The organism is Pseudomonas sp. NFACC16-2 (assembly GCF_900119205.1).
GTDB classification, from domain to species: domain Bacteria; phylum Pseudomonadota; class Gammaproteobacteria; order Pseudomonadales; family Pseudomonadaceae; genus Aquipseudomonas; species Aquipseudomonas fluorescens_Q.
In genome coordinates this window covers 1-57,671 of sequence record NZ_FPIX01000007.1, presented here as the reverse complement: position 1 = coordinate 57,671, position 57,671 = coordinate 1, and the positions used below count along the sequence as shown (strand labels likewise).

The 57,671-nt window shown below is 61.5% G+C and carries 46 protein-coding genes (1 of these 46 running past the window's edge); 27 read left to right on the top strand and 19 right to left on the bottom strand.

The window, feature by feature from the left end; all coding sequences use genetic code 11:
- Positions 1-91, bottom strand: the 5' portion of a protein-coding gene (gbcB, locus tag BT116_RS08535) for a glycine-betaine demethylase subunit GbcB (protein WP_060743118.1). It extends 1,010 nt beyond the left edge of the window; 91 of the gene's 1,101 nt are visible here — the first part of the coding sequence; its start codon is at positions 89-91; its stop codon lies beyond the left edge, outside the window.
- Between the two features lie 283 nt (positions 92-374).
- On the opposite strand from gbcB, the gene gbcA reads away from it, so the two are divergent.
- Positions 375-1,670, top strand: a complete 1,296-nt coding sequence (gene gbcA / locus BT116_RS08525; RefSeq protein WP_063324047.1) for a glycine-betaine demethylase subunit GbcA — start codon at positions 375-377, stop codon at positions 1,668-1,670.
- A gap of 129 nt (positions 1,671-1,799) precedes the next feature.
- Here the strand turns inward: gbcA and BT116_RS08520 are convergent, their stop codons facing one another.
- The 10 genes from BT116_RS08520 to BT116_RS08475 all read right to left on the bottom strand — a co-directional run bounded on the left by BT116_RS08520 (position 1,800) and on the right by BT116_RS08475 (position 18,225).
- Complete coding sequence (locus BT116_RS08520) at positions 1,800-3,044, bottom strand: metallophosphoesterase (protein ID WP_072342273.1); 1,245 nt, start codon at positions 3,042-3,044, stop codon at positions 1,800-1,802.
- 27 nt (positions 3,045-3,071) lie between these two features.
- Positions 3,072-4,940, bottom strand: a complete 1,869-nt coding sequence (locus BT116_RS08515) for a c-type cytochrome (RefSeq protein ID WP_072342269.1) — start codon at positions 4,938-4,940, stop codon at positions 3,072-3,074.
- Positions 4,941-5,061: 121 nt separating this feature from the next.
- Complete coding sequence (locus BT116_RS08510) at positions 5,062-8,514, bottom strand: GMC oxidoreductase (RefSeq protein ID WP_072342266.1); 3,453 nt, start codon at positions 8,512-8,514, stop codon at positions 5,062-5,064.
- 1,113 nt (positions 8,515-9,627) lie between these two features.
- A complete protein-coding gene (locus tag BT116_RS08505; protein ID WP_072342263.1) occupies positions 9,628-10,194 on the bottom strand; it encodes a GNAT family N-acetyltransferase in 567 nt (188 codons plus the stop codon).
- Positions 10,195-10,449: 255 nt separating this feature from the next.
- Entirely contained in the window at positions 10,450-11,220 is a 771-nt protein-coding gene (locus BT116_RS08500) for an electron transfer flavoprotein subunit beta (protein WP_063324042.1), read from the bottom strand.
- A 13-nt stretch (positions 11,221-11,233) separates the two neighbouring features.
- The gene (locus BT116_RS08495; RefSeq protein ID WP_072342256.1) at positions 11,234-12,454 is read right to left on the bottom strand and encodes an electron transfer flavoprotein subunit alpha; all 1,221 of its coding nucleotides are present in this window, start codon (positions 12,452-12,454) and stop codon (positions 11,234-11,236) included.
- On the bottom strand, positions 12,454-14,403 hold the full coding sequence (gene dgcB, locus BT116_RS08490) for a dimethylglycine demethylation protein DgcB (protein WP_072342254.1): 1,950 nt from the start codon (positions 14,401-14,403) through the stop codon (positions 12,454-12,456). Before dgcB ends, BT116_RS08495 begins: the two co-directional genes overlap by 1 nt.
- Positions 14,404-14,560: 157 nt before the next feature.
- A complete protein-coding gene (dgcA, locus tag BT116_RS08485) occupies positions 14,561-16,621 on the bottom strand; it encodes a dimethylglycine demethylation protein DgcA (protein WP_072342249.1) in 2,061 nt (686 codons plus the stop codon).
- 15 nt (positions 16,622-16,636) lie between these two features.
- Positions 16,637-17,167: a 4-vinyl reductase gene (locus tag BT116_RS08480; RefSeq protein WP_003177589.1), complete on the bottom strand. Its 531-nt coding sequence runs from the start codon at positions 17,165-17,167 to the stop codon at positions 16,637-16,639.
- Positions 17,168-17,247: 80 nt separating this feature from the next.
- On the bottom strand, positions 17,248-18,225 hold the full coding sequence (locus tag BT116_RS08475; RefSeq protein ID WP_072342246.1) for a dipeptidase: 978 nt from the start codon (positions 18,223-18,225) through the stop codon (positions 17,248-17,250).
- Between the two features lie 234 nt (positions 18,226-18,459).
- On the opposite strand from BT116_RS08475, the gene BT116_RS08465 reads away from it, so the two are divergent.
- The 4 genes from BT116_RS08465 (at position 18,460) to BT116_RS08450 (ending at position 20,793) form a co-directional block, all read left to right on the top strand.
- Entirely contained in the window at positions 18,460-18,861 is a 402-nt protein-coding gene (locus tag BT116_RS08465) for a lysozyme inhibitor LprI family protein (protein WP_072342239.1), read from the top strand.
- Between the two features lie 104 nt (positions 18,862-18,965).
- The gene (locus tag BT116_RS08460) at positions 18,966-19,289 is read left to right on the top strand and encodes a helix-turn-helix domain-containing protein (protein ID WP_025215880.1); all 324 of its coding nucleotides are present in this window, start codon (positions 18,966-18,968) and stop codon (positions 19,287-19,289) included.
- 223 nt (positions 19,290-19,512) lie between these two features.
- Positions 19,513-20,289: a bestrophin-like domain gene (locus BT116_RS08455; protein ID WP_072342236.1), complete on the top strand. Its 777-nt coding sequence runs from the start codon at positions 19,513-19,515 to the stop codon at positions 20,287-20,289.
- 87 nt (positions 20,290-20,376) lie between these two features.
- Positions 20,377-20,793 carry a DUF3010 family protein gene (locus tag BT116_RS08450; RefSeq protein WP_072342233.1) on the top strand — a complete coding sequence of 139 codons (417 nt, stop codon included), beginning with the start codon at positions 20,377-20,379 and terminating at the stop codon, positions 20,791-20,793.
- 196 nt (positions 20,794-20,989) lie between these two features.
- Here BT116_RS08450 and BT116_RS08445 read toward each other — a convergent pair whose 3' ends face one another.
- Both BT116_RS08445 and BT116_RS08440 read right to left on the bottom strand, forming a co-directional pair.
- A complete protein-coding gene (locus BT116_RS08445) occupies positions 20,990-22,168 on the bottom strand; it encodes an ATP-binding protein (RefSeq protein ID WP_072342230.1) in 1,179 nt (392 codons plus the stop codon).
- Positions 22,169-22,236: 68 nt separating this feature from the next.
- Positions 22,237-23,196, bottom strand: a complete 960-nt coding sequence (locus BT116_RS08440; RefSeq protein WP_072342227.1) for a GlxA family transcriptional regulator — start codon at positions 23,194-23,196, stop codon at positions 22,237-22,239.
- Between the two features lie 186 nt (positions 23,197-23,382).
- Here BT116_RS08440 and BT116_RS08435 point away from each other — a divergent pair, with 186 nt between their 5' ends.
- The 6 genes from BT116_RS08435 to BT116_RS08405 all read left to right on the top strand — a co-directional run bounded on the left by BT116_RS08435 (position 23,383) and on the right by BT116_RS08405 (position 28,684).
- Positions 23,383-24,327, top strand: a complete 945-nt coding sequence (locus tag BT116_RS08435) for a choline ABC transporter substrate-binding protein (RefSeq protein WP_072342223.1) — start codon at positions 23,383-23,385, stop codon at positions 24,325-24,327.
- 71 nt (positions 24,328-24,398) lie between these two features.
- Positions 24,399-25,286: a 3-dehydrocarnitine:acetyl-CoA trimethylamine transferase CdhC gene (locus BT116_RS08430; protein WP_072342220.1), complete on the top strand. Its 888-nt coding sequence runs from the start codon at positions 24,399-24,401 to the stop codon at positions 25,284-25,286.
- A 137-nt stretch (positions 25,287-25,423) separates the two neighbouring features.
- A complete protein-coding gene (locus BT116_RS08425; protein WP_072342215.1) occupies positions 25,424-26,389 on the top strand; it encodes an L-carnitine dehydrogenase in 966 nt (321 codons plus the stop codon).
- Between the two features lie 73 nt (positions 26,390-26,462).
- The gene (locus BT116_RS08420) at positions 26,463-26,939 is read left to right on the top strand and encodes a thioesterase family protein (protein ID WP_072342209.1); all 477 of its coding nucleotides are present in this window, start codon (positions 26,463-26,465) and stop codon (positions 26,937-26,939) included.
- Positions 26,940-26,959: 20 nt separating this feature from the next.
- Entirely contained in the window at positions 26,960-28,120 is a 1,161-nt protein-coding gene (locus BT116_RS08415; protein WP_072342206.1) for a gamma-butyrobetaine dioxygenase, read from the top strand.
- A 300-nt stretch (positions 28,121-28,420) separates the two neighbouring features.
- Complete coding sequence (locus tag BT116_RS08405; protein WP_018612353.1) at positions 28,421-28,684, top strand: hypothetical protein; 264 nt, start codon at positions 28,421-28,423, stop codon at positions 28,682-28,684.
- A gap of 144 nt (positions 28,685-28,828) precedes the next feature.
- Here BT116_RS08405 and BT116_RS08400 read toward each other — a convergent pair whose 3' ends face one another.
- Positions 28,829-29,932, bottom strand: coding sequence for a choline metabolism transcriptional regulator GbdR (locus BT116_RS08400; RefSeq protein WP_003177576.1), 1,104 nt, complete (start codon positions 29,930-29,932; stop codon positions 28,829-28,831).
- Positions 29,933-30,514: 582 nt separating this feature from the next.
- Positions 30,515-31,891, bottom strand: a complete 1,377-nt coding sequence (locus BT116_RS08395; RefSeq protein ID WP_072342203.1) for an L-serine ammonia-lyase — start codon at positions 31,889-31,891, stop codon at positions 30,515-30,517.
- A 424-nt stretch (positions 31,892-32,315) separates the two neighbouring features.
- Here BT116_RS08395 and BT116_RS08390 point away from each other — a divergent pair, with 424 nt between their 5' ends.
- The 12 genes from BT116_RS08390 to yccS all read left to right on the top strand — a co-directional run bounded on the left by BT116_RS08390 (position 32,316) and on the right by yccS (position 49,994).
- The gene (locus BT116_RS08390; protein WP_072342200.1) at positions 32,316-33,263 is read left to right on the top strand and encodes a choline ABC transporter substrate-binding protein; all 948 of its coding nucleotides are present in this window, start codon (positions 32,316-32,318) and stop codon (positions 33,261-33,263) included.
- A 71-nt stretch (positions 33,264-33,334) separates the two neighbouring features.
- On the top strand, positions 33,335-34,180 hold the full coding sequence (gene choW / locus BT116_RS08385) for a choline ABC transporter permease subunit (RefSeq protein WP_072342197.1): 846 nt from the start codon (positions 33,335-33,337) through the stop codon (positions 34,178-34,180).
- Complete coding sequence (gene choV, locus BT116_RS08380; protein WP_072342194.1) at positions 34,177-35,355, top strand: choline ABC transporter ATP-binding protein; 1,179 nt, start codon at positions 34,177-34,179, stop codon at positions 35,353-35,355. The genes choW and choV overlap by 4 nt, the downstream gene beginning before the upstream one ends.
- 491 nt (positions 35,356-35,846) lie before the next feature.
- Positions 35,847-36,467, top strand: coding sequence for a transcriptional regulator BetI (betI, locus tag BT116_RS08375; protein ID WP_072342191.1), 621 nt, complete (start codon positions 35,847-35,849; stop codon positions 36,465-36,467).
- A gap of 79 nt (positions 36,468-36,546) precedes the next feature.
- Positions 36,547-38,019, top strand: a complete 1,473-nt coding sequence (betB, locus tag BT116_RS08370) for a betaine-aldehyde dehydrogenase (protein ID WP_072342188.1) — start codon at positions 36,547-36,549, stop codon at positions 38,017-38,019.
- A gap of 231 nt (positions 38,020-38,250) precedes the next feature.
- Entirely contained in the window at positions 38,251-39,954 is a 1,704-nt protein-coding gene (gene betA / locus BT116_RS08365; protein ID WP_072342185.1) for a choline dehydrogenase, read from the top strand.
- A 284-nt stretch (positions 39,955-40,238) separates the two neighbouring features.
- Positions 40,239-41,681 carry a TldD/PmbA family protein gene (locus BT116_RS08355; RefSeq protein WP_072342179.1) on the top strand — a complete coding sequence of 481 codons (1,443 nt, stop codon included), beginning with the start codon at positions 40,239-40,241 and terminating at the stop codon, positions 41,679-41,681.
- On the top strand, positions 41,681-43,018 hold the full coding sequence (locus BT116_RS08350) for a TldD/PmbA family protein (RefSeq protein WP_072342176.1): 1,338 nt from the start codon (positions 41,681-41,683) through the stop codon (positions 43,016-43,018). The genes BT116_RS08355 and BT116_RS08350 overlap by 1 nt, the downstream gene beginning before the upstream one ends.
- A gap of 212 nt (positions 43,019-43,230) precedes the next feature.
- A complete protein-coding gene (mdtD, locus tag BT116_RS08345) occupies positions 43,231-44,658 on the top strand; it encodes a multidrug transporter subunit MdtD (protein WP_072342173.1) in 1,428 nt (475 codons plus the stop codon).
- A 221-nt stretch (positions 44,659-44,879) separates the two neighbouring features.
- Complete coding sequence (gene dbpA, locus BT116_RS08340) at positions 44,880-46,217, top strand: ATP-dependent RNA helicase DbpA (RefSeq protein WP_233459556.1); 1,338 nt, start codon at positions 44,880-44,882, stop codon at positions 46,215-46,217.
- Between the two features lie 149 nt (positions 46,218-46,366).
- Entirely contained in the window at positions 46,367-47,545 is a 1,179-nt protein-coding gene (locus BT116_RS08335) for a BaiN/RdsA family NAD(P)/FAD-dependent oxidoreductase (protein WP_063324017.1), read from the top strand.
- 277 nt (positions 47,546-47,822) lie between these two features.
- Entirely contained in the window at positions 47,823-49,994 is a 2,172-nt protein-coding gene (gene yccS, locus BT116_RS08330) for a YccS family putative transporter (protein WP_072342170.1), read from the top strand.
- Between the two features lie 93 nt (positions 49,995-50,087).
- Here yccS and BT116_RS08325 read toward each other — a convergent pair whose 3' ends face one another.
- Positions 50,088-50,825, bottom strand: coding sequence for a substrate-binding periplasmic protein (locus BT116_RS08325; RefSeq protein WP_072342167.1), 738 nt, complete (start codon positions 50,823-50,825; stop codon positions 50,088-50,090).
- 260 nt (positions 50,826-51,085) lie between these two features.
- Here BT116_RS08325 and BT116_RS08320 point away from each other — a divergent pair, with 260 nt between their 5' ends.
- Positions 51,086-51,538 (top strand): GNAT family N-acetyltransferase, encoded by a 453-nt coding sequence (locus BT116_RS08320; protein ID WP_072342154.1) that lies wholly within the window; start codon positions 51,086-51,088, stop codon positions 51,536-51,538.
- A 74-nt stretch (positions 51,539-51,612) separates the two neighbouring features.
- On the opposite strand, the gene BT116_RS08315 is transcribed toward BT116_RS08320, so the two are convergent.
- Genes BT116_RS08315 through BT116_RS08305 form a run of 3 tightly spaced genes read right to left on the bottom strand, consistent with a single transcriptional unit; the run spans position 51,613 to position 54,583 of the window.
- Positions 51,613-51,909 (bottom strand): winged helix-turn-helix domain-containing protein, encoded by a 297-nt coding sequence (locus BT116_RS08315; RefSeq protein ID WP_072342151.1) that lies wholly within the window; start codon positions 51,907-51,909, stop codon positions 51,613-51,615.
- A gap of 4 nt (positions 51,910-51,913) precedes the next feature.
- The gene (locus BT116_RS08310) at positions 51,914-52,417 is read right to left on the bottom strand and encodes a M48 metallopeptidase family protein (protein WP_024619094.1); all 504 of its coding nucleotides are present in this window, start codon (positions 52,415-52,417) and stop codon (positions 51,914-51,916) included.
- A 42-nt stretch (positions 52,418-52,459) separates the two neighbouring features.
- Positions 52,460-54,583, bottom strand: coding sequence for a putative bifunctional diguanylate cyclase/phosphodiesterase (locus tag BT116_RS08305; RefSeq protein WP_072342149.1), 2,124 nt, complete (start codon positions 54,581-54,583; stop codon positions 52,460-52,462).
- Between the two features lie 322 nt (positions 54,584-54,905).
- Between BT116_RS08305 and BT116_RS08300 the strand changes: the two genes are divergently transcribed.
- The 3 genes from BT116_RS08300 (at position 54,906) to BT116_RS08290 (ending at position 57,520) form a co-directional block, all read left to right on the top strand.
- Positions 54,906-55,571: a polysaccharide lyase family 7 protein gene (locus BT116_RS08300; RefSeq protein WP_072342145.1), complete on the top strand. Its 666-nt coding sequence runs from the start codon at positions 54,906-54,908 to the stop codon at positions 55,569-55,571.
- A gap of 280 nt (positions 55,572-55,851) precedes the next feature.
- Positions 55,852-56,523: a polysaccharide lyase family 7 protein gene (locus BT116_RS08295; protein WP_072342142.1), complete on the top strand. Its 672-nt coding sequence runs from the start codon at positions 55,852-55,854 to the stop codon at positions 56,521-56,523.
- A gap of 328 nt (positions 56,524-56,851) precedes the next feature.
- Positions 56,852-57,520 carry a polysaccharide lyase family 7 protein gene (locus tag BT116_RS08290; RefSeq protein WP_072342137.1) on the top strand — a complete coding sequence of 223 codons (669 nt, stop codon included), beginning with the start codon at positions 56,852-56,854 and terminating at the stop codon, positions 57,518-57,520.
- The last annotated feature ends 151 nt before the right edge of the window (positions 57,521-57,671 follow it).

The window sequence follows — 57,671 nt, the reverse complement described above, 5'->3', positions numbered from 1 at the left end:
AGGTTTCCTGGATGACTTTGACGCAACGTACGATATGTCGGCCATTGGCCCAGGTCTGGGTCGTGACCGGGTTCAGGAAGTTATTGGACATGCTGATCTCCACGGCCGACTGCCGGCCTTCATGTTGGCGATTGTGCGCAGGCGCCTGAACGGCCATTTACCTATCTGCGACATTCACATACTTATCGCGACCAGCCCTTAACTACCGGGGCTTGCGCGTCGGGAACAGATTGGGCCATGTCGCCCATGGATAAGGTTCGGCCCCTGCGCGGCCCCACACTCGCTCCAACAGACAAACACAATTTTCTGCCTTGCGTAGCACAACCGATCAGCCACTTTTTGATGGTCACGTAGAGGGCCATGAGGATAAAACGATGGACGTCACCACTACCCTGAGCCTGGGCGATCCGCTGGAACCCGCACGCAAGGCCACCGCACAGATGCTACAGGAACGCGAGCGCACGTTCTCGCTGCCTCAGCCGTTCTACAGCGATGAGCGCCTGTTCGATATCGACATGCAGGAAATCTTCCAGAAGGAATGGTTGATCGCCGGCATGACCTGCGAAATCCCGACCAAGGGTAACTACCTGACCCTGCAAGTCGGCAAGAACCCGATCATCGTGATCCGCGGCGCCGACGGTGTGGTGCACGCCTTCCATAACGTCTGCCGTCACCGTGGTTCGCGGTTGTGCACCAGTGACAAGGGCAAGGTCGCCAAACTGGTTTGCCATTACCACCAATGGACCTACGAGCTGGACGGTCGCCTGCTGTTCGCCGGCACCGAAATGGGCGCCGACTTCGACATGAAACAGTACGGCCTGAAACCCGTGAACGTGAAGACCGCCGGTGGCTACATCTTCATCAGCCTGGCGGAGAACCCGCCGGCTATCGATGACTTCCTGTCGACCCTGGCCCATTACATGGAACCCTACGACATGGAAAACACCAAGGTGGCGGTGCAAACCACCTTGATGGAAAAAGCCAACTGGAAGCTGGTACTGGAAAACAACCGCGAGTGCTACCACTGCGGCGGCGCGCACCCGGAACTGCTCAAGACCCTGCTGGAATGGGACGACGTCACCGACCCACGCGCCGACCAGGCGTTCAAGGACCACGTGGCCGCCTCCGCCGCCGCGTGGGAAGCCGAGAAGATCCCTTACGCCCACGCCAGTTTCGGCCTGCGCAATCGCATCGTGCGCATGCCGCTGCTCAAGGGCACCGTGTCGATGACCATGGACGGCAAGCAAGGCTGCGCCAAGCTGATGGGCCGCATCAAGAACCCGGACCTGGGCTCGATGCGCATCCTGCACCTGCCGCATTCGTGGAACCACTGCATGGGCGACCACATCATCGTGTTCACCGTGTGGCCGATCAGCGCCCAGGAAACCATGGTCACCACCAAGTGGCTGGTGCACAAGGACGCGGTCGAAGGCGTGGACTACGACGTGGCGCGCATGCGCCAGGTCTGGGACGCCACCAACGACCAGGACCGTCGCCTGGCCGAAGAAAACCAGCGCGGCATCAACTCCACCGCCTACCAGCCAGGCCCGTACTCCAAGACTTATGAGTTTGGCGTGGTGAACTTCGTGGACTGGTACAGCGAGCGCATGCTCAACAACCTCGGGGCCGAGCCAGCGCCATACCTCAAGGGCGTTCCGGTCCAGGGCTAAAACCAGGCGCTTCGGTTGGAGATCATTCCCACGCTCCGCGTGGGAATGCAGCCCGGGACGCTCTGCGTCCCGAAAGCCGAACGCGGAGCGTCCGTTGAGGCATTCCCACGCAGAGCGTGGGAACGATCGTCAGTGAGAAGACCACCGCACACTGCCATCCTCCCCATAAAACGTCTCGACAATCTCCTCCCCCTTCAGCCGCACCTTCACATACCCGTTCAACACCCGCTGCGGATACGCCTCGTCACCCGCCAATTGAGTCTCCGACCACAACACCCCGGCATGCCCGTTCAATTCGCTGGTGGTGCCATAGGGGATCGCTCCGTGCCCGACGCAGCGCGCATGCAATCCGCCTTGGGGCGCGTAGCAGATACCGTTGTGCAAATGCCCCCAATACCAATAATCCGGCTCGCGCCCCAAGGCATCGCATACCGGTTGGTAAAGCGCCGTCTTGTGGTGCCCGGAAATATCAAAACCCTGGTGATGACTGAGCACCATGAGTTTCTTGCGCTTGGGCAGGGTTTTCATCCATTCGATCTGCTGGGTGTTGAGGGTGCCGTCCATGTACAGGTTCATGGCGTCCGAGGCGTAGGCGCTGTCGAGGCCAACCACCAGCCAGTCATCGTTGTACAGGGCAAAGTAACTGGTGCCTTGCTGCACCGGGAAACGCTTGGACAATTCCTTGAAATAGCCGTGGGCACCGCTGTACATCTCATGGTTGGAATTGAGGGTGAACGCGCCATGCTTGCCCTGGGGCCAGCCGACCATGTCGACGTCTTCCTGGGAATGGGTGCCGGCGTAATACACGTCACCCAGGTGGATGGTGAAATCGGCCAGGGCCAGTTGCATCTGGTTAGCCACCGCCACCGCCGGGGCGTGACTGTCGAACGGCCCGGTGCCCCAGTCGCCGGCGATGGCCAGCACCACATCGCTGTCCATTTTCACCAGCGCCGGGTTGGTGGCGAACGGCGCGTGGTGGCGCAGGTTCTCGATCCACTTGAGCAGCGCCTCGCTCCACAACAGGTCCAGCAGTTCCCATTTGCGGCAGCCGAGCAAGGTGCCGTCCTTGAGTACCCGAGTCGGTAGCTCGTCCTCGCTTTGCGGCAACGGCGTGGGGTTGCCGATCTTGAGGATCGACAAGCCGTGGGACAACTCCCATGGCACGGCCGGTTCGTCGTCCGGCAGGTCGCCATGCTCGATGACATGCCGGGCCTGGTCGTGGCCTCGCTGCAGCAGCTTGACGATGGCCTGGAACTCCTCGGGTTCCAGGTCGTTGACGAGTTTTTTCCAAGACATTTCCAACCGCGTGACCAACCCGTGCAGGCGGACCTTGACCTTGTCGAACTCATGCTCCCAATGGTGCAGTAATGACATGTGAACGCTCCTTCGCAATGCCCTGGGCTACAGGGTCTTCATGAATTCGATCAGGGCCCGTTTATCGACATCCGACAGCTGCGTGCCATACAGATGGCCGCCGTTGTGGTTGCCTTCCAGACGGGTGTCGTATTTGAAATCCGCCGACGCCTTCATCTGCGCGCCGCTGGTGATGAAACCGACCTTCTCTTGGTCGTAGATGTCGGAGCCGGTGTAGAACACCTGCGGACGCTGCTGCGGCGGTTGCAGCAAATCCCACAGGGTCGGCACCGAACCGTTGTGCAGGTACGGCGCGCGCAGCCAGATGCCATCGGTGGGGGTGTTGCTGTAGCTCTGGGTCTTGCGGTAGGCGTTGAAGTCGAACGGCGGTTTCTTGAAGCCGTGGAACGCCGTCACCAACCCTTCGGTGAAAGAATTGAGTCGGTGGGGATCAGTGCCCAACTGGTCGATGTTGGTAGTAACCTGGCCCGTGTCGGTGCGGCCGAAGTCGTGGCAACCGGCGCAGTTTTTCTCCCAGATCGGTTTGCCCTGGGCGACTTTCGCCTGGTCCAGGGCGAACGGCCAGGCGGGCGCCTTGTGCCCCAACAGCCAATTGGTCACCCGGTTGAAACTCGGCGGCAATACCGATTCCGGTGTCGCGCCCACGGCCATGGCCGCGGCGTAATTGCGCTCATGGATGTTGTTGTTATTGCCATCCCAGTGCAGATACAGGGACTCGCGGGGTTTCTGGTTCCAGACCTGCGGCAGGTCCACGGTGCCGATGGTGGAGTCATCCGGGAAGCCGAACACCACCATTTTGGTCGGGTTGAAGGTGTCGGTCCGCCCTGGCCCCTGGGCCGGACGCAGCTTCTGCCAGGCGTAGGCCTGCTTCTGCTTGAGCAGCGCACTCTTGGCCATCGGGATGATCAGGTAACGGTTGTACAGCTTCTCGAAAAAGCCCAGTTGGAACTTGCCGTTGATCGCCGCCATGACCGCATCCGGGGTGAATTTCGGATCGCTGGCGCAATCGTAGGCAAACCACTGGAAGGCTTGCAGTTGCAGGGTGTTGGCCGGTGCGCTGGCGACCGGAACGGCGACGTCGCTGGCGTTGGCCCGGTAGGAACCGGTGTGACACAGGGCGCAGTTCGGTTCCACCGTGGGGTAGCCGAGCTGCCGCTTGGCCATGCCGATGGGCAGGTCATTGCCATTTTCGTAGAGGAAGCCGAACACCTCGTAACCGCCCGGCTTGGGCAGTTTCTCCGGGCACATCTGCGGCAGCACGGCGAACAGGTAGTAGGGAATCCGCGCCTCGATGCCCAGGCCGATGGCGGCGTATTTGTAATGGTCTTCATCGGAGGCGAAGTCTGGCTGCGGCACTTCGCGGATCATCTGGTACCAGGTCTGGTAGCCGATGAAGCCCAGCAGCAATACCACCACCAACGTGCCGACCTTGAAAGCGTGGCTCTGCCAGCGCCGCGTCCAACCGGCGCGCCACTCTCGCCAACCAGCACAGAGCAAGGCCAGTGGTCGATTGACCTGCGGGCTGCCCAAGTACAGCAGCACGCCCAGGATCAGGAACATGCCCAGGTCGCCCATCAACATCGGCACGAACAACTGGCCCTGGTTGTTGGTGTTGATCAGGTAGATCCAGAACACCACCGCCACCAACCGCGACAGCACGCACAACCACGAATGCACGACGAAACGCGGCGCGTTGAACCCCGAGGGCATGTAGAACAAGCTGATCCCCACCAGCAACATGCCGGTGTTTTCCAGCCAAGGATCGGACAACACGGGCGGCAAGCCGAGCATGGACGTCAGCAACGCCGGCGCGAACAGCGCCGGGATCGCGAAGACCATGTTCATCACAATGCCCACCCAGATGATGCGTTGGAACCAGCGGATGTAAGCGTTCATGGCATTTCCCCAGATCGTTCCCACGCTCTGCGTGGGCATGCATCCCGTGACGCTCTGCGTCACAAAAGCGGACGCAGAGCGTCCATGGCGGCATTCCCACGCGGAGCGTGGGAACGATCAGCTAGCCGAGGGCGGTCTTCTCCAAGTGCTCAAGAATGATCGGATACACATCCACCACCGCATCCTTGCCGAACATGCAGTCGATATGGCCGTAGCCCGGCACTTCGTGGCGACTGAACAATTGCGGGCCGTGCATATCGCACAGTCGCTCATAGGTCTTGAGGGTGCTCTGCGGCAGGTAGCACTGGTTATCGGCGCCGCTGATGAAGCAGATCGGCAATTTCAACCGATCGAAATGCGGCATGTAGACGTCGTTGCCCTTGAAATCCACCAGGTGCCCCTTGCGCACGATCAACGCCAGGTGCTCGAAGGTCTGGATGTTCGACTCGCCGAACAACTCATGCAGGTTGTCGTGCAGGGTTTCGTTGAGGGTGTCGTGGCGGTACAGCGACGCATACATGAACGTGATGCGATGGCAGACCGGGTTGGTGCAATAGCCCTGGGCCTCGATCCGGGCATAGCCGTTAAGGGCCTTGTCGTAGAGTTTGTTGAACCAGCTTTCCTTGGTGTCGGCGTAAGCCGTGAGGGACTTGATGCCGATGGCATCGAGCATCCCCGGCAAATGCAAACCGGCTTTCAGACCGGTGGCGGTGGCCACCACCGTGTCGGCGGCGATCTGCGAGCAGACCACCGAACGCACCCCCTGCAAACCCGCCAGCATCGACATGAAGAACGTCGTCGCGCCGTAGCAATGCACCACGCACTGCACGTCACGGGCCAGGGTCGCTTGTTGGATCTGCTCGATGGCGGCCTTGAAATCGTACTGGGCCACTTGGTCGCCGTTCCATTCGTGCTTGCTGGCCGGTAGCAGGATACTCACCCGCAAATCCAACAGCCAGACGTCGTATTCGTGCTTGCAGAGGTATTCCAGCAGGTTGGTGTGAATGGTGTCAGTGGAGAAAATATTCGAGCCCACGCCCAGGCCATGAACCAACATCACCGGGCCTTTGGTGCCGGCCTGGTAACGGGTCAGGCGCAGCTCGACGTTGTCTTCGGTCTGGAAGAAATGCACCACCGGTGGCGGCGCATCCAACGGCCGTTTCAACCGGGGCGGCGCGTCCGGGTTGAAGTAGACGTCGCCGGCGAAGACACCGCCGTAGCTCTCCCACAAGATGCCGGCAAAGAACTTGCCGAACCGCGCCAGCGCCTCCACGCGCTCACGTTCATTGCGAGCATTGAGCACTTTCATGGTGGTCATTTGCTTGGCGAAGTCGGTCGGCAGAATGTGCATCACCCCCGAACCGATCACCGCGCCGGTCTTGTCCGGCCCGCGATAGAGCGTGACATAGAGCGTACTGGTGTCATGCCAGATGTTCAGCACACCGTTGTCCTCGGGCACGGTCTTGAAGGCGCTGAAGTAATAGTCGTTGCCGTCTTCGGCGGTCAGCTTCATGTCGTAGTTCATGTGCCGCACGCCAACCTGCCCCTGATACTGCTCAAACAGGTTGAATACCCCATTGCTGGCGACCAGCGGCTGCGACGAAAGCGACGGTGCGTCGAGAGTGCCCACCAGGGTCGCGGCGTGTTCCGGTTCCTTGATCATGCGGTTGAGGTCGGCGGCGGTGATGGTCAGGGTGAATTCGATCGGCGAGTTGTCGGCTTTGCCCCGCTTGGCCGCTGCTTCGTACAGGCTCAGATCGGTGCCCTGGGGCTGGATGAAGGCTGTGGAAAAGTAGCCCTTCATGGTTTCGGTGAACTGCACGCCGAGGGTCGGCGCCGCCACCGGCTTGCGCGGGGCCGAGGGCAGCGTGTAGTCGATGGTCCAGCCGCGGTCGGCTGCCAGCAACCCCATGTTGCGCTCGCTCACGGCCGAGATGGTCAGCAGCGGGTTGACCGCCAGGGACGTGGGGATCACCGCACCGTCGGTCACGTACAGGCCCGGGTAGACATCGGTGCCACTGGCGCCACTGAACACCTGGCCCTTGTGGTTGACCACGCCTTGGGTCGCATCCTCGCCCATCACGCAACCGCCCAGAGGATGGACCGAGACGATGCTGTGCTTGAGCAGCTTGGTCCAGATCGGGTTCTCGACCCAGATCCCGCCCAGCGCCTTGGTGCTCTGGTGCAGCCGCTCGTTGCCGAGGGTGACGTTCTCCTGTTCGCCGACGCCGGGCCAGTCGATACGTAACTGGTCCTTGTTGTCGAGCAGCATACGACCCTTGGCGTTGTCATGGCTCATGATCAGGTAGGTCTGCATGTTATGCAGCGCACCGTAGTAGGGACCGCGCAAAAAGCTCTCGGCTTCGCGCCCCTTGTACTTGAGGCTCGCGCCGAAACCGGTGTCGGTGGGCACGCCGATCATTTCGGCAAACGCCGCCATGCTCGGCACCATGGCCCGACCGAGGGCGCCGGGAATCGAACCTTCCTCGATGACCATGCGGCTGCGCCAGTCACCCTCGGTGCGCATGTCGATGACCGAGGTGATGCACGGCCCCACCGGTTCCAGTTCCTTGGCCGAATGGGCACCGAAACCGATGCCGTTGATGACCTGGTCACAATTGTGGCCGAAGCCGAGGATGTCGCCGTTGCCGCTCATGTGCTCGCCCAGTTGGTCGGACATCGCCAGGCCTTTGTCACGGGAACGCAACATGATCTCGGTGGAGCCCAGGGTGCCGGCGGACACCACCACGATGTCGGCACGCACGAACAGGGTCGGCGCCGAGAACATCTCGCGACCGCTGTCCAGGTACTGGAAGTGCACGATCCAGCCATCGCCGTCGCGCTCCAGGTGCCGCACCTCGGCCTGGCAGAAAATCTCCGCGCCGTGGTTCCAGGCATCCGGCAGGTAGTTCATCAGCGTGGTGTTCTTGGCCTTGTTGTTACAGCCCGAAACGCAATCGCCACAACCATTGCACGGCAGTTGTTCGACACCGACGTGGTTGAGGTTGTTGGGCAGCTTGTCGAAGGTCACATTGATCGGCGGCTTGTAGAAATGCGCGCCTTGCTTGAGGTAATCGGCGGACTTCTTGTGGGCGTCGAGCTTGGGCAGGTTTGGCTCCGACGCCGGATAGGCGTTGGGTTTGAGCATCTCCCGGGCCCGGGCGTAGCCGTCCTTGAGCAGCGTGTCGCGGTGTTCACGCACCGCCAGCGGCCAGCGCGGGTCGTCGAACACGCCAGGCTCCGGCTCCAGCGCAACGTTGGCATTGATCAGCGATGTGCCACCCAGGCCGCAACCGACCACCACGTTCTGCTGGGCGTTGACGTGCAGGTCGAACAGCCCGGTGCGCGAACCGATATGCCCGTCCGGGTCATGGACCTGCAGTTCTTCGGTGGCCGCGAGCAGGGTGTTGGGGTATTCGCCGGGCTGGATCTCCCGGCCACGCTCCAGCAGGCACACCTTGCGCCCGGCCCGGGACAGGCGCGAGGCAGCAATGCCGCCACCGTAGCCGGAACCGATGACGATGACGTCGTAGTGCTCCTGGATATCACTGATGGGGGTCGAGATCCGTGTCATGTTCAAGTCCTCAAGGCAGAAGGGGCAACTCTGCGGTTGCCTGCAAATCGACAGGCGCACGAACGCCTGGCCACTATCCCGTACGGGTTCGAGCGGCAGTCAGCGGTGTTACGGGGAAACGCGGGAACCTGCCGGGGCGCTATAGCCGCGCACGCAGATTGACGGCACGGCGAGCGGGCCGTTTGGGCAACGAGGTGGGACGCGTCGGGACGCACGTCGCAGGAGAAAATGAATACGAGCGAGGGGTTTGGCTATCCATCATGCGTTCTCCCTGAACCTGATGTGGATAAAATCGCGCTGTGTCCTTGTGCCATGAGTGAAGACAGGTGGCAGACCCTCGTCAAGGCAGTTCCCTAGAACTGTATGAAATTTGATCTATCGCGTTTTCGTCTATACCTGCCGTGGCTTGCAGCCTTTCGCAAACAACTTATCCACACGACCACCCACAGCAAATGGGGACAAGTGCGCCACGAACGGAATTTTTCTGAGGATAAAGCGAAGAAAAACCGTGACTTATGAACAATGACAGTTTTTAGACGCCACAGGTCAAATATTGATCAACGGCTTGAAAGCCCTGCCTGGACTGGCGTGTGGAGGACAACGAACACCTTATCCACAGAAGCGCCAACAGTGTTTGGGGGTAATTTTGACGATTCTGTGGAAAACCGCCCTAACGCTTCGTAAATCACGGGTTTACAGGGATTTTCTGGATGGAAACAGCAGTTTGTTCATTTTCTGATCAATCCACCGGAGACCGCGCCCCGCTTGGCTTGCAGAGGACAGCGAACATCTTATCCACAGAAGCGCCAACAGAGATTGGGGGCAAGTATCGGTGAGCGCCCATGCTTATTCACAAAGAAAACCCATGAAAAACCGTAGGTTAGTCTGCCTGTTTTTTGAGCACTGCCCTGGAGGGCCCGATTGGCGTGGTGTACCGCAAGGGGCGAACAGGTTATCCACAGAGGCGCGCACAGCGATTGTGGGTAAACACATGCCCGGTGGGAGCGAGCTTGCTCGCGATGGCGGTGCGTCAGTCAACATCGATCCCACTGATCTACCGCTATCGCGAGCAAGCTCGCTCCCACAGGGGTTCAGGTGAGGCCGCCGTGCCGGTCAAGGCCGATGCATGAGGTAGGCGGCGCCCGTTACCTGAATCATCGGGTGCGGGACAACCTGACAGGTCTTGACGATGCTGAAGCCATGGCGCTCGTAAAAGCGCCGGGCGCCGGTGTTCGCGGCATAGTCGATCAAGCTCAGGCCCTTGAGCTCCAACTGATCGGCACGCTGCTGCGCCCGCTCGAGAAAGCGCACGCCCAACCCCTTGTTACGCCAACCCTCATGGAGGGCCAGGCTGGAGATATAGAGGGTGTCGGGGATTTCCATGTCGGCGTAGGGCGCCAGGACAGGGTCTGTCACGGGGGCCGCCTGTGGATCATGACGCGTCACATAAGCGTGCATCATGCCAATGACCTGGCCGTTGGCCTCGGCGACAAGGCAGTTCTGGTAGGAAAAATCGACATCTTCCCGGGCATAACGCGCGGCGCCCACGTCAAGGAGATCCTGGCCTGGCTCCGCCAGCTGGCTCCAGATGTAATCCGATGCACCCTCCGAGGAGATCCGGAACAAGCGAGCGATCTCGCGTGTATCCGTGGGCAAGGCCGGACGAATTGCTACTTCCATTGAGGGGACTCCATTGGCGATGAAACGACCTTTTTTACCCACAGGCTTGGGACGCGGCAACTCGCCAGGCCAGTGGTTTTATGGCCGGATGTTGCAGCAGGTCAGGCGGGTGTTTTTTGAGTTCAGGCCTGGATGGCCTTTGCGGCGGGGCCGGACAGGTTATCCACAGAGGCCCACAGCAACGGTGGGCAAACACATGCCCTTTGTGGGAGCGAGCAAGCTCGCTCCCACAAAGGGATTCAGGTATTCCTGGGCTTAGCGAACAACCCCTTCCTCAATCAACAGCTTGAGAATCGCCTCGGCCCCGGCCTCAGGGCTCACGCCCTTGAGCACTTGCCCGCCTCCGCCGCTGGCCTTGGCCGTGGCGGCTTTCATGCGGTCGGCGCCGCTCTTGGCCTTGATCACTTTCAAGCGTTTGGGGCGTGGCTTGGCCGGTTGCAGGGTGGCCACCGCCAGCAAGGTGTCGTCGAGCACTTCGACCTCCTCGGCATGCAATGCCCCACGCCGGGCCGGACCGTAGGCGCTTTGCCGAGGTTTTGGCGCGGCGTTATCCACAGTGGCCAGGAACGGCAGGCGCACTTTCAGGCGACGCCGTTGGCCGCGAGGCAAGGCTTGCAGCACCAGGGCCACACCGCCGTCGATGGATTCGACCTGGGCCAGCCCCACTACCAACGGCCAACCGAGATTCTCGGCCAGCAGGAACGGCAGCATGCCCGAGCCTTCACCGGTTTCCGCCTGGCTACCGGTGAGCACCACTTGGGCGCCGGCATCACGCAGGTAATCGGTCAGGGCCGGCAGGGCATCGGCGCCAACGGGGTTTTCCAGTACGTGCAATTCATCCAGGCCCATGCCCAAGTAGGCGCGCAGGGCCGGTTCCGCCACGTCGCCGGCGTGCAGCACTTGCAGGTCGCTGCCGGCCAGTTGCAGGCCCAGCTCCACGGCCCGGGCGTCCTGTTCAGCGCGCCGGGGGCGCCCGGAAGTGGGGTGGGCGCCGATGGACACGAGGCTGATCACTTGGGTACTCATCAACTTATCCTTCTTAAGCCGCATCGCGCTTGGCTTCGTTGCGGTAAGCCTCTACCGCCGCGATCAAGGCCTGGAGAATCGCCGCGCTGTCACCGATCACCGACAGGTCCGCCCGTTTGATCATGTCGCAACCCGGGTCGAGGTTGATCGCCACCACCTTGTCGCAGGCGCCAATGCCCTGCAGGTGCTGGATCGCCCCGGAAATCCCCACGGCCACGTAGACCCGCGCCGTAACCCAAGTGCCGGACGCGCCGACCTGACGGTCGCGGGCCATGAAACCATCGTCCACCGCCACCCGCGAAGCGCCCTCGGTGGCGCCCAGGGCGGCAGCGGTCTGGTGGAACAGCGCCCAGTCCTTGACCCCGTTACCGCCGGAGAAAATAAATTCGGCCTCGGCCATCGGGATCGCCCCCGGGTCCACCGCCACCGCGCCGAGATCCTCGATACGCGACAAGCTGCGGGCCACGCTTGTGGATAACTCCACCGGCAAGGCTTCGTGGCGGGTTTCGCTGACCGGCTCGGCGCATTCGGCCGCTGCCAGGATCAAGCGCGCCAATGGCCGGGCCAGGTCTTGCAGGCCGGCACCGGCGCGGCCGATGCACTCTTCACCCTTGACTTGCCAGACCCGCGTGGCCGGGCGTTCGCCCAGGGCCGCCGCCAAGCGCCGGCCCAGTTCGCCGCCACCGGTGCGGCTATCAGGTAACAGCCAATGGCGTGGGCTGAACTGGTTATCCACAGCCCGCAGGCCTTGCACCCGTTGTTCCGGTGCATAACCGCTGAATTCCTCGCCATCGAGCACCAGCAAGCGGTCGACACCGGCCGTGGCGAAGGCGTTTTCCTTGTGCTCGCCGAAGACCACCGCCAGCACTGCACCGTCCGTACCTGCAAGCTGATGGGCCAGGCCCAGCAGGTCGCGGTCGTGGCTACTCAAGCGGCCCCCGACCATGTCCGGCACCACGCTGATGTAGAACGCCGGTTGCGGCACCTGATGCAACGGCAGTTGCACTTCAACGGCGGCCGTGCGCTTGCTCGCGCCCCCCTGCTGGGCGCCGCTGCGGTCGATGCGCTTGATGCCGTTGGGGCCGATGAAACCGACGCCATGGACATTCTTGCGAATGACGCCGTTGGGCCCCATCCAGCTGTGCTGGACCGGTTGCATGGCCGCGTGCAGCGGGTGCAGGCGGTTGCGGGCGATCCACTCGGCGCGAGGGTCGCGGCGGATGATGTCGCTCATTAATGCACCTCCGCGGGTTCACGTTTGACCGGGATCACCGGTTTGCTCGAGGCCGCGTCTTCCAGCAACGCGTCGGCCACCAGTTCGGCGATGTCCTTGATCATCGGCCGCGGCTCGACCACACCTTCGAGCATCGCGGTGCACTGTGGACAACCTACCGCCACCAGCTCAGCGCCGGTTTCGCGGATGTCTTCCATGCGCATGTCGGGAATACGCTGTTTGCCCGGGATGTCGGTGATCGGCGCACCGCCGCCACCTCCGCAGCAACGGGAACGGAAACCGGAACGCTGCATCTCCTTGACCTCGATACCCAGCGCGCGCAGCACCTGGCGCGGCGCCTCGTATTCGCCGTTGTAGCGGCCCAGGTAGCACGGGTCGTGATACGTCACGCTGTCGCCCTTGTGCTGGCCGAGGTTCAGGGCACCGGCGTCGATGATTTCCGCCATATAGGTGCTGTGGTGCTGCACCAGGTAGTTGCCATCGAAGGCGCCGTATTCGTTTTTCAGTACGTGGAAACTGTGGGGGTCACAGGTGACGATGCGGTTGAAGCTGTATTTGGCCAGGGTCTGGATGTTGCGTTTGGCCAACAGCTGGAACGTCGCCTCATCACCCAGGCGCCGGGCCACGTCGCCGCTGTCGCGTTCTTCGAGGCCGAGCACGGCGAAGTCGATCTTCGCCGCCTTGAGCACTTTGACGAAGGCCCGCAGGGTGCGCTGGTTGCGCATGTCGAAGGCGCCGTCGCCGACCCAGAACAGCACGTCGGTGGATTTCTTCTCGCTGAGCAGGTTCAGGTTCAAATCCGCCGCCCAGTTCATCCGACCACCCGGGGCAAAGCCGCCAGGGTTGTCGGTGGCGATGAGGTTTTCCAGGACTTCGGCACCTTTGTTTGGCGTGGCGCCTTTTTCCAGGGTCAGGTGGCGACGCATGTCGACGATCGCATCGACGTGCTCGATCATCATCGGGCATTCCTCGACGCACGCCCGGCAGGTGGTGCAGGACCACAGGGTCTCGGCGTCCACCAGGCCATTGACGATCGGCTGATGAGGATTGCCGCCGTGTTCGCCCACGGGTTTGCCGGGGTATGGGCTGCCAGCGAATTTCGCATCGGTGCCGCCGGCCAGGCCGACGACCATGTCCTGGATGAGTTTTTTCGGGTTCAGCGGCTGGCCTGCGGCAAACGCCGGGCAGGCCGCTTCACACTTGCCACACTGCACGCAGGCGTCGAAGCCGAGCAGTTGGTTCCAGGTGAAATCCTTGGGTTTCTCCACGCCCAGCGGTGCCGCTGGGTCGTTCAGGTCCAACGGCTTGAGCCCGGTGGAACGACCGCCGCCAAAGCGCTCGGCGCGGCGGTGCCAGGCCAGGTGCAAGGCGCCGGCGAAGGCGTGCTTCATCGGTCCGCCCCAGGTCATGCCGAAGAACAGCTCCGAGACGCCCCACAGCACACAGACACCCAGGACCGCCGCCACCAGCCAACCGCCGAAATTCTCCGGCAGGATACCCGCCACCGGCAGGGTCACCAGGAAGAACGACGCCGAAAACGCCAGCAGGCTTTTCGGCAGACGCATCCACGGGCCCTTGGACAAACGGGCCGGCGGATTGCGCCGACGCAGGTAAACGAAGATCGCACCGACAAACATGACGGCTGTCATCAACAGCAAGGCGTAGCCGAGGAAGCGGTTATGCAGGCCGAAACCATGGACCAGTATCGCCAGCACCACCGACGCCACCGCACCACCGGCCGTGGCCACGTGGGTGTTGGCAATGTATTTGTCCCGCGCCACTACATGGTGCAAATCCACCATGTAGCGCTTGGGCATGGCGAAAAGGCCGCCGATCAGGTCGACCTTGGACGGTCGCCCCCGGCGCCACATGTTCACCCGCCGCAAGGCGCCGAGGACCGCAAGGCCCAAAGCGGCGAACAGCAGGATAGGAAGAAGGGTGTTCAACATGGTGAAGCTCCCACCAATACATCTGGAGAAACGCCACTGATCGTTCCTCACGCTCTGCGTGGGAATGCCTCAATGGACGCTCCGCGTCCGCTTTGGGGACGCAGAGCGTCCCGGGCTGCATTCCCACGCAGAGCGTGGGAACGATCAGTTCAACGACCTAGAAATCCTTGCACAACCGCAGGGCGTCGTAGATGGCCGCATGGGTGTTACGCTGGGCCACGCAGTCGCCGATGCGGAACAGCAGGTAGCCGTCGCCACTTTGTTCCAGGCATGGCTGGGGCTTGATCGCGAACAGGGCTTCGACGTCGATCTGGCCCTTGTTGCGCGAACCTTCCTTGAGCGCGTAGTAGATTTCTTCGTCCGGCCGCACGCCGTTTTCCACCACCACCTGGTCCACCACGCGCTCTTCCTTGGCACCGGTGTATTCGTTCTCCAGCACCGCCACCAGCTTGTCGCCTTCGCGGTAGACCTTCTCCAGCATCATGTCCCCGGTCATGATCACTTCCTTGGGGTACATGCTGCGGTAGTAGGTGGGGAACGACGTCCCGCCAATGGCCACGCCCGGCTTGATGTCGTCGGTGACGATCTCGACCTGGCTGCCCTTGTCGGCGAGGAAATCGGCCACCGACATGCCGGTGAACTCGCAAATGGTGTCGTAGACCAGCACGTTCTTGCCCGGTGCAACCTTGCCGTCGAGCACGTCCCAGCTGCTGACCACCAGCCCTTCGGCGGCGCCCCAGTGCTCGTTCTGCTCCAGGTACGGATGGCCGCCGACGGCCAGCACCACCACGTCCGGACGCAAGTCCATGATGGTTGCCGCATCCGCCGCCACGCCCAGGCGCAGGTCGACTTTCAACCGCGCCAGCTCCAGTTGGAACCAGCGGGTGATACCGGCGATCTGGTCCCGTTGCGGGGCTTTCGAGGCGGTGGTGATCTGCCCGCCGATGAATTCTTTTTTCTCGAACAGGGTTACGTCGTGCCCACGTTCGGCGGCCACGCGCGCCGCTTCCATCCCCGCTGGGCCGGCACCCACGACCACCACCTTGCGTTTCGGCCCGGTGGACTTCTCGATGATGTGCGGCACGCCCATGTATTCACGGGACGTCGCGGCGTTCTGGATGCACAGCACGTCCAGGCCCTGGTACTGGCGGTCGATGCAGTAGTTGGCACCGACGCACTGCTTGATCTGGTCGATCTGGCCCATCTTGATCTTGGCGATCAGGTGCGGGTCGGCGATGTGGGCGCGGGTCATGCCGACCATGTCGACGTAACCGCCCTCCAGGATCCGCGTGGCCTGGTTCGGGTCCTTGATGTTCTGCGCATGCAGCACCGGGACCTTGACCACTTCCTTGATGCCGGCGGCCAGGTGCAGGAACGGCTCCGGTGGATAGCTCATGTTCGGGATGACGTTGGCCAGGGTGTTATGGGTGTCGCAACCCGAACCCACCACGCCGATGAAATCCAGCATGCCGGTGTCGTCGTAGTACTTGGCGATCTGCTTCATGTCCTCGTGGGACAAGCCGTCCGGGTGGAATTCGTCACCGCAGATGCGCATGCCCACGCAGAAGTCGTCACCCACCTCGGCGCGTACGGCTTTCAGCACTTCCAGGCCGAACTTCATGCGGCCTTCAAAAGTGCCGCCCCATTCGTCGGTACGCTTGTTGACCCGCGGGCTCCAGAACTGGTCGATCATGTGCTGGTGCACGGCAGACAGTTCGACACCGTCCAGGCCACCGGCCTTGGCCCGGCGCGCCGCCTGGGCGTAGTTGCCGATCACCCGCCAGATTTCTTCCGGCTCGATGGTCTTGCAGGTGGCGCGGTGCACCGGCTCACGCACACCGGACGGCGACATCAGGGTCGGCCAATTGAAACCGTCCCAACGCGAGCGACGGCCCATGTGGGTAATCTGGATCATAATCTTGGCGCCATGCTTGTGCATGGCGTCGGCCAGGTTCTGGAAGTGCGGGATGATGCGGTCGGTGGACAGGTTCACCGAACTCCACCACTCCTGCGGGCTGTCGATGGCGACCACGGACGAGCCACCGCAGATCGCCAGGCCGATGCCGCCCTTGGCCTTCTCTTCGTAATACTTCACGTACCGGTCGGTGGTCATGCCGCCGTCGGTGGCATAGACCTCGGCGTGCGCGGTGCTGAGCACGCGGTTGCGGATGGTCAGCTTGCCGATCTGGATCGGCTGGAACATTGCTTCAAAAGCCATGGCGCGATCCTCGACTTACAACGGCTTGACGATGAACAGGCCGTCGTCGTGGCCTTCTTCGGAACCGCCGTAGACCTGCTCGGCCACGGTGCGGATCTTGCTGCCGCGAGCGGCGAGGATCTGGTCCATGGCACCGGCGAACCAGCCGGTGAACATGTAGTCGACCTTGCGCCCGACCTTGCCGTACACATAGACGAACGCCGAGTGTTCGAGCTTGACGCTGGCGGTGCCTTTGTCCAGGTCGATGTCCTGGATCTTGAACAGGCCCCAGCCGCGCTGGGACAGGCGCTTCATGTAGTGTTCGAACACCGCGACGCCTTCCAGGCCATGGCATTCGGCTTCTTTTTCACACCAGTGCCAGGCGGATTTGTAGCCGGCCTTGTAGAGAATCTCGGCGTAGGCGTCGGCGCCCAGGACTTCTTCGATGCCCATGTGATTGTTGACGAAGAAGTGACGCGGCACGTAGAGCATCGGCAGGGCGTCGGAGGTCCAGACACCGGTTTCGCTGTCGACTTCGATAGGCAGTTGGGGGGCGATTTTGGCCATTGAAACTTGACTCCGGAAATTCATGATATTGCCTGCGGCGTGGATGGCCGCAGGTAAGGGATTCGGTGCAGCAGCGGCGTTTATTCGCCCCAGACGTCCTTGAGGACGTTGACCCAGTTCTCACCCATGATCTTGCGTACCACCCGCTCGGAGTGACCACGCTTGAGCAGCGTCTCGGTGAGGTTCGGGAACTCGCCCACGGTGCGGATGCCCAGGGGGTTGATGATTTTGCCGAAGTTGGTCAGGCGGCGGGCGTAGCCCTTGTCGTGGGTCAGCATCTCGAAGAACGCCTGGTCGTGACCCTGGGTGAAGTCGGTGCCGATGCCGATGGCGTCTTCGCCGACGATGTTCATGGTGTACTCGATGGCTTCGGCGTAGTCGTCGATGGTCGAATCGATGCCCTTGGCCAGGAACGGCGCGAACATGGTCACGCCGACGAAACCGCCGTGGTCGGCAATGAACTTCAGTTCTTCATCGGACTTGTTGCGCGGGTGCTCTTTCAGGCCGGACGGCAGGCAGTGGGAATAGCAGACCGGCTTCTTCGATTCGAGGATGACCTCTTCGGAGGTCTTGGAACCGACGTGGGACAGGTCGCACATGATGCCGACACGGTTCATCTCGGCGACGATCTCACGACCGAAGCCCGACAGGCCGCCGTCGCGCTCGTAGCAACCGGTGCCTACCAGGTTCTGGGTGTTGTAGCACATCTGCACCACACCGACGCCGAGCTGCTTGAAGATCTCGACGTAGCCGAGCTGGTCTTCGAAGGCATGGGCGTTCTGGAAACCGAAGATGATGCCGGTCTTGCCCTGCTCCTTGGCGAGGCGGATGTCGGCGGTGGTTTTCACCGGGATCACCAGGTCGCTGTTTTCGCGGATCAGTTTCTGGCTGGCTGCGATGTTGTTGATGGTGGCCTGGAAGCCTTCCCATACCGACACGGTGCAGTTGGCTGCGGTCAGGCCGCCCTTGCGCATGTCTTCGAACAGTTCGCGGTTCCATTTGGCAATGATCAGCCCGTCGATAACGATGCTGTCGGCGTGCAATTCGGCTGGGCTCATCAGGCAGTCCCCTTTTATCGGATTTCATGCGCCGAATCGTCTGCCGGCGCTTTGGGGCCAGCATATGCCTGAGGGCCGTGGCGACCCGGTGCAAAAACGACAGGGGAATTGCCGAAAGCGTCAATCCGCGACAAAGGGCCATGGCAGCCCCACCCTGCCCGTCTGTTCTTTACCCGGCGCTTGCGCCAGAATCCGCCGCATCACTGGTTTTCACTGGACTTGAGCGGCAACGCGATGAAATCACTCTTCCTGGCTTTGGCACTGATCAGCACCCTGGCACACGCAACCGAAGACACCGAGCCCAACCCCTGCGACGAAGTTGAAAACGACGTCCAGACCCTGGCCTGCTCGGCCTATGGCAAAACCGCCGCCGAACAATTGCTCAACGAAAACCTGCAGAGCCTCTTTGAGCGCCTGCAAACCCGCTACGCCAGCGACAAGGCCCAGCTCAACGACATCACCGCCAAGGTCAAGGCCGCCCAACAACTGTGGCTCAAACAACGCGACGCCGATTGCGCCATCGCCGCCTTCCCGGCCAAACCCGGCAGCGAAGCCTACAAGATCGCCGAAAACGACTGCATGGCCCAGGTGAGCGATGATCGGTCGGAGTTTTTGGAGTCGATTGGGCAGGATTGAAGGTTATCCATAGGGCAATATCCAGACACCTTTCATGCGTTGGCCCTGGAAAGAATATAAGTCAGGATTCGAAAATCTTATAAAAGACTTATATTCCTTCCATGATGAACGCACCTACTGATATTCAGATCATTAACGATGCAGACGGAAACCCGGCATTTGTGGTCATTCCGTACGCACAATACGTTGCGCAAAAACTGGAACCCGATCTGATTCCCCATGAAGTGGTCAGCCGTATCGTCGACGGCGCTACGCCTATCCGCGCCTGGCGCGAACACCTGAAGCTGACTCAGGATGAAGTCGCCAGGCGACTGGGTATTTCTCAACCGGCGTTTGCCCAGCAGGAATCGGTCGCAAAGCCTCGCCGGGCTACCCGCGAGAAAATTGCCACTGCCTTTGGTATCCATGCTGATCAGTTGGAACTGTAGCCTCCCTCTGTTACCGGAGTAACCCAGCAGAGATTGGGCTTCGGATACTGTCAACCCTGACAGTATCCGAAGCGAAAAGAGCGGCTTAGGATCAGCTCGTGACAGGTATTCGCGCTAATTGGTGTTATCACTTATCAATGACCTGACACCTGAACATAGGCTGCATACCCGTCCGAGCCTGGCTGTACAGACGAGTCACACACGACAATCAAGGGATTTTCGTATGCTCTCTCTTACCGCCTTGCCTTTATATGGGTTAACTATTTTTATCGCCATCGTGGCGGGAATCGAAGCCGGTCGCCAGATTGGCAATCGTCACTTGGCCCTGGACCCTGCCGGCGCTCGTCAGGGTATCGGGGCCATCGAAGGCGCGGTGTTTGGCCTGCTGGCGCTGCTGATTGCCTTTACTTTTTCCGGCGCGGCCACACGTCTTGATCAACGGCGCGCACTGATCGTGGCCGAAACCAATGCCATGGGCACCGCCTGGCTACGCCTGGATCTGCTACCGGCGAGCGAGCAACCGGCCGTGCGCCAGGCGTTCAAGGATTACGTCGACGCCCGCATCGAGTATTACCGCGACCTGCGCGAAGACGAACTCGACGAGGCCGCCCATGATCACGCCAGTGCTTTGCAACAGATCATCTGGAAACGCACGATCGCCGCTCTGCAGCAAATGCCCACTCCAACCCTGGGGGTCAGTGTGCTGCAGGCACAAAATGAAATGATCGATATCACCACCACCCGCGCCGTGGCCCATGAAACCCACCCACCGCTGGTCATCTACCTGATGCTGGTGACCATGGCCCTGATCAGCGCCCTGCTGATCGGCTATGGCATGGCCGGTACAAAGCGGCGCAACTGGCTGCACAGCCTGGGTTACGCGGCGGTCATGGTCTGCGTGCTGTATGTGATCCTGGACTTCGAATACCCCCGCTTCGGCGTCATCCGGGTCGATTACTTCGACAAAATCATGCTCGACCTGCGCCAAAGCATGAACTGAGTGGGCCGCAGATGAAAAAATCAGAGCGGCGTTCCAGACCAAGATGGATAAACTGCAATTCCACACCTCCGGGCATCAAGGGTTCCAATGATCATTTGCGGCATCGAAATCAAAGGCAGCGAAGCGATCATCGCCGTCGCCTCGCTGGAGCAGCAGGCGTTGACTCACATCGCGCTGAACACCAAGAAAATCACCCTGGACGACGATGACGAAGCCGCCAACGTCAAGGCGTTTGCCGCCCAGGTACGGGCGTTCGTGGTCGAGAATGGCATCGAACGCATCGCCATCAAGAAGCGCAGCAAGAAAGGCGAGTTCGCCGGCGGACCGACCACGTTCAAGATTGAAGGGGTTTTCCAGTTGCTGGAAGGCTGCGAGGTGACGCTGCTGTCACCGCAGACCCTCAACGCGCAGCACAAGAAACATGACTTCGCCTTGCCGGCGACGCTCAATAAGTATCAGCATGAGGCGTACAAGGCAGCGTGTTCGGCGTTGGTAAAGAAGTAAGCTGCCAACCAATACTTGATTGAACACTATCCTGTGGCGAGGGGATTTATCCCCGCTGGGGCGCGAAGCGGCCCTGAAACCTGGTAACTCGGTCTCTCATATAGCTTGAATCGCTATTATCGGGGCTGCTGCGCAGCCCAGCGGGGATAAATCCCCTCGCCACAAGTCTTTGTTCGACAGTTCATTGGAGTTGGCATCAGTCCTTCTGCTTGCGATACCCCTTCAACCAATCGGCAAACGCCTTGTCCTCCAGCGCATAACCACCACGGTTGGACTTCCACACCAATTCCTTTTCACGCAGCGCATCAATACAGGATTGGATGGTCTGGGTACCGGGCACGACTTCGCTTCCCATAGTCCTCAGCGCCTTGCCCACCGCCTCCAGCGTTGAATCGGTGAAGGGCGCGAAGGGTTCGTTGTTTTGCGAGCGCTCGGCCATGACCTGCAGCACGGCGCGTTGCGGCACCGTCAGGGCGTTCCAGGCGCTCTCGAACTCGGTCCAGACGCCGGCGCGCAGCATTTCAGCGCTGTTGCGCAGCAAGTCACCCAACTGGCTCGCTTCACCCAGTTCCAGGGCAATTTCGCCGATGACGCTGCGCAACATCTCTGGACGGCGCCCAACCAACTCAAAAGCCTGGTCGAGGTCATCGGCGTTGAACTGGTTGGTCTGGGCCAGGTGTGCGTTCAAATGAGCTGTGTAGGCCTGGGTGAAGGCTTTGCCCAGCAACGGAAACGGCGTGATGCTGGACCCGTAGAACGGTTGGTTGCGGCTTAATACCAAGTGCGCGAGCTTGTCGCGATTGGAGCCGGTGAACACCAGCCGCAGGCCGCTGGCATCCCCCTCACGTCCCTGGTTGAGCTGGTCGCGGGCAGCCTTGAGGCCGAACATCGCGTTGACCCCGGCCTCGGTGGTCAAGGCATGCTGGGCTTCGTCGATCACCAGCACCACGGTTTTACCCGCGGCACGGTGCAACAGCTCCAGCGCCTGGGTCAGCGTCGCCCCTTCGGGCAGTTGCGGCTGGCTGAAATCCCAGGACAACGTGCGCAAGAAGCTGAGTTTGTCGATGCCCATGGATTTGGCGAGCTTGCGGATGCCCTTTTCATAAGGCACCAGTGCCCCGGCGATGGCCGAGGCGATCAGGTCGGCAGGGTCCTTCTCCTTGTTGGCCCAAAGGTCGACGTAGACCGCGAGCCAACCTCGCGTCTCGCATTCGGGAATCAAGTCTTCGCGCAGGAACGTACTTTTTCCGGTACGCCTTGGCGCGGCCAGGAACAGGCCTGAGGTGTAATCCTGGATCCCGGCGCCGGCCAGCCCATCGACAATATTGCGGGCCAGATCGGGGCGCCGGAAGACAAAACCGGGGTGCTTGGACATGGTTTTATACTCAATTATGGCGACAGGTATAATTTATAGTCGCGAGTATAATTGAGTATAAAAGCCTGTCAAACCAACTCCCGACCATCCCCCTGCCGCCGCCGATCCTCCCGCGGGCAGCGCGCGAACCGTGCCCGATAGCTGCGGGTGAAGTACGACGGCGACTCAAAGCCGCAGGCGATGCTCACTTCCAACACACTCATGTCGGTCTGGCGCAGCAACTGCCGGGCCTTCTCCAGGCGCAGCCCCAGGTAGAAGTTGCTCGGGGTGTCGTTCAGGTGCAGGCGGAACAGGCGTTCGAGCTGGCGCCGGGTGACGCCGATGGATTCGGCCAGTGCCAAGGTGCTCAGGGGCGGTTCGCTGTGGGTTTCCATCTCGCCAATGACGTGCACCAGCTTCTTGTTGCGAATGCCATAGCGGTTGGCGATTTCCATGCGCTGGTGATCTTTGCGCGGACGGATGCGGCCGAGCACGAACTGCTCGCTGACCTGGATCGCCAGTTCCGAACCGTGGGCCTGGCCGATCAGGTCCAGCATCAGGTCGATGGAAGCCGTGCCGCCCGCGCAAGTAATGCGGCGACGGTCGATCTCGAACAGTTCCTGGGTCACGCTGAGTTGCGGATAAGACTCCTTGAACGCCTCGATCGCTTCCCAGTGCAAGGTCACGCGGTGCCCTTCCAATAGCCCCGCCTCGGCCAGCACCACGCTGCCAGTGTCGATGCCGCCCAGGGTCACGCCTTCGTTGTCCAGCCGATGCAGCCAGCGCTCCAGCGTCGGGGTGGCGAATTCGAGCGGTTCGAACCCGGCCACCACCCAGAGGGTCGCGCCCTTCTTCAGCGGCTCCAGTGCGGCATCGGCGTTGACCGACATGCCATTGCTCGCCAGCACCGGCCCGCCATCGACACTCAGCACATGCCAGCGGTACAGCTCGCCGCGAAACCGATTGGCGACCCGCAACGGCTCGATGGCCGAGATGAAACCGATGGCCGAAAAACCCGGCATCAACAAAAAGTAAAAATCCTGGGACATGGAGCGCACTCGGTTGGCGGGTAGCGTGCGGACCTTGATACGCCAGTTGCAAGGCCCATTCAAGAGTCGCTGCAGTGCAAGAGCACGTCGCCGCTGTGCGTTTCACCAGGTGCCGGGCTGCGTAACTTGGCATCACCGGTGCGCAGATGCCGGACCCCATAACAATAAGCTGCCGAGGAACCCGACATGAAACGACTGATCAGCTCCTGTGTACTTGCACTTTGCGGCACCACTTTCCTCAATGGCGCCGCCATGGCTGCCGAGCCCGCCGCGTGCCAGAACGTGCGCCTGGGCGTGGTCAACTGGACCGATGTCATCGCCACCAGCGCCCTGACCCAAGTGATGCTCGACGGCCTCGGCTACAAGACCAAGCAAACCAGCGCCTCCCAGCAAATCATCTTCGCCGGCATCCGCGACCAGCGCCTGGACTTGTTCCTGGGTTACTGGAACCCGTTGATGACCCAGACCATCACCCCGTTCGTCGAAGCCAAGCAGGTCAAAGTGCTAGAGCAGCCCAGCCTCAAGGACGCCCGCGCGACCCTGGCGGTACCGACCTACCTGGCCGACAAGGGCCTGAAAACCTTCGCCGACATCGCCAAGTTCGAAAAAGAGCTGGGCGGCAAGATCTACGGCATCGAGCCGGGCTCCGGCGCCAATACCCAGATCAAGGCGATGATCGCCAAGAACCAGTTCGGCCTGGGCAAATTCCAACTGGTGGAGTCCAGCGAAGCCGGCATGCTCGCCGCCGTGGACCGCGCCGTGCGGCGCAAGGAAGCCGTGGTGTTCTTCGGCTGGGCGCCGCACCCGATGAACGTCAACGTGCAAATGACCTACCTCACCGGCAGCGACGACGCCCTCGGCCCGAACGAAGGCATGGCCACCGTGTGGACCGTCACCGCGCCGGACTACGCCCAACAATGCCCCAACGTCGGTCGCCTGCTGAGCAACCTGACGTTCAGCGCCGAAGATGAAAGCCGGATGATGCAGCCGTTGCTCGATCACAAGGACCCGCTCGAATCGGCCCGGCAATGGCTCAAGGATCATCCGCAAGACAAGCAGCGTTGGCTCGAAGGCGTCACCACCTTCGACGGCAAGCCCGCCGCCGACAACCTGAAACTGACCAGTAACTGAACAACCGCTATCCATCTGCGCAGCACCAAAGGGCTGCGCAGTGACTTACCACGCCTGAAGGAATCCGCACCATGAACCACGACGTCATCATCACCTGCGCACTCACCGGTGCTGGCGACACGACCGCCAAGAGCCCCCACGTACCGGTCACCCCGAAACAGATCGCCGCAGCCGCCATCGAGGCGGCGAAGGCCGGGGCCACGGTGGTCCATTGCCACGTCCGCGACCCGCAGACCGGCAAGTTCAGCCGCGACGTGGCGCTGTACCGCGAAGTGATGGAGCGCATCCGTGAAGCGGACGTGGACATCATCGTCAACCTCACCGCCGGCATGGGCGGCGACCTGGAGATCGGTGCGGGCGAACAGCCAATGGAATTCGGCCCCAACACCGACCTGGTGGGCCCGCTGACCCGCCTGGCTCATGTCGAAGAGCTGTTGCCGGAAATCTGCACGCTGGATTGCGGCACCCTGAACTTCGGCGACGGCGACACCATTTACGTCTCCACTCCGGCGCAGTTGCGGGCCGGCGCCAAGCGCATCACCGAACTGGGGGTCAAGGCCGAGCTGGAGATCTTCGACACCGGTCACCTGTGGTTCGCCAAGCAACTGATCAAGGAAGGCCTGCTGGACAACCCATTGTTCCAACTCTGCCTGGGTATCCCGTGGGGCGCACCGGCCGACACCACCACCATGAAAGCCATGGTCGACAACCTGCCGGCGGACGCGGTGTGGGCGGGCTTCGGCATCGGCCGCATGCAAATGCCGATGGCCGCCCAGGCCGTGCTGTTGGGAGGCAACGTGCGGGTCGGGTTGGAAGACAACCTCTGGCTAGATAAAGGCGTACTCGCTACCAACGGTCAGTTGGTGGAGCGGGCCGGCGAAATCCTCAGCCGCCTCGGCGCCCGCGTGCTCACCCCGGCTGAAGGCCGCAAGAAAATGGGGCTGACCCAGCGCGGCTGACCGAACCTACGCATAACCCTGTGGAAGCGAGCTCGCGATAGCGATATTCCTGCCTTCGAAGAGGCGTCGGATGTACCGCCGCCATCGCGAGCAAGCTCGCTCCCACAGGTGATCTTCACTCTTTTCAGGAAATCACCATGAGCTTTATCACCGACATCAAGACCTTCGCCGCCCTGGGCAGTGGTGTAATCGGCAGTGGCTGGGTCAGCAGGGCCCTGGCCCATGGCCTCGACGTTATCGCCTGGGACCCGGCGCCGGGTGCCGAGGCGGCGTTGCGCAAACGCGTCGCCAACGCTTGGGGCGCGCTGGAAAAACAGGGCCTGGCCCCTGGCGCTTCGCAGGATCGGCTGCGCTTTGTCGCGACCATCGAAGAATGCGTGCGCGACGCCGATTTCATCCAGGAAAGCGCCCCCGAGCGCCTGGAATTGAAACTCGAATTGCACGGCCAGATCAGTGCCGCTGCCAAGCCGAACGCGCTGATCGGTTCCAGTACCTCGGGGCTGCTGCCGAGCGAATTCTACGAAGGCGCCACCCATCCGGAGCGCTGCGTGGTCGGGCACCCGTTCAACCCGGTCTATCTGTTGCCGCTGGTGGAAGTGGTCGGCGGCAAAAACACCGCGCCCGAAGCCGTACAGGCGGCGATGCAGGTGTACGAATCTCTTGGCATGCGGCCGCTGCACGTGCGCAAGGAAGTGCCCGGTTTCATTGCAGACCGCCTGCTCGAAGCGCTGTGGCGCGAAGCCCTGCACCTGGTCAACGACGGGGTGGCGACCACCGGGGAAATCGACGATGCGATCCGCTTTGGCGCCGGCTTGCGCTGGTCGTTCATGGGCACGTTCCTGACCTACACCCTGGCCGGCGGCGATGCCGGGATGCGGCACTTCATGGCCCAGTTCGGCCCGGCGCTGCAACTGCCGTGGACTTACCTGCCAGCGCCAGAGCTCACCGAAAAGCTGATCGACGATGTGGTGGACGGCACGAGCGCGCAATTGGGCAGCCATGGCATCTCGGCCCTGGAGCGCTATCGTGACGATTGCCTGCTGGCGGTGCTGGAGGCGGTGAAGGCCACCAAGGCAAAACATGGCATGGCGTTCAGTGAATAACCCCCCTTGTGGCGAGGGTGCTTGCTCCCTCGCCACAAGGCTGTACACCAGCGACTATTTGTGGAGTTCCAGCATGCCCACCCTAACCACCTATCAAACCCGCATCCTCCCTGAATGGGTCGACTACAACGGCCACCTGCGCGATGCCTTCTACCTGCTGATCTTCAGCTACGCCACCGACGCGCTGATGGACCGGCTCGGCATGGACAGCCAGAACCGCGAAGCCAGCGGCCACTCGTTGTTCACCCTCGAACTGCACCTGAACTACCTGCACGAAGTGAAGCTCGACGCCCAGGTCGAGGTGCACACGCACATCATCGGCCACGACGCCAAACGCCTGCACCTCTACCACAGCCTGCATCTGGTCGGCGGTGATAAAGAGCTGGCCGGCAATGAACAGATGCTACTGCACGTCGACCTGGCCGGCCCGCGCTCGGCGCCTTTCACCGAACAGACCCTGGGCCGGCTCGGCGCCCTGCTCGACGAACAATCCGACCTGCCGCCGCCGCTGTACATCGGCCGGATCATCGCCCTGCCTCTCCCCCGATAAGCCGCGAACAGGAGATCGCCATGAACACCGCCGCCTTTGCCGACTTCCGCCATTACCCCTTGATCTTCCCATTGACCGCCGTCACACCCTTGGCCGACCGGATCCAAGTGACGTGGGCCGATGGCCGGGCCAGCCCCTTTCATCACCCGTGGCTGCGGGACAACTGCCCTTGCCCTCAATGCGTCTACAGCGTCACCCGCGAGCAGGTGCTGGAAATCATCGACGTCCCTGAAGACATTGCCCCCGGCGCAACCTACCTCGACGACGAAGGCTGCCTGTGCGTGGACTGGCGGGACGGTCACCAGAGCCGTTTCGACCCGGGCTGGTTGCGCGCCCACGCCTACGATGATCAGTCCCGGGCCGAGCGCCTGGCGAACAAGCCTCGGCGCCAACTGTGGCGGCACGACCTGCAATTGCCAGTGTTCGACTACCCGGCACTGATGGACGATGCCCATGCGTTGTTGCAATGGTTGCTGGCGGTGCGCGACATCGGCCTGACCCAGGTGCGCGGCGTACCCACCGAACCCGGCTCGCTGACACGGATTGCCCAGCGCATTTCCTTTATTCGCGAGAGCAACTTCGGTGTGCTGTTCAATGTGCAGTCCAAAGCCGATGCCGACAGCAACGCCTACACCGCTTTCAACCTGCCATTGCACAGTGATTTGCCGACCCGGGAATTACAGCCGGGGCTGCAATTCTTGCATTGCCTGGTGAATGACGCCGACGGTGGCGAGAGCATTTTTGTCGACGGGTTTGCCATTGCTGAAGCACTGCGCCAGGAAGAGCCCGAGGCCTTCGACGCGCTGTGTCGGATCCCGGTGGAGTTTCGCAACAAGGACCGTCGCAGCGACTACCGCTGCCTGGCGCCAATCATCGCGCTGGACGCCCTCGGCCAGGTTTCGGAAATCCGCATGGCGAACTTCCTGCGTGGGCCGTTCGACACCACGGTCGAGCAGATGCCCAAGCTTTACCGCGCCTACCGCCGCTTCATTGCCCTGACCCGCGAGCCACAATTTCGCCTGGTACAGCGTCTCGAACCCGGCCAACTCTGGTGCTTCGACAACCGCCGCACCCTCCACGCCCGCAATGCCTTCGACCCGGCCTCCGGGGCCCGGCATTTCCAGGGGTGCTATGTGGATCGGGATGAGTTGTTGTCGCGGATTCTGGTGTTGCAGCGCTAGGCCGCGTCATCGTTCATCGCCAGACACCCAAGCGTTCCCTGATTCACAGGCAAAAAAATCCCCGATCAAGCCGTGACAGGATCGGGGCAGGTTGCGTTACTGGAGGAGCTGTCGCGCGAGGGTGACCAGACCATCGTGATTCAGCTTGAGGTCAGTGTGCCCAGTCCAGCCTCGTGCAAGTTAGCCGAAAACGACGCCTCCATAGTCATTCATGCCATTGCGACCATTTGCCCTTGCCGCCGCTTCGGGGGGCTACCAGAATCGAGACACGACCCCAATCCCTGAACAAGGAAAAGCGTCATGATGTACGCCGATTTGATCGACCAGGAAGACCTGTTGGGCCATCTCAAGGCCCTGGGCCTGCAAATACCCAGCGGCTCCACCGCCGAGCAGGCGTGCGAGTGCGCCGTGCGGGGGCTGGACACCGTCCGGGCCAATGATTTACGGCGGATGGTCAAGGAGATGTACACCAGCAGCGCCACTATCCTGCCGGCCGTGCGCCAGGCGATTGATAAGCAGCTGTTGCCGGCGTTGATGCAATACCAGCAGAACCATAGCGCCTGACCCTGTGGCGAGGGAGCTTGCTCCCGCTCGGCCGCAAAGCGGTCGTAAAACCAGCGAATGCCATTTGACTGGTACACCGCATAGGCCGGTTTTGGGACTGCTTCGCAGTCCAGCGGGAGCAAGCTCCCTCGCCACAGAAAGCTGCTAGAGCCTCACACTGGCAAACGTCGACTCATTACGCGCCTGGCTCAGCGCCGACAGCGGGCCGGACAATGGCGACAGCACCAGCGCCTGCGGCAGCGGCATCATCGCCACCTGTTGCGTGGTGTTGGAACCGACGCGTTCGTCACGCGGCGGAATGCCGAAGTATTCGCGGTAGCACTTGGAGAAGTGCGGGGTGGAGACGAAGCCGCACACCGAGGCCACTTCGATGATCGACATCGGCGTCTGCTTGAGCAGTTGCCGTGCACGGATCAACCGCAGCTTGAGGTAATAGCGCGACGGCGAGCAATGCAAGTACTTCTGGAACAACCGCTCCAGCTGACGCCGGGACACGGCGACATACACCGCCAGTTCGTCCAGGTCGATCGGCTCTTCGAGGTTGGCTTCCATCAGCGCAACGATTTCCTGCAACTTCGGCTGGTTGGTGCCGAGCATGTGCTTGAGCGGCACACGCTGATGATCCTGTTCGTTGCGGATACGCTCGTAGACAAACATTTCCGAGATCGCTGCCGACAGTTCGCGGCCATGATCACGGCTGATCAGGTGCAGCATCATGTCCAACGGCGCGGTGCCGCCGGAGCTGGTGAAGCGGTTACGGTCGAGGGTGAACAAGCGGGTACTCATCGATACCCGTGGGAAAGCTTCCTGCATTGCCGCCAGGCATTCCCAGTGCACGCTGCAATCGAAGCCGTCCAGCAGACCGGCGCAGGCCAGGGCCCAACTGCCGGTACAAACCGCGCCGAGGCGACGGGATTGGCGGGCCTGGCTCTGCAGCCACGACACGTGTTCGCGGGTCACGGTACGCTGGATGCCGATGCCGCCACAGACGATGACAGTATCCAGGGCCGGCGCCTTGTGCATCGAGGCGTCGGGGGTGATCTGCAAGCCGTCGCTGGCCCAGACCTGGCCACCATCGACTGTGAGGGTCGTCCAGCGATATAGCTCGCGACCGGACAGTTGGTTGGCCATGCGTAGCGGTTCTACCGCGGACGCCAGGGAAATCAGCGTGAAATTGTCCAGCAGCAAAAAGCCGATGGATTGAGGCGCACGGTTCTGGGGTTGGGCCCCGGAGTTGGACGTCGTCATCGCGGTATCTCCTCACACAAAGCGGGTGATGGCCTCAGGCGGAGGCTCTTTTTATTGGTTATTTGCCATTGCTCTCCACGAGGGAGACGGGCTTTACAGTGTTACAGCAATTGTCATGCCTAAATTGAATGCGCGTTCAATAAATCCTGAAAACGACATCGCGGCCTGTCTATTCAAGGCGTATCTCGAGGGACGGTTATCAGGACTTTGACGGGTCTCAGGGCCCCGTTACGCGGCACCGTGAGCAGATCGGTAGCACTTGTGGGAACTGGGCTGCGGGGCTTGCGCAACAGGTATCACCACAAATGCGGCGACGGACGGTCGCGTGGCACCCGACGGTGGGGCCGACCGTTCGTCTCTTGTCTGTTTGCGACGCGCTAAAAGGTGGCGTGTTTCGGGATGGGTGTGCATTTTACGAGCGGTTTTAGTTCTTTGTGGCGAGGGGATTTATCCCCGCTGGGCTGCGCAGCAGCCCTCGACTCATACACATCTGTAAAACCGTAGGGGGCCGCTTCGCAGCCCAACGGGGATAAATCCCCTCGCCACAGGTGCTGGCCTAAAGAGAACAGTGGGAGCTTTGGATCAGCACTCCACCGCACTGACCGCCAAGCCGCCGCGCGAGGTCTCTTTATATTTGTCATGCATGTCGGCACCGGTATCACGCATGGTGCGGATCACCCGGTCCAGGGAGATGAAGTGCTGGCCGTCACCCCGCAGCGCCATTTGCGCGGCATTGATGGCTTTCACCGCGGCAATCGCGTTGCGCTCGATGCACGGCACCTGCACCAGGCCGCCCACCGGATCGCAGGTCAGGCCGAGGTTGTGTTCCAGGCCGATTTCCGCCGCGTTGCATAGTTGCTCCGGCGTGGCCCCGAGGATCTCCGCCAGGCCTGCCGCCGCCATGGCGCAGGCCGATCCCACTTCACCTTGGCAACCGACTTCGGCGCCAGAAATCGATGCGTTCTTCTTGCACAGGATCCCGACCGCCGCCGCACCTAGGAAATAATCCACGACGTTGGCGTCGGTGACCGCTTCGCTGAACTTCATGAAGTAATGCAGCACCGCCGGAATGATCCCCGCCGCGCCATTGGTCGGCGCCGTGACCATGCGCCCGCCGGCGGCGTTCTCTTCGTTGACCGCCAGGGCGAACAGGTTGACCCACTCCATGGCGCTGAGGGTCGAGCCGATGACATTGGGCTTGTTCAGTTCTTGCAGGCTGCGGTGCAACTTGGCCGCCCGTCGGCGTACATTCAAACCGCCTGGCAGGATGCCTTCGTGCTTGAGGCCCTGCTCGACGCAATCCTGCATGGCCCGCCACAGTTTCATCAGGCCACTGCGGATCTCTTCTTCGGACCGCCAGACCTTTTCGTTGGCCAGCATCAACTCGGCTACTCGCAAGTTGTGGGTACGGCACAGTTCAAGCAACTCTTCGGCGCTGGAGAAATCGTAAGGCAGCTCAGTGCTGTCCAGATCCACCACGCCGCTGGAGGCCTGGGCCTGATCGACGACAAAGCCACCGCCGACCGAGTAATAAGTGTCACGGTGCAGCTCGCCGTCGGCGCCTTCGGCCACCAGCGTCATCGCATTGGGATGGAACGGCAGGTTCTCGTCGATCAGGCGCATGTCCCGGGACCATACGAACGGCACCGGCAGGCGACTGTCGAGCAGCAGGGTCTGGGTTTCACGCAGCTGCTCGATACGCGGGCCGATCTGCGACGGGTCGATTGCGTCCGGCCACTCCCCCATCAGGCCCATGATCACGGCGTTGTCGCTGCCGTGGCCAATGCCGGTGGCCGACAGCGAACCGAACAATTGCACCTCGACCCGGCGCACATCATTGAGCAGGACCTTTGCCTTCAGCGCTTCAACGAACAGCGCCGCGGCACGCATGGGGCCCACGGTGTGGGAACTGGACGGGCCGATACCGATTTTGAACAAGTCGAAAACGCTGATTGCCATTGCCGAAAACCTCCAGAACAGACACATCCGGGCGCAGGAGCGTCCGGTGACGGAGCTGCTACGCTCAACGCCGGGATGGCCGCATCATCCGGTTTTTGCCTTGGGGCCCGACGTCTGACACCGACGCAATCATGCCCAGCAACGCCGTCCCGTCCCGGCCCCGGTTTTGCGCCGTTTTTCTGCGTATCAGAGGCCCGCCAGGGGCGGAAAAAATCTGTAAACGACGTCACCGACACTGGATGCGACCCTCCCTGTACTGGATACGACCCACCCTGTAGGCGTCAGATTTGCACTGGTACATGATCGGTTACGGCTCGTTTGCAAGGCCGCGTGTCAGAGAGTGCCCACGCGCCACCAACCGCAACATCCAATAAGCGCGGTTGTCCTGACCGGACACCGCCGATAAAACACCAGGAGTCCACCCATGAAAGGTTCCACATCGTTGTTGTTGGCCGCCATGCTGAGTCTTCCGATGCTGGCCAACGCTGCTGAACCCGAACAGTGCAGCACCGTCAATTTCTCCGATGTCGGCTGGACCGACATCACCGTGACCACCGCCACCACCAGCGTGGTACTCGATGCGTTGGGCTACAAGACCAAGACCACGATGATTTCCGTACCGGTGACCTACAAGTCCCTGGCCGATGGCAAGAACATGGATGTGTTCCTCGGCAACTGGATGCCGACCATGGAAAACGACATCAAGGCCTATCGCGATGCCGGGACCGTGGAAACCGTTCGCACCAACCTCAAGGGTGCCAAGTACACCCTCGCCGTGCCTCAGGCTTTGTATGACAAAGGCCTGCACGACTTCGCCGATATCCCCAAATTCAAGAAAGAGCTGGACGGCAAGATCTACGGGATCGAGCCCGGCAACGACGGCAACCGCCTGATCCAGAGCATGATCGAAAAGAACGCCTTCGGCCTGAAGGACGCGGGCTTCAAAGTCGTCGAGTCGAGTGAAGCCGGCATGCTCTCGCAGGTCGACCGTGCCTCCAAGCGTGGCACCGACGTGGTGTTCCTCGGCTGGGCGCCACATCCAATGAACACCCGCTTCAAGATCCAGTACCTGACCGGCGGCGACGACTTCTTCGGCCCCGACTTCGGTGCCGCAACCGTGGCGACCAACACCCGCAAGGGCTACAGCCAGGAATGCAGCAACGTTGGCCAGCTGTTGAAAAACCTGGAGTTCACCGTCGACATGGAAAGCACGCTGATGGGCAACGTGCTCGACGACAAGATGAAGCCGGAGGCTGCCGCCAAGGCCTGGCTGAAGAAAAATCCACAGGTACTCGATACCTGGTTGGCTGGCGTGACCACCATTGACGGTAAACCTGGCCTGGACGCCGTGAAAGCCAAGCTTGCGCAGTAACTGCTTATGTTATGCCGGGCGGGTTCACCCGCCCGGGCTGTTTATTCCCTTGCATGCGGACGTTCACTACCATGCTCATTGATCAGAAAATACCCTTGGGCCAGTACATCGCCGGCTTTGTCGAATGGTTGACGCAAAACGGCGCCAGCACCTTCGACGCCATCGCGCTGTTCCTGGAAACGATGATTCACGGCGTGACGTTTGCGCTGACCTGGTTCAACCCCCTGGCCCTTATTGGCCTCATCGCCCTGCTGGCGCATTTCATCCAGCGTAAATGGGGCCTGACCGTATTCGTCATCGCGTCCTTCCTGCTGATTCTCAACCTGGGTTACTGGCAGGAAACCATGGAAACCCTCGCCCAGGTGATGTTCGCCACCCTGGTCTGCGTACTGATCGGCGTGCCGCTGGGCATTGTTGCCGCGCACAAGCCGATGTTCTACACCCTGATGCGTCCGGTGCTCGATCTGATGCAGACCGTACCGACCTTCGTTTACCTCATTCCTACCCTGACCCTCTTCGGGCTGGGTGTGGTCCCAGGCCTGATCTCCACGGTGGTGTTCGCGATTGCCGCGCCCATCCGCCTGACCTACCTGGGCATCCGCGACGTACCGGACGAACTGATGGACGCCGGCAAAGCCTTCGGCTGCTCCCGTCGCCAGCTCCTGTCGCGTATTGAACTGCCCCATGCGATGCCCAGCATCGCGGCCGGTATCACCCAGTGCATCATGCTGTCGTTGTCGATGGTGGTGATCGCCGCGCTGGTCGGTGCCGACGGCCTGGGCAAACCCGTGGTCAACGCACTGAACACCGCTGATATCGCCCTGGGCTTCGAAGCCGGCCTGGCGATCGTATTGCTGGCGATCATGCTCGACCGAATCTGCAAACAGCCCGACGCTAAAGTAGGGGGTGACGCATGAGCATCATTCGTTTCGAAGACGTCGATGTTATTTTCTCCAACCGTCCCAAGGCCGCGCTGGACCTGCTGGACAAAGGTTTTTCGCGCCCGGAGATCCTGCAGCAGACCGGCCTGATCGTCGGTGTGGAAAAAGCCAGCCTGTCCATCGAGAAGGGTGAGATCTGCGTCCTGATGGGCCTTTCCGGCTCCGGCAAATCCAGCCTGCTGCGCTGCATCAACGGCTTGAACACCGTCAGTCGTGGCAAGTTGTTCGTCGAGCATGAAGGACGGCAGATCGACATCGCCTCCTGCTCCCCTGCCGAACTGAAGATGATGCGCACCAAGCGCATCGCCATGGTGTTCCAGAAGTTCGCCCTGATGCCCTGGCTGACGGTGCGCGAGAACATCAGCTTCGGCCTGGAAATGCAGGGCCGTCCCGAGAAGGAACGGCGCAAGCTAGTGGATGAAAAACTCGAGCTGGTGGGCCTGACCCAGTGGCGCAACAAGAAGCCCGACGAGCTGTCCGGCGGTATGCAACAACGGGTCGGCCTGGCCCGCGCCCTGGCGATGGACGCCGACATCCTGCTGATGGACGAACCGTTCTCCGCCCTCGACCCGCTGATCCGCCAGGGTTTGCAGGACGAACTGCTGGAACTGCAACGCAAACTGCAAAAGACCATCGTGTTCGTCAGCCATGACCTGGACGAAGCCCTGAAGCTGGGCAGCCGGATCGCGATCATGAAGGACGGCAAGATCATCCAGTACAGCAAGCCGGAAGAGATCGTGCTGAACCCGGCGGACGATTATGTGCGCACGTTCGTCGCCCATACCAACCCGCTCAACGTACTCTGCGGTCGCAGCCTGATGCGCACCCTGGACAACTGCAAGCGCATCAACGGTTCGGTGTGCCTGGACCCCGGTGGCGACTCCTGGCTCGACCTGGCCGAAGGCAACACCATCAAGGGCGCCCGGCAGAACGGCGCGGCCCTGGACCTGCAAAACTGGGTGCCAGGCCAGGCCGTCGAAGAACTGGGCCGCCGCCCGACGCTGGTGGACTCCAACATCGGCATGCGCGACGCCTTGCAGATCCGCTACCAGACCGGCAACAAACTGGTGCTCCACGATAACCAGCAAGTCGTCGGCATCCTGGGCGACAGCGAGCTGTACCACGCACTGCTGGGCAAGAACCTGGGCTAAGCCTGCACACGAAAACGCCGCGAGATGATCGCGGCGTTTTTGTTTGTGCATTTACTGACTACTGACTACTGACAAGCTTGACCTGAAATACAGTTGTGGCGAGGGGATTTATCCCCGCTGGGCTGCGAAGCAGCCCCAAAAGCCAGGTGTCTCGGTGTGTCAGACAACATGAGGTCGCCGCTTTTGGGGCTGCTGTGCAGCCCAACGGGGATAAATCCCCTCGCCACAACAGTATTCCAGCTACCAATGGGCGTTAGGCCTCCACACCAGCCGACGAGTGTTATAAAGACATCCCGAAAAAGTCCTCGCCCCGCACAGCGGGTTGCCCATGTGCCTTCAAGCGCCCTTTACACATGGAAATCCGACAGACAGCGACGACTTGTCATAGAACCTGTTTTTTGTTGATTGAACGTTCAATCAAAACAAAATAGACTGGCTTTCACTCCGGCAGACGACATTCGTGCGCCGGATGGCCTAAGGAGATGTGCTAGATGCCCAAGGTCGGTATGCAACCCATCCGCCGCCAACAACTGATCGAAGCCACGTTGCAAGCGGTCGATCAAGTCGGCATGGGGGACGCCAGCATTGCGCTGATCGCCCGTCTGGCTGGTGTCTCCAACGGCATCATCAGTCACTACTTTCAGGACAAGAACGGCCTGATCGCGGCCACGGCCCAGTACCTGATGACTGTCCTGAGCGAAAACGTCACCGCACGCCGCCAGGCGCTGGAGGACACCAGCCCGCGGGCTCACCTCAAGGTGATCATCGAAGGCAACTTCGACGCCAGCCAGGTCAATGGCCCGGCAATGAAAACCTGGCTGGCCTTCTGGGCCACCAGCATGCACCACCCGTCTTTGCACAGGTTGCAGCGGATCAACGATCACCGCCTGTATTCCAACCTGTGTAGCCAGTTCCGCCGCGTGTTGCCTGTCGATCAGGCGCGCAGCGCAGCAAGGGGCCTGGCCGCGTTGATTGACGGTTTGTGGCTGCGCGGAGCGCTGTCGGGAGACGCGTTCGATACCGCCCAGGCGCACCAGATCGCTTACGAATACATGGATTTCCAACTGACCAAGGCAGGGGCACCAGAGCACACAGAACCGCTCGACTCCTGAACCCCCACCGCAGCGCGTAGTCAGCTATAAACGACACGCTCGGTGGCCAGCCAACCACTCATGCACTTGCGAGGACTTTATGGCCCGTTTCGAACTGCAAAAACTCTACATCGATGGCGCGTACAGCGATGCCAGCGGCGACGCCACTTTCGAAGCCATCAACCCGGCCAACGGTGAAGTACTCGCCCTGGTGCAGCGCGCAACGTTCGAGGACGTCGAGCGCGCCGTGGTCAGCGCCGAAAAGGGCCAGAAAGTCTGGGCCGCCATGACCGCGATGCAGCGCTCGCGCATCCTGCGTCGCGCCGTGGACATCCTGCGCGAGCGCAACGATGAGCTGGCCGCCCTGGAAACCCTGGACACCGGCAAAGCCTACTCCGAGACCCGCTACGTCGACATCGTCACCGGTGCCGATGTGCTGGAATACTACGCCGGCCTGGTGCCCGCTATCGAAGGCGAGCAGATCCCGTTGCGCGACACGTCATTCGTCTACACCCGCCGCGAGCCCCTGGGCGTGGTAGCCGGTATCGGCGCGTGGAACTACCCGATCCAGATCGCCCTGTGGAAATCCGCACCGGCCCTGGCAGCCGGTAACGCGATGATCTTCAAACCGAGCGAAGTCACCTCGCTGACCACCTTGAAACTGGCCGAGATCTATACCGAAGCCGGCGTTCCGCCAGGCGTCTTCAACGTCCTGACCGGCAGCGGCCGTGAAGTCGGCACCTGGCTGACCGAGCACCCGCGCATCGAGAAAGTCTCCTTCACCGGCGGCACCGACACTGGCAAGAAAGTCATGGCCAGCGCCTCGAGTTCTTCGCTCAAGGACGTGACCATGGAACTGGGCGGCAAGTCGCCGCTGATCATCTTCGACGACGCCGACCTGGATCGCGCCGCAGACACCGCGATGATGGCCAACTTCTACAGCTCCGGCCAGGTCTGCACCAACGGCACTCGCGTGTTCGTGCCGAGCCACCTCAAGGCCGCCTTCGAAGCCAAGATCGCCGAGCGCGTGGCGCGCATCCGCATCGGTAACCCAGAGGACGAAAACACCAACTTCGGCCCGTTGGTGAGCTTCGCCCACATGGAAAGCGTGCTGGGCTACATCGAGAAAGGCAAAGCCGAAGGCGCGCGCCTGCTGTGCGGCGGCAGTCGCCTGACCGACGGTGAATTGGCCAAGGGCGCTTTCGTCGCCCCGACCGTGTTCACCGATTGCACCGACGAGATGACCATCGTGCGTGAAGAAATCTTCGGCCCGGTGATGAGCATCCTCACTTATGAAACCGAAGAAGAAGTGATCCGCCGCGCCAACGACACCGACTTCGGCCTGGCCGCCGGCGTCGTCACCCGCGACCTGAACCGCGCCCACCGCGTGATCCACCAGCTCGAAGCCGGTATCTGCTGGATCAACGCCTGGGGTGAGTCCGACGCCAAGATGCCGGTGGGTGGCTACAAGCAATCGGGCGTGGGCCGGGAGAACGGCATCAGCTCGCTGAACAACTTCACGCGCATCAAATCGGTACAGGTCGAGTTGGGCGATTACGCCTCAGTGTTCTGATTGGACATGAGGCCTTGAGTGAACGCTGTTGTGGCGAGGGGATTTAGCGAAACGTCGCACCGCCCCGTGGGGCTGCGTAGCAGCCCCTCCCAAGGCCGCCCATTCTTCAGACAAACCCAGTCGCTGATTTACGACTGCTGCGCAGCCGAACGGGGATAAATCCCCTCGCCACAGGTTATGTGGCGTCAAGGCAACCGCGACCTGAACCCAATTCAAAAGAGGGTGCATTTCATGTCCCAAGAATTCGATTACATCATCATTGGCGCCGGCTCGGCCGGTAACACCCTGGCCACCCGCCTGACCGAAGACGAAGGCGTCACCGTCCTGCTGCTCGAAGCCGGCGGCCCGGACTATCGCCTCGACTTCCGCACGCAAATGCCCGCCGCCCTGGCGTTCCCGCTGCAAGGCCGGCGCTACAACTGGGCCTACGAGACCGACCCGGAGCCGCACATGAACGGCCGCCGCATGGAGTGCGGTCGAGGCAAGGGCCTGGGCGGTTCTTCGCTGATCAACGGCATGTGCTACATCCGCGGCAACGCCCTGGACTATGACAACTGGGCAAAACTGCCTGGCCTCGAGGACTGGACGTACCTGGACTGCCTGCCCTACTTCAGGAAAGCGGAGACCCGGGACATCGGCCCGAACGATTACCACGGCGGCGACGGTCCGGTCAGCGTGACCACGCCCAAGGCCGGCAACAACCCGTTGTTCCACGCCATGGTCGAGGCTGGCGTACAGGCCGGTTATCCGCGTACCGAAGACCTCAACGGCTACCAGCAGGAAGGCTTCGGCCCGATGGACCGTACCGTCACCCCCAATGGCCGTCGTGCCAGTACCGCTCGTGGTTACCTCGACGTGGCCAAGAAGCGTTCGACCCTGACCATCGTCACCCACGCCCTGACCGACAAGATCCTGTTCGAAGACAAGCGTGCGGTCGGCGTGCGTTACCTGGTGGGCGCCGCCGAAGAGCGCGTCGAAGCCCGGGCGCGCAAGGAAGTGCTGCTGTGCTCCGGCGCCATCGCTTCGCCACAGATCCTGCAACGCTCTGGCGTCGGTCCGGCCAAGTTGCTGCAGAGCCTCGACATCCCGGTGGTCCACGACCTGCCGGGTGTCGGCGAAAACCTCCAGGATCACCTCGAGTTGTACCTGCAATACGCCTGCACCCAACCGGTCTCGCTGTACCCGTCGCTGCTCTGGTACAACCAGCCGGCCATCGGTGCCGAGTGGCTGTTCAACGGCACCGGTATCGGCGCCAGCAACCAGTTCGAAGCCGGCGGTTTCATCCGCACCCGCCCGGAATTCGATTGGCCGAACATCCAGTACCACTTCTTGCCGGTGGCGATTAACTACAACGGCAGCAACGGCGTGAAGGAACACGGCTTCCAGGCGCACATGGGCTCGATGCGTTCGCCAAGCCGCGGTCGGATCCAGGCCAAGTCCAAGGACCCACGCCAGCACCCGAGCATCCTGTTCAACTACATGGCGACCGAGCAGGACTGGCAGGAATTTCGCGATGGCATTCGCCTGACCCGCGAGATCATGCAACAGCCGGCGCTCGATCCGTTTCGTGGCCGCGAGATCAGCCCGGGCATCGAGGTGCAGACGGACGAGCAGTTGGACCAGTTCATCCGCGAACACGCCGAAACCGCGTTCCACCCGTCCTGCTCATGCAAGATGGGCACCGACGACATGGCGGTGGTGGACGGCGAAGGCCGCGTGCATGGCCTGCAAGGGCTGCGCGTGGTGGATGCCTCGATCATGCCGATCATCACCACCGGCAACCTGAACGCGCCGACGATCATGATCGCCGAGAAAATCGCCGACAAGATCCGGGGTCGCAAGCCCCTGCCACGCAGCACCGCTCCGTACTACGTGGCCGGCGACGCCCCCGTGCGCGGCAAGCCGATGCGGGAAGTGGGGCCTATGGCCCAGTAAGACTCACGCTCGCGTGGATAAAGATCGTTCCCACGCTCTGCGTGGGAATGCATCCCGTGACGCTCTGCGTCACATCCCAAAGGCGGAACGCAGAGCGTCCCTGGCAGCATTCCCACGCAGAGCGTGGGAACGATCTCCACAGCCGCATTCTGCTCGCGATGGCGCTCGACCAGGCCCGCAAACTCCCATCTGTCTTGATCCCACCCCCACCCCAGGCCTAATCTAGAGCCGCCGCGTCAAATCACCGCACTGCGCCGCACCCTCGCTCCAGACAAGGAGGTTCCATGTTCGACTTCCACCCCCAGCTCAAGCAGCGTTTTGCTGCCTTGCGCACGGGCGCTGAATTCTTTTCCCTGCGTTACGTGCGCGAGTCCGGCCAGCATTTGTCGGTGCGCAAGAATGTCGCCGAACCGCCCAGCCTGGGCCGTGATGAAGGGGCGATGCTCACGGTGCGGGTCAACGGGGTCGAGGCGTATGCCGCTACCAACGACCTGTCCCAGGCCGGCCTGCAAGCGGCATTGGAGCGCGCCGAGCAACAGGCCCGCCGGCTCAAGCCCCACGCCCTGCTGGACCTGCGCGAGCAAGCGGTGTCCAGCGACCGCGCCGATTACTTCTCGCCGAATTTCGACCAGGCCTTCCCACCACTGAGCGATTGCTACCAATTGCTCGGCGACGAGTCAGCCGCAGTGCCTCAGGACGAGCGCCTGGTGAACTGGCAAGCCAGCATCGGCCTGACCCAGGTCGAGCAGATCTACCTCAACAGTGCCGGCGCTGAATTGCGCCAGGCCCAACGTTTCATCTACCCAGCCCTGGAAGTCACCGCCTTCGACGGCAACGACAGCCAGACCCGCACCCTGGGCCGGGAAAATTTCGGCCAGCAAGGCAGCTTCGATGTGATCAGCCGCAGCGGCCTGATCGGCGCCGGGCTGAAAATCGCTGACCAGGCCCTGCAACTGCTGCTGGCACCGAACACCCCGCAAGGCCCCCGCGACCTGCTGCTGATGCCGGACCAGATGATGTTGCAAATCCACGAATCCATCGGCCATCCGCTGGAACTGGACCGCATCCTCGGGGACGAGCGCAATTACGCCGGCACCAGCTTCGTCAAGACCAGCGACTTCGGACACCTGCAATACGGCTCCAACCTCTTGAACGTGACCTTCGACCCGAACATTCCCGAAGAACTGGCCAGCTACAGCCATGACGACGATGGCAGCGCCGCCAGCAAACAGTTCCTGATTCGTGAAGGCCTGCTGCTGCGTCCACTGGGCGGCGCACTGTCGCAATTCCGTGCTGGCCTGGACGGTGTCGCCAACAGCCGCGCCTGCGGCTGGAATCGCCCGCCCATCGACCGCATGGCCAACCTGAACATCGAACCCGGCGACCAATCCCTGGAACAACTGATCCAAGGCACCGAGCACGGGGTGCTGATGCGCACCAACCGCTCCTGGTCCATCGACGACGCCCGCAACAAATTCCAGTTCGGCTGCGAATGGGGCCAGTTGATCGAGAACGGCGAGCTCAAGGGCGTGGTGAAGAACCCCAACTACCGGGGCATTTCCGCGCAATTCTGGAAGAGCCTGCGCGCCGTGGGCGATGCCAGCACCTTCCAGGTCCTGGGCACGCCGAACTGTGGCAAGGGCGAACCGAACCAGGTCATCCGCGTCGGCCATGCCTCGCCGGCCTGCGTGTTCAGCAACGTTGATGTGTTTGGGGGAGATGCCTGATGAGCACTGTCAAGAATCAGGCCGAGGCATTCAAGGCGTTGGTCGACTGGCTGCGCGATGCCCTGCACACGCCAGAACAGTTCACCCTTGGCTACGCCGCCGAGTCCTCGGCCTTCGTGCGTTTCAACCATGGCAAGGTCCGCCAGGCCGGCCAGGTGCAGCAAGCCAATGTCAGCTTCAAACTGATCGACGACGGACGCCACGCCGACTTGCAGATCACCTTGTCCGGCGAAGCCGAGACGGATTTGCAACGCCTGGCCGAAGGCCTGCAACAACTGCGTGAAACCCTGCCGCTGCTGCCCCGCGATCCGTACCTGCTGCTCAACCACAACCACTGGCAGAGCCACAACGTACAGGACCATCCGTTGCCGGACACCGAGCAGGCCGTGGCCGAAATCAGCCGCGCCGCCGAAGGCCTGGACCTGGTGGGGTTCTACGCCGCCGGACCCATCAGTCGAGGCTTCGCCAGTTCTGCGGGGGCGTTCGGCTGGCACCAGGCCAACAGCTTCAACTTCGATTTCAGCCTGTTCCATGAAAACGGCCAGGCCGTGAAAGCCAGTTACGCCGGGCATGAATGGAGCAGTGACGGATTTGCCCGGCGCTTCGAACAGGCCCGCGAGCAACTGGCGTTTCTCGGCCTGCCGTTGCGCACGTTGCCGCCCGGCGAATACCGCGCCTACCTGGCGCCGGCCGCCCTGGAAGAGATCATGGGCATGCTCAGTTGGGGTGGGTTCTCGGCCCGGGCGATTGCCAGCAAGCAGAGCCCGTTGCAGAAGTTCTACGCCAACGAAGCAAGCTTGAGCCCCAACGTGTGGCTGAGCGAGCAGGTCAGCGGCTCCTTGAGCCCGGCGTTTTCCGACGAAGGTTATCCCCGCGATGACCTGGGGCTGATCGCCAAGGGCACGGCCAATGCGCAGTTGGTCAACTCCCGCAGCGCCGCTGAATACGGCCTCGCCGCCAACGGCGCCAGCAGCTACGAATACCCTACGGCGCTGGACATGCGGGCCGGACAGCTGGAGCAAAAACACATCCTCGAACAACTCGGCACCGGGCTGTACATCAGCAACCTCTGGTACCTGAATTACTCGGACCAGCCGGCGGCACGCCTGACCGGCATGACCCGCTTCGCCACGTTCTGGGTCGAGAACGGCCAGATTGTCGCGCCAGTCAGCACCATGCGCTTCGACGACAGCGTCTACAGCCTGCTCGGCTCGCAACTCGAAGGCCTGACCCGAGAGCGGGAACTGCTGCTCTCGGCCAGCACCTACAGCCAGCGGGCCACGGCCTCGATGTTGTTGCCAGGGGCGCTGGTCAAGCGGTTGACCTTGACGTTGTAAACCCAACCCTACGCACACCCGTGAAGGGGGTTACTTGTGGCGAGGGGATTTATCCCCGCTGGGTTGCGAAGCGACCCCAAAAAGCTTGATGTGATCAGCTTGAGTCACTGAGCTGACAGATCGGGGGGGCTGCTTCGCAGCCCAGCGGGGATAAATCCCCTCGCCACAACAGCGGCACCTGTTCCTGATCAACACGCCATACAAGAGGTCCCATGCCCAACCGTGCACCGCTCGACGCCGTCACCGCCCGCTGGCTTCCGTGGGTGGTGGCGATCGCCTTCTTCATGCAGTCCCTGGACGGGACCATCCTCAACACCGCCCTGCCCGCCATGGCCAGCGACCTTGCGGAAAACCCGCTGCGCATGCAAGGCGTGATCATTGCCTACATGCTCACCGTGGCGTTGCTGATCCCGGCCTCGGGCTGGATCGCCGACCGCTTCGGCACCAAGAAGATTTTCTTCGGGGCGATCCTGCTGTTCAGCTTCGGCTCGTTACTGTGCGCCTTGTCCAGTTCGTTGAGCATGCTGATCGGCGCCCGGGTCATCCAGGGCCTGGGCGGTGCGCTGATGCTGCCGGTGGGCAGGCTGGTGGTGCTGCGGGCGTATCCGCGCTCGGAACTGGTGCGGATCATGGGCTTCATCACCATCCCCGGCCTGCTCGGCCCGCTGATCGGCCCGACCATGGGCGGTTGGATGGTGGAGTACCTGACCTGGCACTGGATCTTCATCATCAACCTGCCGGTGGGCGTGATCGGCTGTTATGCGGTGTGGAAGTTCATCCCCGACCTGCGGGGCAGCGAGCGCACGCGGTTCGATGGGTTGGGGTTCCTGCTGTTCGGTGCGGCGATGGTGCTGATCACCATTGCCATGGAAGGCCTGGGTGAGCTGCACCTGCCGCACCTGCGCGTGATGTTGCTGCTGTTCGGCGGCATGGCCTGCCTGGCGGCCTATTGGCTGCGGGCCGGGCACGTGGAAAACGCGCTGTTCCCGCCGTCGCTGTTCAAGACCCGGACCTTTGCCGTGGGCATTCTTGGCAACCTGTTCGCGCGCCTGGGCAGCGGCGCCCTGCCGTTCCTGGTGCCGTTGCTGCTGCAAGTCGCCCTGGGCTATTCACCATCCCAGGCTGGCATGAGCATGCTGCCCCTGGCGGCGGCGGCCATGGTCGCCAAGTCCGTGGCCCGGCCGCTGATCGAACGCCTGGGCTATCGCATCGTCCTGACCGGCAACACCCTGGCCCTGGGCCTGATGCTGGCGAGCATGGGCCTGGTCAGCGAACAGACGCCGTACTGGCTGCTGCTGGCGCAACTGGCAGTGCTGGGCGCGATCAACTCGCTGCAATTCACCGCGATGAACACCGTGACCCTGATCGACCTGGACGACGCCAGCGCCAGCAGCGGCAACAGCCTGCTGTCGGTGGTGGCGCAGCTGTCCCTGAGCCTCGGCGTGGCCTGCGCCGGCGCCCTGCTCGGCGGCTTTACCGCCCAGGTGGGTAACGACGGGGTCGATACCGTGCTGGGCGCGTTCCAGCTGACCTTCGTAACGGTGGGGATCATGGCGATGCTGGCGGCGACGATTTTTTCCCAGTTGTCCAGGCAGGATGGCCGGCGGCAGAAACGTCACGACGAGCATATCGAGCACTAAGCCGAGCTTGAGTGGCTTCGGTGAGCTTTTGTGGCGAGGGGATTTATCCCCTCGCCACAATAAATTCCCGCCACATGTTCTGCGGTTTGGCCCTCACAGCTCGTCCAGAACTTTCGAAGAAAGTGGCACGAGGCTGCTACACTGCGCGACATTTTGTTTTGCAGGCCAGTCCCGTGACCACCATCGCCACCGCTTTTAATACTTTGCCGCTGTCCGCCGCCATGCTGGCTAACCTCGAATCACTCGGTTATGCCCAGATGACGCCGATCCAGGCGCAAAGCTTGCCGGTGATCCTCAAGGGCATGGACCTGATCGCCCAGGCCAAGACCGGCAGCGGCAAGACCGCCGCTTTTGGCATCGGCCTGCTGAACCCGATCAACCCGCGCTTCTTCGGCTGCCAGGCCCTGGTGATGTGCCCGACCCGTGAGCTGGCCGATCAGGTCGCCAAGGAAATCCGTCGCCTGGCCCGCGCCGAAGACAACATCAAAGTCCTGACCCTGTGCGGCGGCGTGTCCTTCGGCCCGCAGATCGCTTCCCTGGAACACGGTGCCCACATCATCGTCGGCACGCCGGGACGCATCCAGCAGCACCTGCGCAAGGGTTCGCTGGTCCTGGACGGCCTCAACACGCTGATCCTCGATGAAGCCGACCGCATGCTCGACATGGGCTTCTACGACGCCATCGAAGACATCATCCAGCAGACCCCGGAACGCCGCCAGACGCTGCTGTTCTCCGCCACCTACCCGGTGGGCATCAAGCAATTGTCGTCCAAGTTCATGCGTAACCCGCAGCAAGTGAAGGCCGAGGCGTTCCACTCCGACGCGCAGATCGAGCAGCGCTTCTACGAGATCGCCCCCGAGGAACGCATGGACGCAGTGGTCAAGGTCCTGGCGCATTTCCGCCCGGCCTCCTGCGTGGCGTTCTGCTTCACCAAGCAGCAGGTCCAGGAAACCGTCGATCACCTGACATCCAAGGGCATCTCGGCCGTCGGCCTGCACGGTGACCTGGAACAGCGCGACCGCGACCAGGTACTGGCGATGTTCGCCAACCGCAGCACCTCGGTGCTGGTGGCCACCGACGTGGCGGCCCGCGGCCTGGACATCGATGCACTGGACATGGTGATCAACGTCGAACTGGCCCGGGACTCGGAAATCCATATCCACCGCGTCGGCCGCACTGGCCGTGCCGGGGAGAAAGGCATCGCCATCAGCCTGGTGGCGCCGTCCGAAGCCCACCGCGCCCAGGCCATCGAGCAGCTGCAGAAGTCACCGCTGAGCTGGGACCAACTGGACAACCTCAAGTCCCAGGGCGGCGGCCCGTTGTTGCCGGCCATGAGCACCCTGTGCATCGGCGCCGGGCGCAAGGACAAGGTCCGCCCCGGCGACATCCTTGGCGCCCTGACCGGCGAGGCCGGCATCCCTGGCGCCCAGGTCGGCAAAATCGCGATCTTCGATTTCCAGGCCTACGTGGCCGTGGAACGCGGCATTGCCAAACAGGCCCTGCAACGCCTGAACGATGGCAAGATCAAGGGCCGGTCGTTGCGGGTGCGGATCCTCTGACGATGATCGTTCCCACGCTCTGCGTGGGAATGCCGCCCGGGACGCTCTGCGTCCCTTGCTGTCAAGCGTGACGCAGAGCGTCACAGGATGCATTCCCACGTAGAGCGTGGGAACGATCGTAAGACCCCAGACATGCAGAGGACACCGTTTTGCGCTCTACCGAAGTCGTGATCATTGGCGCTGGCGCCGCAGGGTTGATGTGCGCACTGACCGCCGCCGCGCGCGGGCGACAGGTGCTATTGCTGGACCACGCCAACAAGGCCGGCAAGAAAATCCTCATGTCGGGCGGTGGGCGCTGTAATTTCACCAACATGTACACCGAGCCAGGCAATTTCCTCTCGCAGAACCCGCACTTCTGCAAATCGGCCCTGGCCCGCTACACCCAATGGGACTTCATTGCCCTGGTGGCCAAGCACGGCGTGCCCTATCACGAGAAAAAACTCGGCCAGTTGTTCTGCGATAACAAATCCAGCGACATCCTCGGCCTGCTCTTGGATGAATGCGACCAGGCCGGCGTCAGCCTGCATCTGGACACCTCGATCACCCAGATCGAAAAAGCCGACGGCGGCTACCTGCTGCAAACCACCCTCGGTGCCATCGCCTGCCAGTCCCTGGTGATCGCCACGGGCGGGCTGTCGATTCCGACCCTGGGGGCGACCGGCTTCGGTTATCAGGTGGCAAAACAGTTTGGCCATGAACTACTGCCCACCCGCGCCGGCCTGGTGCCGTTCACCATCACCGACCAGCTCAAGACCCTCTGCACCGAACTCTCGGGCACGTCGGTGGATTGCCTGGTGAGCTGCAACGACCAGAGCTTTCGCGAGAACATCCTGTTCACCCATCGCGGCCTGAGCGGTCCGGCGATCCTGCAGATTTCCTCGTTCTGGGAATCGGGGGACACGGTGCAGATCAACCTGTTGCCGGACCACGACGTGCCGCAATGGCTGCAACAGCAGCAGAGCGAACGCCCCAATAGCGAGCTCAAGACGTTGCTGGGCGAGTTGTTCACCAAGAAAATGGCCAACCTGCTGGCGGATACCTGGTTCGTCTCCAAACCCATGAAGCAATACACCCATGCGGAGCTGGCAGACATCGCCGAAAAACTGGCGAGCTGGAACGTCGTCCCCGCTGGCACCGAAGGCTACCGCACCGCAGAAGTCACCCTGGGCGGCGTCGATACCCGGGAAGTCTCGTCCAAGACCATGGAGTCGCTGAAAAGCCCCGGTCTGTATTTCATCGGCGAAGTGTTGGATGTCACCGGGCACCTGGGCGGGTTCAACTTCCAATGGGCGTGGGCTTCGGGTTACGCCGCCGCGCAATACGTCTGATCCCCACCTGGGTCGGGCCTGCTTTTGTGGCGAGGGAGCTTGCTCCCGCTGGGCTGCGCAGCAGCCCCCTCTCAAGCTCACTCAATCAACCTGATCCACCGCGTCGCCGGGTTCTAGGGCCGCTGCGCGCCCCAACGGGAGCAAGCTCCCTCGCCACCGGGAAGTGGCCTCAGGTGCATCCCGGAACACTTTTTGCTGACAGATGTGATCGCCGCCATTGCGTCGGCGTCATTACTGCCTCAATTTAGCGTCATTGCCCGTCAGGCCTGTGCACTTCATGTCAGCGAACTCATTTAGCCAGTCTTTGCGTCGCCTTTGGGCGTTGGATAAGTTCAGTTATAGCGTACGGGTCTTCATCGCCCTGACCGGCAGCATGGGGCTGTGCTGGTATCTGGATGAGATGGTGCTGCTGATTCCCTTGTTCCTGGGCATCATCGCCAGCGCCCTGGCCGAGACGGACGACAGTTGGCAGGGCCGCCTCAACGCGCTGGCCGTGACCCTGGTGTGTTTCACCGTTGCGGCACTGTCGGTTGAATTACTGTTCCCCTATCCCGTCCTGTTCATCATCGCCCTGGCCCTGGCGGCCTTTGGCCTGACCATGCTTGGCGCCCTGGGTGAGCGCTATGGCGCCATCGCCTCGGCCACGCTGATTCTGTCGGTCTACACCATGATCGGCGTGGACCAGCGCGGCGGCGCAGTCAACGATTTCTGGCATGAACCCCTGCTACTGGTCGCGGGTGCCGCGTGGTACGGCTTGCTGTCGGTGTTGTGGCAGGCGTTGTTTTCCAACCAACCGGTGCAACAAAGCCTGGCTCGGCTGTTTCGCGAACTGGGGCGCTACCTGAAACTCAAATCGTCGCTCCTGGAGCCGATCCGCCAACTGGACGTCGAAGCCCGACGCCTGGAACTGGCCCAGCAAAACGGCCGGGTGGTCGCTGCGCTCAACAGCGCCAAGGAAATCATCCTGCACCGCGTGGGCAATGGCCGCCCCGGCTCGAAAGTCAGCCGGTACCTGAAACTGTACTTCCTGGCCCAGGACATCCACGAACGCGCCAGCTCTTCCCACTATCCCTACAACGCCCTGGCCGAGGCCTTCTTTCACAGCGACGTACTGTTCCGCTGCCAGCGCCTGCTGCGTCAGCAAGGCAAGGCCTGCCAGGCACTGGCCGAGTCGATCCAACTGCGCCAGCCGTTCGTCTACGACGACACCTTTGCCGAGGCCCTCAACGACCTGCACGCGTCCCTCGAACACCTGCGCATCCAGAGCAACCCGGCCTGGCGCGGCTTGCTGCGTTCGTTGCGGGCACTGTCGGTGAACCTGGCCACCATGGACCGCCTGCTCAGCGACGCGAGCAACCCCGACGCCCTGGCCGACGCCACCGACAGCAGCCTGCTCGACCGCTCGCCGCGCAACCTCAAGGATGTCTGGCTGCGCTTGCGCACCCAGCTCACGCCCACTTCGCTGCTGTTCCGGCATGCCCTGCGCCTGCCCCTGGCGTTGAGCGTCGGCTACGCCATGGTGCATCTGATCCACCCGTCACAAGGCTATTGGATCATCCTCACCACGTTGTTCGTCTGCCAGCCCAACTATGGCGCCACCCGACGCAAGCTCGGCCAGCGGATCATCGGCACCGCCATCGGCCTGACGGTGGCTTGGGCGCTGTTCGATCTGTTTCCCAATCCGCTGGTGCAATCGAGCTTCGCCATTGCCGCCGGGGTAGTGTTCTTTACCAACCGCACGACCCGCTACACCCTGGCGACAGCGGGGATCACCATCATGGTGCTGTTCTGCTTCAACCAGGTGGGCGACGGCTACGGGCTGCTGTTGCCGCGGCTGTTCGATACCTTGCTCGGCAGCCTGATTGCCGGGCTGGCGGTCTTCCTGTTCCTGCCCGACTGGCAGGGCCGTCGGCTGAACAAGGTGCTGGCCAACACGCTGACCTGCAACAGCATCTACCTGCGCCAGATCATGCAGCAGTACGCCGCCGGCAAAAGCGACGACCTGGCCTATCGCCTGGCCCGCCGCAATGCCCATAACGCCGACGCCGCGCTGTCCACCACGCTGGCCAACATGCTGATGGAGCCGGGGCATTTCCGTAAGGAAGCCGATGTGGGGTTCCGTTTCCTGGTGCTGTCCCACACGCTGCTCAGTTACCTGTCAGGCCTGGGCGCCCACCGCGGCACCGAACTGCCGACCGAAGTGCGCGAACAGTTGATCGACGGTGCCGGGGTGAAACTGGCAGCGAGCATCGATGAAATCGCCCAGGGCCTGGCAAGTAAACAGCCGATCGCGATCCAGAGCGACGAAGAGGAAGCCCTGGCCAGCGAGCTTGAGCAGATGCCCGATGAAATCGACGAAGGACAGCGCCTGGTGCGGACGCAACTGGCGTTGATCTGCCGTCAGCTTGGCCCGTTGCGGACCTTGGCGGCGCATTTGATGAAGGCCTGACGGTCTCAGCTTTAAGCCATAAGCTGCAAGCTGCAAGCAAAGTTCGTGCGCTCTGCTTGCAGCTTATGGCTTGAAGCTTGAAGCTGCTCCCCCCTACATCCCATGCGCCTTCAATAACCGCGCATAACTCCCATCCGCCTTCATCGCCGCGATCTCCCGATCGAATCCGGCCACGATCTGCTCATGCTCCGGGTTCTTCAGGCTGACCAGGATGTGCAGGCTGTTTTCGCTCAAGGGCTTGGGCAGGAACTCCACGGCGCTGCGTACCTTGGGCGATTCGCGGGCCAGGTAATAGCGGGCAACGTACTCGTCTTCCAGGGTCAACTTCACACGATCGGCGGCCAGCATGCGCACCGCCATCGCAAAGTTATGCACAGGGACTTTCTGCATTTGCAAGTCTCCGTCGAAGTCCTTGGAGTAGGCGTAGCCGCGAACCACGGCGATGGGATAGGCACGCAGCTGTTGCAGGCTGTCGAACTGGATCGCTTCGTCCTTGCGCTTGATGAAACGCACACGATTGAGCAGATACTCAGCCGAGAACTGGCCGATGTGGGTGCGCTCCTCGCTGTACCAGGCGTTGACCAGCACATCATAGCGGCCCTCGCCGATGCCCAGCATCGCCCGGGCCCAAGGCACCTGTTCGAAGTCCGTGGCATAGCCGGCCCGCGCCAGCGCCGTACTGACGATATCGGTCGCCAGGCCCCCATTGATCAATGTGGAATCGGTAAAGGGCGGCCAGGCATCGGCGACCAGACGCAGCTTTTGCGCGCAGGCCTCATAGCTCAGTAACAGCAATCCGATCAATGCAAGAGCTCGACGCAATCGCGGCATGCCAAACGTCCTTGACGGGTTCAAAGCCCGGTTTGTTTTTAGCCGACACTCAACAGGCATCCTCAGACACCCGGTCCTAACATTAGCTCATTGGAACCGCTGCGCAGCGCTGTCACGAAGATTACACAAAGACGACAACGCCGCGACAGAGGAATGATGGCATTTTGATCTTTATCGCAGATTTTCCAGTCGACCGAGAAAGAGACTTCCGGGCCAAGCACGCTTAATATCGGCATCAAGTTCTTCAGGAAATTCAAAAAATGGATATCGAATGGGTCTGTAAACATCACAGTGACCTGAGCAAGGAACAGCTGTATGCCATCCTCAAATTGCGTGCCGAAGTGTTCGTTGTCGAGCAGAACTGCGCCTACCCGGACGTTGACGGCCTGGACCTTGAAGGCGACACGTGCCATTTGATGGCTTGGCAGGGCAACCACCTGGTGGCCTACCTGCGCCTGCTCGACCCGCATTCGCAAAACAGTGACGTGGTGATCGGGCGCGTGATCATTGCGCCGCAAGCGCGCGGCCAAGGGCTGGGCCACACGTTGATGGAACAGGCGCTCAAACAGGCCGAGAAATACTGGCCCGGTACGTCGATCTCACTGTCGGCCCAGGCGCATTTGCAGGGGTACTACGGGCGGTACGGGTTTGAAGTGGTGGGTGTGGAATACATGGAGGATGGGATTCCACACATTGGTATGCATCGGCCTTAAGATCCTCTTCGCGAGCAAGCCCACTGTGGGAGCGGGCTTGCTCGCGAAGGCGTCAGCCCAGGCACAACCAGTATTCAGGGATATTCAAGCACCGCCTTGATCCGCGGCAGATTCGCCTCGATCCACCCCCGATCAATCGCCCCCCAATCGCGAATCCGATAACGCCCGGCATGGTTGCGCGCGCCGTCCTCTTGCTCGAACTCACAAACGATATCCAGGTCAGCCAGCGCGGCGATGGTGTCCTGGGCGGTACGCCGTGGCATGCCGGTGGTTTCGGTGAGGGCCGGGACGTTGCTGGCGACACCGCTGTCGATCAGGTAAGCCACGTACAAGCGACGGTAGAAGCTGCTCTTGGTCTTGCTGACATCCATTCGGTCATTCCTTGTGGGGTTGCAGATCCCGCCAGGTCAGGTACACCCGCAGGTCGAATTCCAACTGGTGATACCCCGGCAGCATATGCTCGCAGAGTTGGTAGAACGCCTTGTTGTGGTCCGACTCCTTGAAGTGCGCCAGCTCGTGTACCACGATCATGTTCAGGAACTCGGGCGCCGCGTCCTTGAACAACGCAGCGATGCGGATTTCCTTCTTGGCCTTGAGCTTGCCACCCTGCACCCGCGACACCGCGGTATGCAGGCCGAGGGCGCGATGGGTCAGGTCCAGGCGACTGTCGAACAACACCTTGTCGATGGCTGGCGCGTTACGCAGGTATTGCTGCTTGAGGTCCAGCGCATAACCGTACAGGGCCTTGTCGCTCTGGATCGGATGTCGGCCCGGATAGCGCTGTTGCAGGTAATCGCCCAGTCGGTCCTGGGCGATCAATTGCTGCACTTGGGCTTGCAGGGCGGCGGGGTAGGCCTGGAGGTATTTGAGCGCGGTCATCAAGGGGCAACACAGTCACAAGAGGCCGCCAGTGTAGCGAATTCAAGCCTGTACCGCGCTCCAGTCGAACGGTGTGGCGAAGGCATTGGTGTCTTCGGCCATCAAGGGCCGCGCCACGAGGAACCCCTGCACGTACTCACAGCCATGGGCCTGCAGCCACTCATATTGCTCGCGCGTCTCCACCCCTTCGGCAATCACCCGCAAGCCCAGTTGCGTACACAGGTCAATCACCGAGGCGGCCAATGCGGCATCCCGGGGCGACCCCGGTACGCGGGCGATCAAATGCCGGTCGAGCTTGAGGGTATCGAGTTCAAGGTCGCGCAGATGCGTCAGCGAACAAGGCCCCGAACCGAAGTCATCCAATGCCACCCGCACCCCGAGGTGACGCAGCAGTCGCAATTGCTTTCGGGTTTCATCGGGGTTGCGCATCAGCGCATCCTCGGTCACCTCGACCTCTAGTTGCCGAGGCTTCAAGGCATGACGCTCCAGGACCTGGCGCAACTCGGTCACCAGGTTGGGCATGCCGAACTGGGTACTACTCAGGCTCACCCCCAACACCAGGTCGTCAGCGAACAAGCGCTCCCAGACTTTGCGCTGAGCCGCGCTGCGATGATAAATCCAGCTGCCCAGGCGACTGATCAAACGCGCCTCTTCCAGCAAGGGCAGGAACAGGCCCGGCGGAACATCACCGACGCTGGGGTGCTGCCAGCGCAACAGCGCCTCGAACCCGCGGATCCGCCCATCGATGATGCTTACCTGCGGCTGGTAGACCATATTGAAGTCGCGGTTCTCGATGGCCGAGCGCACGCTCTCTTCCAGCATCAGCCGTGAACGGGCTCGACCGTTCATTTCATGATCGTAAAAACGGTATTGCTGGCGGCCGGCACGCTTGGCTTCGTACATGGCGATGTCGGACGCCCGCAGCAACCCATCGAGATTGGCACCGCAATCGGGGTACGTCGCGATGCCGATACTGGCCCCCAGTGCGACGTCCATGCCTTCGATCTGCTGGCAGATCGCGACCCGCTCGATGAGTTTCTCGGCGATCTTGGCCGCTTGCTCGGGGAACTCCAGGTCCAGCAGCGCCGTGAACTCGTCCCCGCCCAGGCGCGCCAGGATATCGAATGGGCGCAGGCACGCCTTCAACTGTTCCGACACCCAGCGCAATACCCGGTCCCCGGCATCGTGCCCCAGCGAGTCATTGACCCGCTTGAAGCCATCGAGGTCCAGGTACAGCAACACCCAGTTGCTTTCCAGGCGCTCGCTGCGCATCAACAGGTTTTCGGCGGTCTGGTAGAACCCCCGGCGGTTGAGCAAACCGGTCAGCGGGTCCGTGACGGCCTGGTATTCAAGTTGTTGGTGCAAATGGCGGACCACGGACATGTCCTGGAGCGTCACCACCATCGCCTTCTGCTCCGACGGCAACGGCGCACAGGACAAGGCCACCGACACCTGCTGGCCAGGCGCCGTGCGCAAGACCGCGTCATGCAATCGCCAGGTTTCACCGCGCCGATAGGCGTTGTGGATATCGGAATCGAGCCATTCGGGGATGTGCGGTTTCTGCAGGAAGTCCAGGAACGGCATGCCCTGCAATTGCTCGGCAGTGGCATTGAGCAACCGGCAGGTAGAAGGGTTGGCGAAGCGGATACAGCCATTCTCATCCACCACCAGGATGCCTTCGGCGGCGTTGTCCAGCACCGAGGCATTAAAGGCCCTGGCCGCTTCGAGATCCTGGCTCAGGCGCTGCAAGGCCCGGCGATTGCGCTGGTGCTCGAGCAGCGCCTGGACCTTGGGCTTGAGGATTTGCGGATCGAAGGGTTTGAACAGGTAATCCACGGCGCCACTGGCATAGCCCTTGATCACCGCATCCTGGGATTGCTCGTTGGCCGTCAGGAAAATGATCGGCGTGAGCCGCGTACGCTGGCTGCCGCGCATCAGACGCGCCACTTCGAAACCGTCCATGTCGGGCATCTGCACATCCAACAGAACCAGATCGATGTCGTGTTCAAGCAACAGGTTAAGCGCCTCGACCCCCGAGGACGCGGTCATGACTTGCCAATCCTGACGCTGCAACAAAGCTCGCATGCTGAGCAGGTTTTCAGGGTAATCATCAACAATCAAAAGGACAGAGCTGTCTTCGCCGAGCGGTGGTTGCGCGCATTCCATGCTGCTTCTCTTATCGGGCGCCACGTCCGTTTTTACGTAGCAAAGCGGACAAATACTGTCCCCTCACTCTAGACCGGGATTGTCAAAAGCAGTAGGTGTCAACGCGCCATCATCCAGGCAAAGCCCGAAATAGCCGACTAACGGTCACCCTCCTCGGGCACAGAAACTGCAAAGACACCCTTGACGGACAATTGACGTCAACCACCCGCCGAAAAGTTGCCGGGCAGTTTCTTCCGTCACTTACTCATACGCCCGAAAAGACCGGCCTAGAGCCTTGTCTTGTGGCGCGCAGCTTTTTCATCGAGTGACAGAGGATCCCACCATGATCGATCTCTCAACCTGGAACCTGAGCATCCCCGAAGGCAGCCCGCCGGCCACCATCGAAACCTCCCAACTCGTGCAAGGGTTCCAGGACCCGTATTTCCACTCCGACTCCGGCACGGTTTTTTTCTGGGCACCGGTGACCGGCTCCACAACCGCTAATGCTATTTATCCGCGCAGCGAGCTTCGTGAAACCTACAGCAACGGCACCTTGCGCAATTGGCTGTACTCAGAGGCGGACAACAAGCTGGCTGCCACCCTGACCGTCAGCCAAGTGCCCAGCACCGGCAAGGTCGTGATTGGTCAGATCCATGCCAAAGACAGCACCAGCCCCCTGGTGAAGCTGGAATACCAATATAAAACCTACAGCTCCACCGGCAACATTGTCGCCAAGGTGCGCATGCGCCCGGACGACGAAACAGGCCAAGTCATCACCATTGCCACGGGCATCAAGCTGAATCAATCCTTTTCTTACCTGATCCATCTCAGCCCCGCCGGCGTCCTGACCATCAATGGTGCGGGTTACCAGTGGAGCGCCCCCATCAGCTCCACTTGGAGCGACAAGCCGCTGTATTTCAAGGCGGGCGTGTACGTGCAGGACAACACCGGTTATCCCACCGAAGGCGGGACCGTGACGTTCAGCCTGCTGGATATCGATCACATCTAGGTGCTTTGCATGGCGCCAGGGCAGCAACGGAATGCTGCCAGCCCAGCCAGACCCTATAGATGCGCAATAGTTCAGCGTGAGTTCGAAACGATCGACTAACGGTTATCCATCCAGGCATAAATGCTGCAATTGACATGCTTGACGGACATTTGACGTCAAACATCCGCCGGATGGCTGTTCAAAAAAACCTTCCTGCGCGATCAACACACTCCAAACGCTCGGAGTAGAGCCTCCCGCTTTGGCACTCAGCACTTTTACGCCCGTTACGCAGGATCCGACCATGATCGATCTCAACACTTGGAACTTGAGCATTCCCGAAGGCAGCCCCGCCATCACCATCGAAACGCCCCGACTGGCCCAAGGGTTCAAGGATGAATATTTCCACTCCGACACCGGCACGCTGTTCTTCTGGGCGCCGGTGACCGGCACCAAGACTGCAAACGCGATCTACCCACGCAGCGAACTGCGGGAAACCTACAGCGACGGCACCCTGCGCAACTGGTTGTACCCGGCCGCGGACAACACCCTGCGTGCCGCCGTCAGCGTCAACCAGGTGCCCAGCACTGGCAAGATCGTGATCGGTCAGATCCACACTAAAGACAGCACCAGTCCGATGGTGAAACTGGAGTACCAGTACAAAACCTATAGCTCCACCGGCAACATCGTCGCCAAAGTGCGCATGCGCCCCGACGATGAAACCGGTCAAGTCATCACCATCGCCACCGGCGTGAAGCTCAACCAGAACTTTACCTACATGATCCACCTCAGCCCGAAGGGCGCACTGGGCATCAGTGCGGCGGGCTACAACTGGAGAACCACTGTCGACCCTACCTGGAAGGTCAAACCGCTGTATTTCAAAGCGGGCGTGTACGTGCAGGACAACACCGGCTACACCACCGAAGGCGGCAAAGTGACGTTCAGCCTGCTGGAAATCAAACACACCACCCTTTGAGTCCCTCCTCCCGCCTTAGCAGCATGGAACGCTGCTAACGACCCATCTTCGAAGCAGCCCTCTCAGGGTGTTTTTTTGTCCGCGCGAGACGGAGGAGTCAAATAGCCATTGCACAAGGTTCCGAAAAAAATTGGAATAGCCGACCAACGGTCGCTTGTCTCGGGCACAAAAGCGACAAACGCAACTCTGACGGACTGTTGACGCCAGCCCTCCGCCGGACGACCGTGCCAAAAACTCGTCCGCGCCCCCTTCTGGCCTCAACAAAAGCGCGTCTTAGAGCCTCCGGCTGTGGCGTAAATCATTTCTTCTTCTCAGAAAGGATCCGAACATGGTCGATCTTGCAACCTGGAACCTGAGCATCCCCGAAGGCAGCCCGCCGAAAACCATCGAAACTCCTCGGCTGGTGGATGGGTTCAAGGATAAATATTTCAACTCCGAAGGCAGCACGGTGTATTTCTGGTCACCGGTGACCGGCACCAAGACTGAAAACGCGATCTACCCCCGCAGTGAATTGCGAGAGACCTACAAGGACGGCACCTTGCGTAACTGGCTGTACCCCGATGCCGACAACCAATTGCGTGCGAACCTGGTCGTCAGCCAGGTGCCCAGTAGCGGCAAGATCGTGATCGGTCAGATTCATGCCAAGGACAGCAGCAAACCCTTGGTGAAATTGGAATACCAATACAAGGATGCCACCAGCACGGGGAACATCGTCGCCAAGGTGCGCATGCGCCCCGATGACGACGAGGGCCGGGTGATCACCGTCGCCACCGGTGTAAAACTCAACCAGTCCTTCAGTTACCGGATCCACCTCGATCGTACCGGCGACCTGGGCATTACTGCGGCGGGTCGTAGCTGGTACACCACCATCAGCTCCACTTGGCGGGTCAAGCCGTTGTACTTCAAGGCAGGGGTGTACGTGCAGGACAACACTGGCTACACCAGTGAAGGCGGAAAAGTGACGTTCAGCGTGCTGGATATCGATCACAACACTTAACTGTGTGCTTTCGAAAATCTCATGGGGATGTACCCAGGGATACCGTGTGTATATCCGTTGCTGCGGTAACGGCCACTTAGGGTTACGCCCTTACGGCGTCTCACTTTTGAGAAGCCCGGAAGCCGGCCCAGTCAAAAGTAAGCAAAACGCT

Coding starts and splice junctions, on each gene's coding strand:
- gbcA (WP_063324047.1), top strand. CDS start 375: ATGGACGTCACCACTACCCTGAGCCTGGGCGATCCGCTGGAACCCGCA.
- BT116_RS08520 (WP_072342273.1), bottom strand. CDS start 3,044: ATGTCATTACTGCACCATTGGGAGCATGAGTTCGACAAGGTCAAGGTC.
- BT116_RS08515 (WP_072342269.1), bottom strand. CDS start 4,940: ATGAACGCTTACATCCGCTGGTTCCAACGCATCATCTGGGTGGGCATT.
- BT116_RS08510 (WP_072342266.1), bottom strand. CDS start 8,514: ATGACACGGATCTCGACCCCCATCAGTGATATCCAGGAGCACTACGAC.
- BT116_RS08505 (WP_072342263.1), bottom strand. CDS start 10,194: ATGGAAGTAGCAATTCGTCCGGCCTTGCCCACGGATACACGCGAGATC.
- BT116_RS08500 (WP_063324042.1), bottom strand. CDS start 11,220: ATGAGTACCCAAGTGATCAGCCTCGTGTCCATCGGCGCCCACCCCACT.
- BT116_RS08495 (WP_072342256.1), bottom strand. CDS start 12,454: ATGAGCGACATCATCCGCCGCGACCCTCGCGCCGAGTGGATCGCCCGC.
- dgcB (WP_072342254.1), bottom strand. CDS start 14,403: ATGTTGAACACCCTTCTTCCTATCCTGCTGTTCGCCGCTTTGGGCCTT.
- dgcA (WP_072342249.1), bottom strand. CDS start 16,621: ATGGCTTTTGAAGCAATGTTCCAGCCGATCCAGATCGGCAAGCTGACC.
- BT116_RS08480 (WP_003177589.1), bottom strand. CDS start 17,167: ATGGCCAAAATCGCCCCCCAACTGCCTATCGAAGTCGACAGCGAAACC.
- BT116_RS08475 (WP_072342246.1), bottom strand. CDS start 18,225: ATGAGCCCAGCCGAATTGCACGCCGACAGCATCGTTATCGACGGGCTG.
- BT116_RS08465 (WP_072342239.1), top strand. CDS start 18,460: ATGAAATCACTCTTCCTGGCTTTGGCACTGATCAGCACCCTGGCACAC.
- BT116_RS08460 (WP_025215880.1), top strand. CDS start 18,966: ATGAACGCACCTACTGATATTCAGATCATTAACGATGCAGACGGAAAC.
- BT116_RS08455 (WP_072342236.1), top strand. CDS start 19,513: ATGCTCTCTCTTACCGCCTTGCCTTTATATGGGTTAACTATTTTTATC.
- BT116_RS08450 (WP_072342233.1), top strand. CDS start 20,377: ATGATCATTTGCGGCATCGAAATCAAAGGCAGCGAAGCGATCATCGCC.
- BT116_RS08445 (WP_072342230.1), bottom strand. CDS start 22,168: ATGTCCAAGCACCCCGGTTTTGTCTTCCGGCGCCCCGATCTGGCCCGC.
- BT116_RS08440 (WP_072342227.1), bottom strand. CDS start 23,196: ATGTCCCAGGATTTTTACTTTTTGTTGATGCCGGGTTTTTCGGCCATC.
- BT116_RS08435 (WP_072342223.1), top strand. CDS start 23,383: ATGAAACGACTGATCAGCTCCTGTGTACTTGCACTTTGCGGCACCACT.
- BT116_RS08430 (WP_072342220.1), top strand. CDS start 24,399: ATGAACCACGACGTCATCATCACCTGCGCACTCACCGGTGCTGGCGAC.
- BT116_RS08425 (WP_072342215.1), top strand. CDS start 25,424: ATGAGCTTTATCACCGACATCAAGACCTTCGCCGCCCTGGGCAGTGGT.
- BT116_RS08420 (WP_072342209.1), top strand. CDS start 26,463: ATGCCCACCCTAACCACCTATCAAACCCGCATCCTCCCTGAATGGGTC.
- BT116_RS08415 (WP_072342206.1), top strand. CDS start 26,960: ATGAACACCGCCGCCTTTGCCGACTTCCGCCATTACCCCTTGATCTTC.
- BT116_RS08405 (WP_018612353.1), top strand. CDS start 28,421: ATGATGTACGCCGATTTGATCGACCAGGAAGACCTGTTGGGCCATCTC.
- BT116_RS08400 (WP_003177576.1), bottom strand. CDS start 29,932: ATGACGACGTCCAACTCCGGGGCCCAACCCCAGAACCGTGCGCCTCAA.
- BT116_RS08395 (WP_072342203.1), bottom strand. CDS start 31,891: ATGGCAATCAGCGTTTTCGACTTGTTCAAAATCGGTATCGGCCCGTCC.
- BT116_RS08390 (WP_072342200.1), top strand. CDS start 32,316: ATGAAAGGTTCCACATCGTTGTTGTTGGCCGCCATGCTGAGTCTTCCG.
- choW (WP_072342197.1), top strand. CDS start 33,335: ATGCTCATTGATCAGAAAATACCCTTGGGCCAGTACATCGCCGGCTTT.
- choV (WP_072342194.1), top strand. CDS start 34,177: ATGAGCATCATTCGTTTCGAAGACGTCGATGTTATTTTCTCCAACCGT.
- betI (WP_072342191.1), top strand. CDS start 35,847: ATGCCCAAGGTCGGTATGCAACCCATCCGCCGCCAACAACTGATCGAA.
- betB (WP_072342188.1), top strand. CDS start 36,547: ATGGCCCGTTTCGAACTGCAAAAACTCTACATCGATGGCGCGTACAGC.
- betA (WP_072342185.1), top strand. CDS start 38,251: ATGTCCCAAGAATTCGATTACATCATCATTGGCGCCGGCTCGGCCGGT.
- BT116_RS08355 (WP_072342179.1), top strand. CDS start 40,239: ATGTTCGACTTCCACCCCCAGCTCAAGCAGCGTTTTGCTGCCTTGCGC.
- BT116_RS08350 (WP_072342176.1), top strand. CDS start 41,681: ATGAGCACTGTCAAGAATCAGGCCGAGGCATTCAAGGCGTTGGTCGAC.
- mdtD (WP_072342173.1), top strand. CDS start 43,231: ATGCCCAACCGTGCACCGCTCGACGCCGTCACCGCCCGCTGGCTTCCG.
- dbpA (WP_233459556.1), top strand. CDS start 44,880: ATGCTGGCTAACCTCGAATCACTCGGTTATGCCCAGATGACGCCGATC.
- yccS (WP_072342170.1), top strand. CDS start 47,823: ATGTCAGCGAACTCATTTAGCCAGTCTTTGCGTCGCCTTTGGGCGTTG.
- BT116_RS08325 (WP_072342167.1), bottom strand. CDS start 50,825: ATGCCGCGATTGCGTCGAGCTCTTGCATTGATCGGATTGCTGTTACTG.
- BT116_RS08320 (WP_072342154.1), top strand. CDS start 51,086: ATGGATATCGAATGGGTCTGTAAACATCACAGTGACCTGAGCAAGGAA.
- BT116_RS08315 (WP_072342151.1), bottom strand. CDS start 51,909: ATGGATGTCAGCAAGACCAAGAGCAGCTTCTACCGTCGCTTGTACGTG.
- BT116_RS08310 (WP_024619094.1), bottom strand. CDS start 52,417: ATGACCGCGCTCAAATACCTCCAGGCCTACCCCGCCGCCCTGCAAGCC.
- BT116_RS08305 (WP_072342149.1), bottom strand. CDS start 54,583: ATGGAATGCGCGCAACCACCGCTCGGCGAAGACAGCTCTGTCCTTTTG.
- BT116_RS08300 (WP_072342145.1), top strand. CDS start 54,906: ATGATCGATCTCTCAACCTGGAACCTGAGCATCCCCGAAGGCAGCCCG.
- BT116_RS08295 (WP_072342142.1), top strand. CDS start 55,852: ATGATCGATCTCAACACTTGGAACTTGAGCATTCCCGAAGGCAGCCCC.
- BT116_RS08290 (WP_072342137.1), top strand. CDS start 56,852: ATGGTCGATCTTGCAACCTGGAACCTGAGCATCCCCGAAGGCAGCCCG.